Source organism: Monashia sp. HAY1-5C, assembly GCF_056755255.1.
Genome location: NZ_JBPGXG010000006.1, coordinates 1 through 57,671 on the forward strand (window position 1 = coordinate 1; position 57,671 = coordinate 57,671).

The following is a 57,671-nucleotide window of genomic DNA, read 5'->3' on the forward strand; positions in this document are numbered from 1 at the left end:
CCAGATGTAGTTCCTTCTCGTGGGCTCGGAGATGTGTATAAGAGACAGGAACCGGAGGGGGAGCGGCCGCCGACGGCGGCGTCGGCGGGGGCGAGCGGGGTCCGAACGGTCTGGCAGGAGAAGCACATGTCAGGCCTCCTTGGTCATGACGAGGTTGCCGAACGCGTCCACACGGACGGCGAACCCCGGGTGCACGGGCACGGTCGAGCCGAACTCCTCGACGACGGCGGGTCCGCGGAGCACGTCACCGGCCCGCAGGTCGGGGCGCCACCACACGTCGGTCAGCACATAGCCGGCGTCGGCGTCGAAGCACACCGGACGCGACCCGGTGCGTGCCCGGACCTCGAGGGCAGCCGGTTCGCTTGCAGCGGAGCCGATCTCGCGCAGCTCTGGACGGGTGATGGGCCCGATGCCGGTGACGCGGAGGTTGACCCACTCGACGCGCTGGCGGGGGTCCGCGCGGAAGTCGTAGCCGTAGAGGGCGCGGTGCCCGGCATGGAAGGCGTCGGCGACGGCGTCGGCCCACTCCGCGGTCACGTCGCCCTCGGGGGCGGGGACGCGCACCTCGAAGGCCTGCCCGAAGTAGCGCAGGTCGACGGTGCGGGCGTACCTGTGGTCGGCTCGGTCGAAGCCCTCTGCGTCGAGCGCCGACGCGGCCCGGGCGGTGAGCTCGTCGAACGTCCCGCGGACGGCGGCGAGGTCGAGGGCGTCGTGGCGGGCGACCGAGGTCTGGACGTAGTCGTTCCTCACGTCGACGGTGAGCAGCCCGAACGCCGACACGTTGCCGGGGTTCTGCGGCACGACGACGCCGGCGAGGTCGAGGATGTCGACGAGGCGGCAGGCGAGCAGCGAGCCGGACCCGCCGAACGTCGCGAGCATGAAGTCGCGCACGTCGAGGCCGCGCTTGACGCTGACCTGCCGCAGCGCGTTGGCCTGGTTCCACGCCGAGATCTCGAGGATGCCCGTGGCGCAGCGGTCGGCGTCGAGCCCGAGGCGCTCGGCGAGGGCCTCGAGGCCGGTCCGGGCGGCGTCGACGTCCAGGGGGATCTCCCCGCCGAGCAGGTGCGGCGGGATGCGTCCGAGGACGACGTGCGCGTCGGTGATCGTCGGCTCGGTGCCGCCCTTGGCGTAGCACAGCGGTCCGGGGTCGGCGCCGGCCGACTGCGGTCCGACCTTGAGCGAGCCCTCGGGACTGACCCACGCGATGGAGCCGCCGCCCGCGCCGACCGTGACGACGTCGATCATCGGGATCTTGCTCGGGTACGCGCCCACCGATCCCTCTGTCGTCAGGGCCGGTTCGCCGTCGAGGACGACCGACACGTCGGTCGAGGTACCGCCGCCGTCGCAGGTGAGCACCTTGCCGTACCCGGCACGGCTCGCGATGAGACCCGCGCCGAGCGCGCCGGCCGCCGGGCCGGACAGGACGGTCGTGATCGGCTGGTTGACGACCTCGTCGGCCGACAGCACGCCGCCGTTGGACTTCATGATGTAGAAGGGGATCCGCTCGCGGGCCGGTCCGTCGGGGCCGGCCGCGCCGGTGAACTCGTCGAGGCGGCGGTGGATGTTCGTGACGTAGCGCGACACCCGCGGCTTGACCGCGGCGTCGACGAGCGTCGTCATCGACCGCTCGTACTCGCGGTACTCGCGCAGGACCTCGCTCGAGATCGACACCACCGCGTCGGGGTGCTCGGCGGCGAGCACGTCGCGCATGCGGCGCTCGTGGTCGTCGTTGGCGTAGGCGTGCAGGAGGCAGACGCCGACGGTCGAGATGCCGCGGTCCCGGAAGAACCGTGCGGCACGGACGGCCGACTGCTCGTCGAACGGCCGGATCTCCTTGCCCTCGAAGCTCATCCGGCCACCCACGGTGCGCACGAGGTCGACCGGGACGATGCGCGGCGGCTTGACCCAGAAGTAGGAGTTGCCGTACCCGTCCGGAACCGCCTGGCGCGCGATCTCCAGGACGAACTCGTAGCCCTCGGTGGTGATGAACCCGAGCCGCTCGACCTTTCCCTCGAGCAGCTGGTTGGTGGCGACCGTCGTGCCGTGGCTGACCGCCGTGACGTCGGCCCCCGTCGCACCGAGCAGGCCGAGGACCTTGTGCACACCCGTGATGAACCCGTCGGCCGGGTCGCTCGGCGTCGAGGGTGTCTTCGTCGTGACGACCTCGCCGGAGTCCTCGTCGAGGGCGACGACGTCGGTGAAGGTCCCACCCGTGTCGATGCCGATGCGGATGCGTCGCCCGGGCGCCGTGGAGACCGTGGAGACCGTGGACTCGGGGGTGCCTGCTGCCATGGTCAGGATTCAACCGGGGGGGTGGGGGTGAGGGCCTCGGCACATGCTGCCAACAGGAGGGTGTGCCGGCGGCAACCCTCGACAGCGGTCCGTGGCGGACCCGGCAGGACCCGCGCCACCGGTCCACCGCAGGGAGGACCGCTGCCGTCAGCCGGCCTCGCCGCGGTGGATCGGGGCGTGCGGGAACGACGTCGCCGCCGGCCGCTCGAGGTCGTCGCGATGGTTGCGGATCAGGTCGAGGTTGCGGTCGCGCAGGTGGTCGAAGGACTGCCCGACGTTCGACCCCGGCGTCAGCGACGCGAGGGCCTCGGCCGGGTCGAGGCGGGCGGTCACCCAGCCCTCCTGGGTCGCGGCCTTGGCCACGATGTGGCCCACCGGCGTCACGACGTGGCTGTTGCCGAAGTAGAGGACGCCCGCCGGGTCCGTGCCGACGGCGTTGGCGCCGATGACGTAGACGTGGTTGTCGTAGGCACGGGCCCGCGACGTGAGGTCCCAGATGTCGGCTGAGCGCAGCAGGGCGGACGGGCGGCAGATCACCTCCGCCCCCTGCACCGCCTGGATCCGCGAGAGCTCGGGGTAGTCGCCGTCGAAGCAGATGATCATGCCGATGCGCCCGAGGTCGGTGTCGCAGACGGTGACGGTGTCGCCGGGCGTCACCCAGCCGCCGCCGCTGACGATCTCGGAGCAGAACGGGTGCGTCTTGCGGTAGACCCCGAGCACCTCGCCGGCCGGGTTGATGAGCACCGACGAGTTGTGGACGACGCCCCGCTCCCGGCCCCGCTCGTAGGTGCCGAGGCACACGTGCGCCCCGAGCTCGCGGGCCACGGCCTGGACGGGCTCGGTCAAGGGGCCGGGGATCTCGGCGACGAGGTCCCACAGCTCCTCCTTCGAGCAGCCCGGGGTGAACCCCGTGGTGGCGGTCTCGGGCAGCACGACGAGCTCGGCGCCGGTGGCCTCGACGCACCGTCGGGTCATCTCGACGCAGTGTTCGACGTTCGCGCGGATCGTGTCGGCGCGGAGCGGTGCCGGGACGGGGGCGACCTGCACGGCCGCCGCGGTGAACGCGCGCATGTCTCATCCTCTCCCGATGGCCCAGCCCACGACGACCCCGACGATGGCGATCGCGCCCCCTGCCAGAGCGCCGAGCGCGAACTCGCGGCTCGGTGCCCTCCGCGTGGGTGCGCCGGACGCCGCAGGCCGCCCCGCGTACACGGCCCCGGTGCCGCTCGTGCGAGCGGCGGCCGACGACTCCTGGCTGCCCATGACCCGGGAGGGAGACGGGGCCGCCGGCGCCCCAGCCGGGGCAGACGCCTCGGCGGCGGACGAGTGACCACCGGCCAGGTCGGCGTCGACCGCGCTGAAGAACTGGCCGGCCATCTTCTTGGCGACGCCGGCGAGCATCCGCTGCCCGACGCCGCCGATCGGGCCACCGACGGACGCGTCGGCGTCGTAGGTGAGGTCGGTGCCGCCCGTGCTCGAGGCAGCCAGACGCACGACGACGTCGGCGTCGACGGTGCCCGGGGCTCCGGCCCCCTTGGCGCGCAGCGTGAACGAGTCGGGCGCGGCCGGGTCGTCGAGGCAGACCTCGCCGTCGTACGTCCCGCGGATGGCGGCGACGCCGGCCGTGACGGTCATGGCGTAGCGGTCGGGACCGAGCTCGACGAGGCGGTCGCAGCCGGGCAGGCACCGGGCGAGGACCGCCGGGTCGTGGAAGGCGTCCCACACCTGCTGCGGTGGCGCGGCGAGGGTCGCGGCTCCGGAGATCTTCATGCGTTCGGCTCCTTGGCGGCGGGCGCGCCGGCGTCGGTGACGGTGCGGCTCGTACGGTGCAGGGAGGCGAGGTCGCCGGCGGCGTGCCGGCGGCGCAGCTCCCAGAGGTCGTTGGGGGACAGCGGCATCCGGCGGATCGGGAAGCCCTCGGCGTCCTCGACGGCCGAGGCGATGACGGCGGAGACCGGGATGCAGCCCGCCTCTCCGGCACCCTTGAGGCCGAGCGGGTTGAGCGGTGAGGGCGTCTCGAGGTGGTCGGTCTCGATGGTCGGGACCTCGGACGCGTACGGGACGAGGAAGTCCATGAAGGAGGCGTTGAGCAGCTGCCCCGACTCGTCGTAGACCATCCGCTCGTAGAGCGCGCCGCCGACACCCTGCGCGACGCCGCCGTGCACCTGGCCCTCGACGATCATCGGGTTGATCATCGTGCCGCAGTCGTGGACGACGCAGTACCGCAGGATGCGGATCTCGGCGGTGACCGGGTCGGTCTCGACGACGGCCGCGTGCATGCCGTTGGCGAACGTCGCCTGCGTCGGGGAGTAGAAGTCCTTGCCCTCGAGGCCGGGCTCGTCGTCCTCGGCGACCGGCGGCTTGTCGGGGTCGAAGGTGCCGGCGAACTGGGTCGCCGCCTTGGCCGCCTCGTCGAAGGCGTAGCGCAGCGGGTTCGACAGCACGGACACGGTGCCGAGCGACATCGACGTGCCCGGCGCGCCCTTGACCCGGACGGTGCCCTCGACGATCTCGAGGTCGTCGGGCGACACCTCGAGCGCGTCGGCCGCGATGCGCAGCGCCTTGGCGCGGACGTTGCGGGCGGCCAGGGCGATGGCGCTGCCGCTCATGACGGCTGCGCGCGAGGCGAACGTGCCGACCGCGTAGGCCATCCGGCGGGTGTCACCGGTGGTGACGTGGACGTCCTCGAGGCGCACGCCGAGCTCCTCGGCGACGATCTGCGCGAAGACGGTCTCGTGGCCCTGCCCCTGCGACGTCAGGCCGGTGGAGACGTTGACCCGCCCGCTGGTCTCGATCTGGATGTGGCCGCCCTCGTAGGGGCCGACACCGGTTCCCTCGACGTAGCAACCGATCCCCAGACCGACCGTGCGGCCCTCGGCCTGCGCCCGGGCGCGGTAGCCGGCGAAGTCGTCCCAGCCGACGAGAGCCTTGAGCGCGGCCAGGCTCGCCGGGAAGTCGCCGGAGTCGTACTTGAGCGGCCGGCCGTCCTGGAAGAGCAGGCCGTGGTCGTAGGGCATCTCCTCGGGGAGGATGAAGTTGCGCGAGCGCACCTCCGCGCGGTCGAGACCGAGCTCGTCGGCGATGGCATCCATCGTGCGCTCCATCGCGAAGCAGCCCTGCGGGCGCCCCGCCCCGCGGTACGGCGTGACCATCACGGTGTTGGTGTAGAGCGACCAGAACTCGACGCGGTAGGCGCCGGGCTTGTAGGGCCCGAGCAGCTGGGTGGAGGTGATGATCGGGACGATGATCCCGTACGGGGTGTAGGCGCCGTTGTCGTGCCAGATCTTGACGTCGAGGGCGAGCAGCGTTCCGGCGTCGTCGAACCCGACCTCGACGCGCTGCACCTGGCCGCGCTCGTGCGCCGCCCCGACGAAGTGCTCGCGGCGGTCCTCGGTCCACTTGACCGGCCGGTTCAGCAGCCGCGCGGCCCAGGGGACGAGGACCTCCTCGGGCCAGGGGTGGACGATCTTGACGCCGAACCCGCCGCCCACGTCGGGCGCGATGCACTCGACCTTGGCCAGGGGCAGGTCGAGCTTGGCGGCCACCGCGGCGCGCACACCGGTCGACGTCTGGGTCGAGGAGTACATCCGCAGCTCGCCCTTCTCGTCGTCCCAGCGCGCGTAGACGCCCTTGCCCTCCATCGGCGTGCACGCGCTGCGCTCGATCTCGAGGTCGAGGGTCAGCCGGTGGGGCGCCACCGCCATGGCCGCGTCGACGTCGCCCACGGTCTGCAGCATGTTCGCGGCCACGTTGCCGGGCACGTCGTCGTGCACGAGCAGGTCGCCGTCGCGGGCGTTCTCGATGCCGACGACGGCCGGACGCTGCTCGTAGCCGACCCGGATGCGTGCGCACGCGTCCTCGGCGACGTACCGGTCGGTGGCCACGACCATGACGACCGGCTCGCCGACGTGGTTGACCTCGTCGCGGGCGAGCGCATGACCGGTGCGCCCATGGGTCAGCGTCGGATGCGGGATGAGCAGCGGCAGCGGCTCGGCGACCCGGCCGGGCAGGTCCTCCCACGTGTAGATGCCGACGACGCCGTCGATGTCGACGGCGTCCGACGCGTCGACGTCGAGCACCCGCGCGTGGGCGTAGGGGCTGCGGACGAACGCCGCCGCGAGGGCGTCGTGGCCCAGGTCGTCGAGGTAGCGGCCGCCACCGGTGAGGAGGCGCGGGTCCTCCTTGCGGCGCACCGGGGCCCCGAACATCTGCGTCGTCATGTGTGTGCGACCCCCTCGGCGTCCGGCCGGGCCGCGTCCTCCGCGGTGCGCTCGGCCTTGATCTCGGCGGCCCGAAGCACGCTCCTGACGATGTTCTGGTAGCCGGTGCAGCGACACAGGTTGCCCGAGATCGCCTCTCGCGCCTGCTCGCTCGTCGGCGCGGGGTTCTCCTCGAGGTACGCGGTGATGGTCGTCAGGAAGCCGGGCGTGCAGAACCCGCACTGCAGGCCGTGGCACTCGGCGAAGGCCTGCTGCACCGGGTTCATCGGCTCCCCGGTGGGGGCGGGTCGGGCGTCGGGGGCCTCGCACAGGCCCTCGACCGTGGTCACCGCGTGGGCCTGCGCGGTGACGGCGAACATCAGGCACGAGCGCATCGGTTCGCCGTCGACGAGCACGGTGCAGGCGCCGCACACGCCGTGCTCGCAGCCGACGTGCGTGCCGGTCAGGCGAAGGTCGTGCCGAAGGAAGTCGGACAGGAGGCGTCGCGCCGGCACCGACGCCGTGCGTCGCACCCCGTTGACCACGACCGTGACGTCGTGCAGCCGCTCACCCGCGGACGCGCTGGTGGGATCGGTCATCGGCCGGTCTCCTCGCTCACGGCGGTGGTCAGGGTGCGGCGGGTCAGCTCGGCCGCGAGCATCCGCCGGTACTCGGCGGTGGCGTGGATGTCGCCGTCGGGGTCGACGTGCTGGCGGACAGCCTCGGCGGACGCCTCGAGGCCGGCCGCCCACGCGTCGGTACCGGGCTCGAGCCCACCGATGACCTCCGAGAGGTCGAGGACCGACGGGACCGGTGTCACCGAGACGAACGACGCGCGCGCCGACGCGACGGTGCCGTCCGTCAGCGTCACCGCGACACCGACGCCGGCCACGGCGTAGTCGCCGTGCCGTCGTGCCGACTCGGCGAACGCGGTGCGCGTCCCCTCGGGGAGCCGCCCGAACCGCGCTGCGACGGCGAGCTCGTCGTGCGCGAGGGAGGTCTCGAGCGGGCCGAGGAAGAAGGAGTCCCAGGCGATCTCGCGCGTCCCGCCCGGTCCGACCACCTCGATGACGCCGTCGGTCAGGGCCAGCACCGAGGGCATCTCGCCGGCCGGGTCGGCGTGCGCGAGAGAGCCGACCGTGGTCCCGCGGTTGCGGATGGCCGGGTGGGCGACGTTGACGACCGCCTGGCGCAGCAGCGGCAGCACGGCTGCTGCCGCGGTGGACCGCTCGAGGCCGCGGTGGCGCACCAGCGCACCGACGCGGACGGCCTCCGGCAGCACCTCGATGCCGTCCAGCCCCTCGACGCCGTTGACGTCGACGAGGTGTGCGGGGGAGGCGAGGCGCATGTTGAGCAGAGGCACGAGGCTCTGCCCGCCGGCGAGGACCTTGCCGTCGTGGCCGACCCGCGCGAGCACGGCGACGGCCTCGTCGACGGTGCGCGGTGCGTGGTGCACGAAGGGTGCGGGCTTCACCGAACCGATCCTGCCTCTCGACGACGGGTGGGGCCAGAGATTCGCGGTGCCTCGGTGCGCCGCCGGTTTTGGCACGTTCTGCCGAAGGACGTGCGTGGGGCGCATCCAGGGGGCCGCTCGTGCCGGGAAGGGGAGTGGCCCCCGACGACGTCGGGGGCCACGCGGGTCCTGCCGAGCGGCGGGACGCCTCAGCGTCGACGGTCGGGGCGGTCCGGCGCGTCCTGGTAGAGGTCGTCGACGCCGTCGGCGTCGCCGTAGTCACCCTCGCGCTCGCCGAGGGAGATCATCGTCCCGCCCGGTTCGTCCGCCCTGGCCCGCAGGTCGGCCGGCGCCATGGCACGCGCGACGTGGAAGGCGACCACGGCGACGATGGTGCCGAGCGCGATGCCGCCCAGCGTGAAGCTCTCCGTGAACTTCAGCGAGACGTTGCCGATGCCGATGACGATGCCGGCGGCCACCGGGACGAGGTTGATCGGGTTGCCGAAGTCGACGCCGTTCTCCTTCCAGATCTTCGCGCCGAGCAGGCCGATCATGCCGTAGAGCACCACGGTGATGCCGCCGAGGACGCCACCGGGGACCGAGGACACGAGTGCCCCGAACTTCGGTGAGAGGCCGAAGATGATGGCCACGGCGGCGGCGACGTAGTACGCCGCCGTCGAGTAGACGCGGGTCGCCGCCATGACGCCGATGTTCTCGGCGTACGTCGTGGTCGGCGAACCGCCGACCGAGCTCGCGATCGCCGTGCCGATGCCGTCGGCGGCGATGGCCCGGCCCATGTACGGGTCGAGGTCGGTCTTCGTCATCTCGGCGACCGCCTTGACGTGACCGGTGTTCTCGGCGATGAGGGCGATAACGGCCGGCAGGACGAGGAGGATCGCCGCGACCGAGAACGACGGCGCGTGGATGCCGACCATGGCCTTGCCGTCCGGGCCGGGCGTACCGGTCGTCGGCGGCAGGCCGAACCACTGCGAGCTGGCGATGGTGTCGAAGTTCGTGCGGAAGTGCGTCGAGACCTTCCCGGCGCCGTCAGGGGCCGTGATCTGACCGAAGATCCGGTCGAAGAGCCAGGAGATGACGTAGCCGAAGACGAGCGCGAGGAACACCGCGATGCGCGAGATGAAGCCCTTGAAGGCCACCGCGCAGACGATGGTGAAGGCCATGACGAGCAAGGCCACCCACTGGTCCTGCGGCCAGTAGACCGTGGCGACCACCGGAGCGAGGTTGAAGCCGATGAGCATGACGACCGCACCGGTGACCACCGGCGGGAGCACCCGGTGCAGCACCGACGAGCCGAGGAAGTGGATGAGCACCCCGACGATCGCCAGGACGACGCCGGCCACGAGGATGGCGCCGGTGACCTGCTGCGAGGTGCCGCCCTGGGCCCGGATGGCCGCCACGGCGCCGACGAAGCTGGCCGACGTGCCGAGGTAGCTCGGCACCTTGCCGTTGACGATGAGCAGGAAGCAGATCGTCGCGATGCCGCTCATCATGATCGCGAGCTGTGCGTTGAGGCCCATGATCAGCGGGAAGACGAACGTCGCGCCGAACATCGCCACGACGTGCTGCGCACCGAGGCCCACGGTCTTGCCCCACGAGAGCCGCTCGTCCGGGGCGACGACGTCATCGGGACCCATCGTCTTGCCGTCGCCGTGCAGTTTCCAGCCCAAAGCCATGCCGACTCCTCTTGACGCGTCCTGCCGCGCCCTGCGCGATGAGTGGGCCGCGACACCGAAGTCCGACCCCGCGGATGGGCGAAACCTACTCCGCCGCGGGGCGGTCCCGTTCGTCAAAAGGTGATACACGCCGGGGGCGCCCGTCTGGCAGTTCGTGACGTCCCGGCCCGGATGACGCCCCGGGCGGTGGCGTCGCTCGGTGGGGATGTGGGCGGGTCGTCAGATGCCGCGCATCGCGTGGATCTTCAGGGCGAGGGCGAGGGTGAGGCGCAGGTCGGGATCCGTGGTGAACGGTCCGAGCATTTTCTCGAGCTTGCCGATGCGGTACCGCAGGGTGTTGTAGTGGAAGAAGAGGATCCGCGCGGTCTCGGCGACGTTGAGGTTGGTGTCGAGCAGCACGCGGAGCGTCTCGCGCAGGCCGGCGTTCTCGGCCGAGTCGTCGGTGGCCAGCTCGCGCAGCGACTCGTGGACGAACCGCCGCAGGTCGGTGCCGTCGGGCACGAGCGCGAGCAGCCGGTAGATGCCGAGGCCGTCGACGTGCGCGAGGGCGCCGTCGCCGTGCATCTGCCGGCCGACGGTCACCGCCGACAGCGCCTCCTCGTAGGCCTGGGCCAGGCCGGCCGCCGACGTGATCGGCCGTGAGACGCCGGCGGAGAAGCTGCGGCGCCCGCCACCGCCGTCGCCCCGGACGACGCGCACGAGGTCGCCGACGAGGCGCATGACGCGGTCGGTGTCGGCCGAGGCCGGCACCGGCATCAGCGTCACCACCTCGCGGCTGAACCCCATGACCGGGGTGCACGGGTCGCGGACCGCGACCGCGTGGGTCCAGGCCCGGGCGAAGCGCTGCTGGAGGAAGCGCACCTCCTCCGGGTCGCGCGTCGTGCGGTCGTCGTCCTCGTCGGTCTCGGCGACGACGACGACGAGCGGCCGGTCGATGTCCCACCCGAGCGAGGCCGCGTGCGCGACCGCGTCGGCGGGGCTGCCCGCGCGCCCGGCGAGGGCGTCGCGGAGGAACTCGGCGCGGTACTTGCCCTCGACCGCCGAGACCGCCTGGTCCTTCGTGATGGCCAGGGCGGCGACCGTCGCCGCACGCTCGAGGAGCCGGACGTCGTCGGCGGTCAGGTGCCGGTGGCTGCAGAAGGCGACGAGCACGCCGTGGTCGAGGTGCCCGGCGACGATGCGCACGGCGGCGCGGTCGGCGCCGGGGCCCTCCGGCCGGGGACCCATCGGCTCGGCCTCGGTGAGCAGCCGCCCCGTGCGGTCGAAGCAGTCGAGCGACTCGGCGTGCTCGAGCTCGCGCTGCGATCCCGCCCTGGCGATGACGCGTCCGTCGGTCGTGGTCACCATGGCCGCGCCGTCGAGGAACCCGACGACCTGCTGGCAGAGGTCGGTGAGCGACCCTCCCGCGAGGACGATCTGGACGAGGGCGCGGTCGGCGTCCTCCAGCCGCCGCAGGGTTGCGGTCTGGTGGGCCAGGATCGCGCTCAGCACCTCGGTCGTGAACGTCGCGACCGCCTCGAGCGGCACGTCGATGACGGCCAGGCCGACGCGTCGGGCGGCTTCGTGGAGGGCGACGGACGCCGGGGCGTCGACGCCGGACAGCACGAGGGCGGCCGCGCCCGCCGCGGCGAGGACGTGCACGGCCTCGGTCACGCCTGGAGTCGAGCTGCGGGCGGAGGCGCCGGTGGAGGTGGGGGTCGGGGTGTGCGCCGAGGCGGACGCCGTCGTCCACTCGGCGAGAGCGGCGGCGTCGGCCAGCACCAGCTGGTGCGTCAGCGCGTCCCCCAGGGCGGCAGCCTGGAGTGCGGCGCGCAACGGCGTCGTGCTGTCGACCGACCCGTCGAGCAGGGGCCCGGAGGCGTGCACGGTCCCGTTGACGCCGGCCGCGAGGCCGGCGATGAGGCGCAGCGAGATGCCGGACACCTCGATGTCGCCGGGGACCCGCGACCCTGCGGGCGCTGGCAAGTCACCGTCGCGCAGGGCCGGATCGTTGGCAACTTTCACCATGAGCGCACCCTACCCAGCCTCGGTAGCGTCGCGGTCAGGTTCGCGACCGGTGACGGTGCGGCCCGGCGCCGGCAGGCCCTCGCGGTCGGCGGGCCGATGGCTGCGGACGCGTCGCCCGGTCGCCTCGGCGATGGGTCGGAGGTGGCGGTGACGGACGCGTCCGACGTGCTCGTGCCCGCCTCGGTGTCGCCGCTCGTGGCCGGCGCGGTGGCCCGGGCGGTGCGCTCGTGCCCGGTGCTCGCGGCCTTCCCCACCTGCCTCTACGTCGGGGTCGGCGCGCACGAGGAGGTCCTGGCCGTGCTGACCTCGGACGCCCTGTTCCTGCCCGTCGGGCTCAGGCTCGCCGACCCGTCGGGGCGCGTGCGGTGGGGGGTCGTGCCGGGTGACGCGGTGCTCGTGGGTGGCGGACGCGTGCTGCTGCCCGACGTCGAGATCGTGGCGTCCCGGCTCGCCCGGCCCGCGCGCGTGCGGCCGGGGATGCCACGTGCCGGGGCGGCCGCGTCGCTGCCGGAGCCGGGCGTCCTCGGCCAGCTCGTCCACGAGGTCGTGGCCGACGCGCTCGCCGGACGCCCGGTCGGTGCCGGGGTCCGCGGGCTCGTCGGCGCGGGCCGCGGGCTGACGCCGAGCGGGGACGATGCGCTGTGCGGCGCGCTGCTCGCCCTCGTGGCCGCCGGGTCGGCCACCGGCCCTCGTGACGGAGGCGTCGGCGCCGGGCGCGCCCTGTCGGCCCTGCGCACCGCCGTCGGGCAGGACCTGGGTCGCACGACGAGCCTGTCCGCCGCGCTCCTCGTCGCGGCGGGTGACGGCTATGCGGTGCCGGAGGTCGTGCGGCTCGTGTCGGCCCTGCAGGGTGGGGCGGGTCAGGCCACGTCGCCGGAGGCCGTTGCCGCCGTGGCGGACTGCCTCGCGCCGGTCCTCGCCATCGGGCACTCGTCGGGGCACGACCTCGTCTCCGGCCTCGCCGGAGCGCTGCTCGCCCTCGATGCAGCTGCCCCGCCTGTCCCGCAGGGCAGGTCCGATGCCGACCACCGGGAATCCAACACCGAGAAGGGACCCCGCAGTGCCTGACCACGTCGAGCTGAGGACCGGCGCCTACCACGACTCCGTCAGCCTCATGCAGGTGTCGCGCACGGTCGCGGCCACACCCGGTGTCGAGGCCGCCCAGGTGGCGATGGCCACCGACCTCAACCTCGAGGTCATCCGCGCCATGGGTTTCGAGGTGCCCGACGCGTCGCCCAACGACCTCGTCGTCGCCGTCCGCGGCAGCGACGAGGCCGTGGCGGCGGCCCGCGTCGCCGTCGACGAGGCCCTGGCCGGGCTCCGTCCGGTGCCCTCCGGTGGCGGCGGGTTCGGTGAGGCGCCCCCGAGCCGCACGCTCGGCGGTGCCATCACCGCCTCCGGCGCCGGCCTGGCCCTCGTCTCGGTCCCCGGGCCGAACGCGGCGGTCGAGGCCTTCGACGCGGTCCGCGCCGGTGTCTCGGTCATGGTGTTCTCCGACAACGTGCCGGTGGCCGACGAGGTGCGGCTCAAGGACGCCGCCGCCGAGGCGGGCGTGCTCGTCATGGGTCCGGACTGCGGCACCGCGGTCGTCGGTGGAGTCGCCCTCGGCTTCGCCAACGTCGTGCGGCCCGGTCCGGTGGGGCTCGTCGCGGCATCGGGCACCGGCGCGCAGCAGGTCATGTGCCTCCTCGACGCGGCCGGTGTCGGCGTCAGCCACTGCCTCGGTGTCGGCGGCCGTGACCTGTCGGCCGCGGTGGGCGGCCGCTCGACGCGCCAGGCGCTCGCCGCGCTGGCCGCGGACCCGACCACCGACCGCGTCGTCGTCGTCTCGAAACCGCCGGACCCCGAGGTGCTCGCCGACCTGGAGGCCTTCGCGGCGGGTCTGGGCAAGCCGGTGCACTGGGCGACGCTGGGGCAGGGGCGCGCCGACCTCACGGCGTCGGTCGAGGCCGTGGTCACGGCCGCCGGTGGTGCCTCGTCCGTGCCACCCGTGCCACCCGTGCTGCCGCGATGGCCGGTGTGGCAGGGGACCTCGTCGAGCGAGCAGGCCACCGGGCCCTCGCTGCGCGGCCTGTTCTGCGGGGGCACGCTGGCCGACGAGGCGATGCTCGTGGCCGCTGCGTCCCTGGGCGACATCCGGTCCAACATCCCCCTGCGCCCGGACCTCGCCCTCGGGCCCGACCTGCGCGACCCCGGCCACGTCGTCGTCGACTTCGGTGACGACACGCTGACGCGCGGCCGGGCCCACCCGATGATCGACCCGTCGCTGCGGCTGCAGCGCATCGCCACGGAGGCCGTGGACCCGACGTGCGGGGTCCTGCTGCTCGACCTCGTCCTGGGCCACGGCGCCCATGCCGACCCCGCCCCCGAACTCGCCGACGCGGTGCGGGCCGCACGCACCACCGCGGCGGAGGCCGGACGTACCCTGCCCGTCGTCGTGTCGGTGACCGGCACCGCGTCGGACCCGCAGGACCTCGAGGCGTCCGTCGCGGCGCTCGTCGAGGCGGGTGCCACCGTCCTGCTGTCCAACGCCGCCGCCGCCCGCGAGGCCGTCCGCCTCCTCGGCCGCGAGGCGCCCGCACCCTCCACGCCCACGGACCGCGCGAGGGTTCCCGCAGCAGCCGGGCCGGAGGGTGCCTCGGTCGACGGAGCCCCTCCGCTGAGCGGGCTCCTCGAGTCCGACGTCACCGTGGCGACCGCCGGCATCCCGCTGCTCGCCGAGTCGTTGCGGGCCCAGGCGGTCCGGGTGTCCGAGGTGGCGTGGCAACCGCCCATGCCCGGCACGGAGGGTCATCTGGCACTGGTCCTCGCCGACCCGCGTCGCGACGCCGCCAACGCCGAGGCGCTGCGCCGCATGGTCGCCGCGGGCGCCGACCTCGTCGACGTCCGAACGGCGTCGGACGCGCTCGGCCTCGAGCCGGGCACCTTCCTGCACGCCGGGCCGCCGATCGAGTTCGCCCGCGCGTCCGGGCCGCTCAGGGGTGCGCTCATCGGCGCGATGCTCTTCGAGGGGTTGGCCGACACCGCGGAGGAGGCGGAGGCCAGGCTCGAAAAGGGCGATGGCATCACGCTCGAGCCGTGCCACCACCGCGACGCCGTCGGGCCGATGGCCGGGGTCGTGAGCCCGTCGATGTGGCTCTACGAGCTGCGCGACGACGTCCACGGCAACACGTCGTGGTGCTCCCTCAACGAGGGCCTCGGCAAGGTGCTGCGCTACGGCGCCTACGGGCCCGAGGTCATCGACCGGCTGCACTGGATGAGCTCGGTGCTCGGACCGATCCTCCGGCAGGCCGTGCGCGCCCGGGTCGACGCCTCCGGGCCGGTCGACGTGAAGGCGGTCATCGCGCAGATGCTCCAGATGGGCGACGAGGGGCACAACCGCAACCGGGCCGGCTCCCTCATGCTCCTGCGCGAGCTGCTGCCGACGATGATCACGGCCGACGCGTCGTCGACCGACATCGCCGAGGTGGTGCGCTTCTCCGGTGCCAACGAGCACTTCTTCCTCAACCTCGGGATGCCGGCATGCAAGTTGAGCACCCTTGCCGCACATGGCATCCCGGGCTCGAGCGTCGTGACGACCATGGCACGCAACGGGACCGACTTCGGTATCCGCGTCTCCGGCACGGGCGACGCCTGGTTCACGGGCCCGGCCAACACGCCGGAGGGGCTGTTCCTCGGCGCCTACGGGCCGGCTGACGCCAACCCCGACATCGGCGACTCCGCGATCACCGAGACGGCCGGCATCGGCGGGTTCGCCATGGCGGCAGCGCCGGCCATCGTCAGGTTCGTCGGCGGCGACGTGCCGTTCGCGCTGCGGGCCACCCAGACGATGTACGAGATCACCGTCGGCGAGCACCAGGCCTTCCAGGTCCCGATCCTCGAGTTCCGCGGCACCCCGACCGGCATCGACGTCGCCGCCGTGGCGCGCACCGGGATCCTGCCGCAGATCAACACCGGCATGGCCGGACGCGTCGCGGGCACGGGCCAGGTCGGCGCGGGCCTCGTCACCCCGCCGGAGCAGTGCTTCACCCAGGCCCTCGCGGCCCTCGCGACGCTGGCGGGTGAGGCCACCACCTGACCCCTCGGACTTCGCCGCTCGGACGTCTTGTCGACACGTCCGGCCGGGAGCACTCTTGGAGGTGGCCGCCATCGGGCGCCGACGCTGACGACCGTCCATCTTTCCGACCACCGAACGGAGCAGTCATGCGTCGACCACGCATCGTGACCGCTGCCCTGGCATCCCTGGCCACCGCCCTCGCGGGTGCCGCAGTGGCGGTCGCCGCGCCGTCGGACGTCCTCGTGACGAACGGCAGCCCGGTGACACCCTTCTCGCAGAACAAGCAGAACGAACCGGCCGTCGCCATCGACGCGCACGCGCCCTCGGTGGTGGCCGCGGGCTCCAACGACGAGATCGACCTCGAGTCGTGTGCCGCGGGCGACCCCACCACGTGTCCCTTCACCGCCGGTGTCGGACTGTCCGGCATCTACTTCTCCTCGACCGGTGGCGCGTCCTGGACGCAGCCGACCTACACCGGGTTGACGGCCCGCGACTGCCTCGGCCCGGCACCGTGCCAGACGCACGTCGGCCCGATCGGGACGCTGCCCCGGTACTACGAGGCCGGCCTCTCCTCCGACGGCGACCCCGGGCTGGCGTTCGGACCGCGTCCTGACAGATCCGGCCGATTCTCGTGGGCCAACGGCTCGCGCCTCTACTACGCCAACCTGACGGCGAACATCGGCGCGACCAGGCAGGACCAGACGTTCAAGGGCTTCGAGGCGATCGCGGTCTCCCACACCGACGACATCGCCGGCGCGACGGCAGGGCACAACGCGGCGTGGTCCGCTCCGGTGCTCGTGTCGAAGCAGTCCTCGACGACGTTCTCGGACAAGGAGCAGATCTGGTCCGACAACGCGGCGAGCAGCCCCCACTTCGGCACGACGTACCTGTGCTGGGCCTCCTTCCGCAGCCAGGAGAAGGGGCGCGCGCTCCCGACGCCGCTCATCATCGGGCGGTCGACCGACGGCGGCGTGACGTGGACCTCGAGGCAGGTCGGCCCGGCCACCAACAACGGCATCAGCGGCCAGCCCGACGGTTGCACGGTCCGCACCGACAGCCACGGCGTCGTCTACGTCTTCGGCGTCGGCGTCCGGAAGGGCATCAGCTGGGAGATGATGTACCGCTCGACCGACGGCGGCGTGCACTTCACCGGCCCGAGGCTCATCGCCAGCGTCGTGAAGCCCGGCGTCTTCGACCCGGTCCAGGGTCGCCCGGTCATGGACGGCCTCGGCGGTGCTCGCGTCGACCTGGCGCCCGCGCCCAGCGTCGACATCGCCAACGGCGCCCCCACCGGGACGGGCGCGACGAACCAGATCGTCATGACCTGGGTCGACGGCAAGAACGGCCTGAACCACGAGCGTCTCATGGTCGCGACGTCCCGCACCGGTGGCACGTCGTGGACCGGTCCGACGGCCCTGGCCATCACCTCGGGCGACCGGCCGTTCTACTCGGCACCGGCGATCTCCCCGAACGGCACGGACGTCTACGTCGTGTACAACGCGTTCACGACGCCCTACCGCAACGACACGACGTCGCCACGCGGGCTCGTCGGGGCGGTGTGGCACACGGACGTCGCGGCGGGCGGTGCGCTGGCGGGCTGGGCGGAGCTGCACCGCGGTGTGGTCGGTGACCCGCGCGGCTCGTCGGCCAACGCCCTGACCGACGAGTTCCTCGGCGACTACGTCTACGCCGCGGCCTCGCGCACCGGCGTGGTGGCGGTGTGGAACGACACCCGCGACGCCGCCGACTGCCCGGCGATCGACGCCTATCGCGCGGCGCTCTACACCAACCCGGCCGCTCCGCGCCCGAACGTCATCCGGGACTGCCCGGCCACCTTCGGCAACAGCGACATCCGCTCGTCGATGCTGCTGGACCCGACGCCGTGAGCTGACCCGACACCGCCCCGCCGGCAGCCGCCGGTGCACCCGGAAAACCGGTGGGGCGGTGTCGGTCGTCCGGCCTAGGGTGGACGGGCCATGCGAGACTTCCCGCCCCACACCCGCGCCTACACCGAGCGCGGTGCCGCCGAGCCCGACACCCGCAGCCCGCGCCGCCTCCTGTGGTGGATGGTGCGGCAGAACGGCGTGCTCTTCCTCGCCGGCCTCACCGCCGCCCTCGTGTGGATGGTGCCCCAGACCGTCGGCCCGTGGATGGTCGGGCGCGCCATCGACACCGGCATCGTCGCCGGCGACGGCAGCACGACGCTGCGGTGGGTGCTCGCGCTGGCGGCCGTCACCGTCGTCGGTGCGAGCAGCGGCGTCGTCTACCACACGATCATCGTCCGCGAGTGGCTCATCGCCCTCTACGGCACGACGAAGCTCGTCACCCGCAAGGCGCTCCAGCTGGGCCACGTCCTGACCCGTCGTACGCCCACCGGCGAGGTCCTGTCGGTCTCCGGCAGCGACGGCGACCAGTTCGGGGCGCTCATGGAGATCTCGACCCGGGCGTTCTCGCAGCTGGCGGCCTACCTCGTCGTGGCCGGCATCGTCCTCACGACGTCGGTGCGCATGGGGGTCCTCGTCCTCGTGTCGGCGCCGCTGCTCGTCGTGCTGGGCTCGCCGTTGCTGCGGCCGATGCAGCGCTGGCAGGGTGTCGAGCGGTCCCGCAACTCCGAGCTGACCTCGATGGCCACCGACATCGTCGCCGGCCTGAGGATCCTGCGCGGCATCGGCGGCGAGGACACCTTCGGCGGCAACTACGCGGCCCAGTCGCAGCGGGTCCGGCGCTCCGGGGTCGCGGCCGGCCGCTGGCTGGCCGCCGTCGAGTCCGTCGGCGTGCTCCTGTCGGGCGGCTTCGTCGTGGCCCTCATGTGGGTCGGCACGCGCGAGGTCGCCCAGGGACGCCTCACCGTGGGCCAGCTCGTCAGCTTCCTCGGCTACGGCCTGTTCCTCATCCAGCCGATGCGCACGTTCGTCGAGTTCGCCCAGAAGTGGACGCGCTCGGTCGTCTCGGCACGCAAGGCCGTCGCTGTGCTCGCCCAGCGCCCGCCGTGGGTCCACCCCGACGACCCGCAGCCCCTGCCGCACCGCGCCGCCATCGTCGACGAGCGGTCCGGTGCCACGTTCGAGCCCGGCCGCCTGACCATGGTGGTGAGCGCCGTGCCCGACGACTCGGCCGCGCTGGCCGACCGCATCGGTCGGTACCTGCCCCGCGACGAGGGCGCGCTCGTCAGCGACGAGATCCCCGAGGACCTCAAGGGTCGCGCGGCCCGACGCGAGCGCTCCGCCCGCACGCGGGCACGGGAGGAGCAGGCGCGCCGCGACGAGGAACAGGCCCGGCGTCCGTGGGGCGTCACCGTCGGCGGCGTCGACCTCTCGCGGGTCGAGCTCGACGACGTCCGCGACACCATCCTCGTCAGTGACACGGCGCCGCAGGTCTTCGCCGGCACGCTCCGCCGCGCCGTCGACCCGCTCGGACGCCTCACGCGCGACGAGGCCGAGCGTGCCCTGCACACCGCGTCGGCCGAGGACGTCTTCGACGCGCTGCCCGGCGGCTGGCAGGGCGAGCTGGAGGAGCGTGGACGCGGTCTGTCCGGTGGCCAGCGCCAGCGCATCGTCCTCATGCGGGCGCTCGCCGCCGACCCCGAGGTCCTCGTCCTCGTCGAGCCGACGTCGGCCGTCGACGCCCACACCGAGGCGCGCATCGCCGAACGGCTCGGACCGCACCGCGCCGGCCGCACGACGATCGTCATGACCGCGTCGCCGCTGCTGCTGCACCACGCCGACGAGGTCGTCCTCCTCGAGGAGGGGCGCGCCACCGAGCGCGGCCGCCACGCCGACCTGCTCGCGCGTTCCGACGCCTACCGCGCGGTCGTCGCGCGCGGCGACGCTGACCCGTCCGTCCTCGCCCGCCACGGTGCGGAGGAGAGCCGATGAGCCACACCGACCAGCTCGACGAGCTCGACCGGCCCGACCGGGCCGACGGGGCCGACGGGGCCGACCGGGCCGACCGGGCCGACGGGGCCGACCAGCACGACCTGCTCGAGCGGAACGAGCACCGCGCCGGTTCGACCGTGCCCGCCGCCCTGCTACCGGCCGAGCTCGCCGCCGAGTCGGCACGCACGTGGGACGCCGCCCACGAGGCGCCGGCCGTGCCGGCCGAGCTGCGCCCGCCGGCGTCCGCGTCGGTGGGGGAGCGGCTGGCGGCGCTGCGGCGTCGCCACCTGCTGCGCGAGCGGCGGGCCCGGGAGTTCGTCGCCGACACGATGAACGCCCGGACCGGCCTGCCCATCGCGACCACCCGCGACGTCGTCCGGTTCATGCGTGGCCTGTTGTCCGACGAGAAGGTGCTGGTCGTCACCGTCGTCCTGGCCAACGCCCTCGCTGCCGGTGCCGGCCTGCTCGTGCCGCGGGTGCTCGGCCGGCTCGTCGACTCCACCGTGGCCGACGTGCAGGCCGGACGCGTCGACGCCGCGATGGCCGGAGCCAGCTCGGCCGCGCTCGTCGTCGCGACCCTCGTCGTCGTGCAGGGCCTGTTCACGTTCGCGGCGCAGCTGTCGGCGACGTACCTGGGGCAGGGCGTCCTCGCCACCGCCCGCGAGTACGTCGTGCGCGCCATCCTCCGGCTGCCCCTGTCACGCGTCGAGAGCGCGAGCACCGGCGACCTCGTGACCCGGGTGACCCGCGACGTCGGCACCATGAGCGAGAGCGTGCGCTGGGCGCTGCCCCAGTCCCTCTTCGCCGGTATCACCGTCGTGCTGACGCTCGTGGCGATGGTGACCAACTCGCTCTGGCTGTCGCTGCCCTCGCTCGTGCTCATGACCGTCGCGCTCGCGCAGGTGCGCCGGTACCTTCGCCGCGCCGCCCGGGGCTACCTCACTGAAGGCGGCACCTACTCGCGGATCAACACGACGCTCACCGAGACCGTCGAGGGTGCCCGCACCGTCGAGGCCCTGGGGCTCGCGCGGCACCGGATGCGCCGCGGCGACGACGACATCGAGGTGTCGGGGCAGGCCGAGCGCTACACGATGACGCTGCGCAACCTGCTCTTCGCCGTCATGGACGTCGCGTTCAGCCTCCCGCGGGTCCTCGTGCTCTTCCTCGGGGCGCTCGGCTTCGCGCAGGGGTGGGCGACGCTCGGGCAGATCACCACGGCGATCCTCTACGCCGAGGCGCTCTGGGCGCCGTTCGACATGCTCGTGCACACCGTCGACCGGGTGCAGGTCGGCGTCGCGTCGACGACCCGCCTGCTCGGCATCGCCACCGTGCCGCCCGACCGCACGCCGGGCACCGCGCGACCCGCGGGCCCCGACCTCGAGGGCCGCGACCTGCGCTATGCCTACCGCAGCGGTCACGACGTCCTGCACGGCATCGACCTGACGATGGCGACCGGGGAGCGGCTGGCCATCGTCGGTCCGAGCGGTTCGGGCAAGTCGACCCTCGGACGGTTGCTGGCGGGCATCCACGGGCCACGCACCGGCTCGGTGACCGTCGGCGGCGTCGAGCTGGTGGAGCTGCCTCTGGACGTCCTGCGCCGGGAGGTCGCCCTCGTCACCCAGGAGCACCACGTCTTCATCGGCTCGGTCCGCGACAACGTCGTGCTCGCCCGCGAGGGCGCGAGCGACGACGCGGTGCGCGAGGCGCTGCGGGCCGTCGATGCGCCGGACTGGGTCGAGCGGCTGCCCGAGGGGCTCGAGACGAAGCTCGGCTCGGGACACCAGGCGCTGACGCCGGGGCAGGCCCAGCAGGTCGCGCTCGCCCGGCTCATCCTCGCCGACCCGCACACCATCGTCCTCGACGAGGCCACCTCGCTCATCGACCCGCGGACGGCGCGCCACCTCGAGGGTTCGATGAACGCGCTGCTCACGGGGCGGACGGTCGTCGCCATCGCGCACCGGCTGCACACGGCACACGACGCCGACCGCATCGCCGTCGTCATCGACGGGCGGGTCGCCGAGCTCGGCAGCCACGACGAGCTCGTCGCGCTCGACGGCGAGTACGCCGCGCTCTGGCGCGCCTGGACCTCCTGAGGCGCCCGCGCTTCCGGCGGCACACGCGAGAGCCCGCCCCGGGAGGAGGGCGGGCTCTCGTCCACGTCGCGGCAACCCCTGACCGCCACGGCGTGGGTGCGCGGTCGACGACAGGGCGGGTGGGTGGTGTGTCGTGACCGGCTGTCCCACGATAGGCAGAAAACTTCCATCTCCTACGGGAATCGCGTGGGATTGCTTCGTTCCCGAGGTGCCGAGTCGCCTCGAGGCGTCGCGGGCCGGGAGACCCACGGGATGGGCCCGTGACGCGCCCGGCGGGACCCGGGTCTCGACGGGGAGACGCTGCCATGTTTGGCTGGCGCCATGACCCAGGGTATGAGGCACCGATGAGCGACCCGACGACGCAGCACGCCGACCGAGCCACGTACGTCATCGTCGGCGGTGGTCTGGCCGCCGCCAAGGCCGTCGAAGGCATCCGCGAGAGCGACCGGGAGGGCAGCATCGTCCTCGTCACCGAGGAGCCGCGGCTGCCCTACGAGCGTCCGCCACTGTCCAAGAGCGTCCTCAAGGGTGACGAGGAGCCGGCGTCGGCGTTCACCCACGACGAGGGTTGGTACGCGGAACAGGGCGTGGAGCTGCGGCTCGGCACGGCGGCCACCTCTCTCGACCCGGCCGCACGGACCGTGACGCTCGAGGACGGCTCCGTCGTCGGGTACGACAAGATCCTCCTCGCGACCGGGTCCTCGCCGCGGGCGCTCGACGTGCCGGGCGCCGACCTCGAGGGTGTCCTCTACCTGCGCGAGATGCCGGAGTCCGAGGCGCTCAAGGCGCGCCTGGGCAAGGACGCGCGGATCGTCATCGTCGGCGCCGGCTGGATCGGCCTCGAGGTCGCGGCCGCGGCGGCCGAGGCCGGTGCCTCCGTCACGATCGTCGAGCCGCAGCCGACGCCGCTCAACGCGGTCATGGGTGAGACGGTCGGTTCGTGGTTCGCGGGCCTGCACCGCAGCCACGGTGTCGAGTTCCGCTTCGGCGAGGGCGTCGACCGGATCGAGGGGGACGGGCGTGTCGAGGCCGTCGTCACCCGCTCGGGTGACCGCCTGCCGGCCGACGCCGTCGTCGTCGGGGTGGGGATCACGCCGAACACCGGCCTCGCCGAGAAGGCAGGCATCGAGGTCGACAACGGCATCGTCACCGACGCCGCGCTGCGCACGTCCGCCGACGGCGTCTGGGCCGCGGGCGACGTCGCGAGCTGGCGCAGCAACACGCTCGACCGCAACATCCGCGTCGAGCACTGGGCCAACGCGAACGACGGCGGCCTCGCGGCCGGCCGCTCCATGGCGACCGGTGAGCAGACGTACGACCCGGTGCCGTTCTTCTTCTCCGACCAGTACGACGTCGGACTCGAGTACGCCGGGTACGTGCCGCGGGACTCCGGCGCCGAGGTCGTCCTGCGCGGGAAGCCGGAGAGCAACGAGTTCATGGCGTTCTGGGTCGTACCGGAGGCCGACGGCGTGCGGGTTCTCGCCGGTATGCACGTCAACGTGTGGGACACCATCGACGCGGTGCAGCAGCTCGTGCGCAACGGCACGGTCGTCGACCGTGACCGGCTGGCCGATTCCGACGTCCCCCTCGAGGACCTCACCACCTGAGCGACGCTCGCCCGGCTGACGGGCTGCCCGGACGGCCGCGGGGACGCCCCCGCGGCCGTGGCAGGATGTCCCCCGTGACGGCACGCATCCTCGACGGCAAGGCGACCCTCAAGACCATCAAGGCCGAGCTGGCCCAGCGGGTCGCACGGCTGGCCGAGCAGGGGGTCGTCCCCGGGCTCGGCACGGTTCTCGTCGGCGAGGACCCGGCGAGCCAGTGGTACGTCAACGCCAAGCACCGGGACTGCGCCGAGATCGGCATCACGAGCATCCGCCGCGACCTGCCGGCCTCCGCCACGCAGGCCGAGGTCGAGGCCGTCATCGACGAGCTCAACGCCGACGCGGCCTGCACCGGCTTCCTCGTCCAGCAGCCGACCGGCCTCGACGAGATGGCGCTGCTGTCGCGCGTCGACCCGCGCAAGGACGTCGACGGCCTGCACCCGACCAACCTCGGGTGGCTGGTCCTCGGCAAGCCGGCCCCGCTGCCGTGCACGCCGATGGGCTGCATCGAGCTGCTGCGCCGCCACGACGTGCCGATCGCCGGCGCGAAGGTCGTCGTCGTCGGGCGCGGCCTCACCGTCGGTCGACCACTCGGGCTGATCCTGACCCGCAGGAGCGAGAACGCCACCGTGACCCTGTGTCACACCGGCACCAAGGACCTCGCCGGGGAGGTGCGCCAGGCCGACATCGTCATCGCCGCCGCCGGCGTGCCCGGCATCGTCACGGCCGACATGGTCAAGCCGGGTGCCGCGGTGCTCGACGTCGGCGTGAGCCGGGTCGAGGGCAGGGTGGCCGGTGACGTCGCCCCCGACGTCGCGGAGGTGGCCGCCTGGATCAGCCCCAACCCGGGTGGCGTCGGCCCGATGACTCGCGCGCTCCTGCTGACGAACATCGTCACTGCCGCCGAGACGTCGGCCGCAGCGGGAGCCTGAGCCGCCCCGATGCAGTGGCGGGGTAGCGGGTTCGTCGTCCTCAGCTGGTGGTACCTCGTGGCCGCCGTCGCCGCTGCCGGCGTGCTGATGATGGGCTTCTACGACGTCCGGTGGGGTGGGCGGATCATGGCCGCGGCGTTCGGCGTGGGTGCCGTCATCCGCCTCGTCGCCCGGCCGGCGCGCAAGGCGGGCGGCCTCAACGTCCGCTCGCGCGCCTTCGACGTCATCGTCCTGCTGACGCTCGGCATCGGTGTGCTCATCGCGTCGGCCACCGTCAACGTCTCGACCGAGGGACCGACCCACACCACGGTCGACCGCACCACCCGCTGAGCCGACGCCTCCCGCGTTCGCGCGGTCGAGGTGATTCCTCGCCGTCGGCCGCGACCGACCACCTCGACTGGATCGTGGCCCGCGTCCGTCGAGGTGATTCCTCGCCGTCGGCCGCGACCGATCACCTCGACCGGGTTGTGGCCCGCGTCCGTCGAGGTGATTCCTCGCGGTCGGTCGCGACGTATCACCTCGACGCCGTCGCCTCCGCGAACCGCACGTGCCGGAAACGGCGACGGGCGCCGGTCACCCGCGGTGATCGGCGCCCGTCGCTGGCTGAGGCGAGCCGGCCTAGATGAGGCCGAGGCCCTTGACGGCGTCGCGCTCCTCAGCGAGCTCGGCCACCGAGGCGTCGATCTTGCCGCGCGAGAAGTCGTCGATGTCGAGGCCCTGGACGATCGACCAGCGGCCGTCCTGCACCGTGACGGGGAAGGAGGAGACGAGGCCCTCCTCGACGCCGTAGGAGCCGTCCGAGCGGACCGCCATCGAGACCCAGTCACCGTCGGGCGTGCCCTGGACCCAGGTGCGCGCGTGGTCGATGGTCGCCGATGCCGCGGAGGCGGCCGAGGAGGCACCGCGCGCCTCGATGATGGCCGCGCCCCGCTTGGCGACGGTCGGGATGAAGGTGTTCTCGAGCCAGTCCTGGTCGCCCACGGCCTCGGCGGCGTTCTTGCCCGAGACCTCGGCGTGGAAGAGGTCGGGGTACTGGGTTGCCGAGTGGTTGCCCCAGATCGTCATCCTCGTGATCTCGGTGACCGGCACGCCGAGCTTGGCGGCGAGCTGGCTGATGGCGCGGTTGTGGTCCAGGCGCGTCAGGGCCGAGAAGCGCTCGGTGGGGATGTCGGGGGCGTTGCTCATGGCGATGAGCGCGTTGGTGTTGGCCGGGTTGCCGGTGACGGTGACGCGGATGTCGTCCGCCGCGACCTCGTTCAGGGCCTTGCCCTGCGGGGCGAAGATGCCGCCGTTGGCCTCGAGGAGGTCGCCGCGCTCCATGCCCGGGCCGCGGGGGCGGGCCCCGACGAGGAGGGCGTGGTTGACGCCGTCGAAGACCTTCGTGGCGTCGTCGCCGATCTCGACCTTGGCGAGCGTCGGGAAGGCGCAGTCGTCCAGCTCCATGACGACACCCTCGAGCGCCTTGAGCGCCGGCGTGATCTCGAGCAGTCGCAGCTCGACCGGGGTGTCGGGACCGAGGAGCGCACCGCTCGCGATGCGGAACAAGAGGCTGTAGCCGATCTGGCCGGCGGCGCCGGTGACGGCGACCTTGACAGGGGTTGTGCTCACGTGAGGGCCCTTCACATCGGTGTGGCGCTTGGACGCTCCGACGCTACCAGCGTGCGCGGCGCACCCCCGCGCCGCCTGCGTGCGGCCTTGGTCACCGAGCCGTGCAGGCGCGCCGCTCGATGGGTTCAGTCGGCCGGGTCGGCGGCCGGCAGCCGGGAGGCCGCGCGTTCCTGCTCCCACGCGCGGCGGGCCGACTCGCGGTACCAGTCCGGAACGGGTGCTGCGGTGCGGGCCCGCGCCCGGACGACAAACCCGTCGCACTCGTGGATCGACCGGTCCTGAAGCGCGGGGAGGACGCAGAAGGCGCGCTCGAGGGCGTGGGCGAGCGTGCCGTCCTTGGGTGTCGGCTCGCGAACGTAGGCCCGGGTGGGCTCGGCGAGGAGCGGGGCGATGGCGTCGAGCCGGGCCCAGAACATCGTTCCCGCGAAGAACCCGAGCTCCTCGGGTCGGTCCAGGTGACCGAGCGCCTCGTCGGAGACGTGGGGCGCCAGCAGCCGGCGGACCGTGGTGGCGTTGCCGCTCCAGTAGGTGGAGAGCGGGAAGTAGGTGCCGCTCGGGCCGACGACGCCGGTGTCGGGACACCGCAGGGTCCGCAGGATGTCCTCGACCGTCTGCTCCTCGGCCGGGAGCAGCTGCTCGAGCATCGTGTCGCGCCAGGTGTCGCCGGAGTCGGAGTGCAGTGAGCGCTTGGCGTGGATCTTGAGGACCCCGACGTAGCCGAGGCGTTGCAGGGCAGCGGCGACGAGGGTGAACGGCAGGACATCGCGTCCACGGTTGGGCACGACGAGGCAGCGGGCTCCGGGGTAGCGCGCCCGGATCGTCGCCGCCAGCGACCCGTGACCGCTCGGGAGCGTGACGAACAGGTCGACACGTCCGGAGCCCACCCTGTCGAGGTAGGTCACGAGCCCTGGCCACAGCTCGGGGTAGTAGAGGTGCAGCGCGATGGCCAGGTCGTGCCGGCGGCCTCGCCACAGCCTGGTCCGCGCGCGGCTCAGGGCGGCGTCGCGCACGTCGGGCAGGTCGGCGCGCAGTCGGGTCAGGCGCGATCGCATCCTGCGGGCGACACGGCGTGCTCGTCGTGGGGTGGGGACCATGCGGGCCAGTGTGTCAGTGTGCGAAGGCGAGGGTCGTCAGGGCGATGAGCCAGCTGACGAAGCTGCCGACGAGGAAGTACTCGGTGACGTCGTCGATGCCGGCCGGTCCGCCGCCGTAGCTGCCCCCGGGACCGGAGGTGCGCGCCGCGGCCTGGACCTCCGGGAAGCGGAGCAGGCCCTTGGCGGCGATGACGATGCCGGCGGCGCCCAGCTCTCCGGCGAGCCCCAGACCGAGGATGACGAGTCGCTCCATGGGCCCGAGGAGGCGACCGCCCTTGAGACGGTCGGCCGGGCCGATCGACGGGCCGGCCGACCCACCTGCCGTCGGAGCACCACCGGGTACCCCGACGGGCACGGAGGCGGCCGCGGACCCCTGGGCCGTGCGGGCGCCGGGGGGCAGGGCGCCGATGACGACGAGGACGAGGCGCACGATGACGTTGGCCGTGGCGACGTTGAAGGACACGAGGCCGGCGATGAGCAGGACGCGGGCGGGTGAGTGGGACGTGCCGCCCGGCAGGTCGGCCCAGTGCAGCCACGTCTCGAGGAGCCCGCCCGGTCGGCTGGCCGCTCCGGAGAAGAGGAGCAGCCCGACGACGACGGCGCCGAAGACGGTGAGCGCGGCGAGCGAACGGCGTCCGGTGAGCTGGGCGTGGTGCGACAGCTGCATCCAGGCGGCGCACGCCACGAGGGCGAGGGCGAGCGCGACGACGTCCGACCACGAGCGCAGGCCCGCGACGACCGCCACGACGACGACGACCAGCGGGCCGGCGACGTGCGCTACGAGCCGTGAGTGCCGCCATGACGAGGAGCGCACGAGGTCGGCGACGCCGAGCCCGACGAGGACGACCGACAGCCACGTCACGACAGCCGCCCCAGCACCGCCATGGCGTCGAGGGCCACGCCGACGCCGTCCCGCCGCACCCGCTGCGACACGGCGGACGGGCTGACGCCGAGCCGCGCGGCGACGTCGAGCTGGCTCTGGCCGTCCATGAGTCCTCCGAGGATGTCGCGGGTCGTCGTCGACATGGAGCCAACCACGAAGTCCAGACAGTCGAGGGCGGCGCGCAGCGCCGTCGCCGTGTCAGCGGTGTCCGACGCGTCCGACGCGTCCGACGCGTCGGCCTCCGACGCGTCGGCAGCGTCCGTCGTGCCGGCGGCCGCCGCGGTCGCGCCGGCACCGCGGGCTCGTCCTGGGGCCGGGCCGGGGGAGTAGGCGGTGCGCGCCGTGCGCGACTGCGGACGGCTCGCGCGCTCCTCGATCTCGACGATGGCGTCGCGGGCGGCCCAGTAGCCGGGGCCGTCGTGGACACCACGCACCGGGTCGAGCGTCGAGACGGCTCCCCGGCCGAGTCCGAAGCGGACGTCGGCGTCGGGGTGCAACCGGGCGCGCACGCGAAAGCTGGCCGTGAGGGCGTCCCCGAGCGTGGCGAAGACGCCCTGGAACTCGTCGCCCAGCGTGATGACGAGCGGGTCGAGCGGCGTGACCGCTCGGTTCGCGGACGCGATTGCCTCCTCGATGGAGTCGTGGAGCCGCTGCCGGTCGGGGTGCAGCCGGGAGTCGACGATGTCGCCGATGAGGACGACAGGTGAAGATTCAGCCTTCATCGAGCCCACATGAAGATCATAACTTCTTTTATGACCGATGAAGCTATTGGCTGCATTGTTGCGGAGGCCCGGTTTTTCGAGGTCGGTACACCATGACGGTCTCCGCCAGGTGGGCGCCCGCGGAGGACGCACGCACACGAGGAAACTCGCCCGCTGGCTCGTAATCCCGTTCCAGGGCCAGCCCGGCTGCTGCCAATACCCGCACCGAGACCGCCCTGGGAGCCGAGGGTGACACGAGTAGAAGAGCGTTCCGAACGCTGCACCGGTCGTTCTCGATGGCGAGCCGCGCGGCCGGCTCGCTCCCGCGGTACCCGCCGATGATCCATCCTTCGCCTACAGCTCGGGCGCCCAGGATGAAGATCGAACCTGGAGAGTCACCGGTGAGATCCAGCACGCGAGTCTGCTCGTCGATGTGGAGCCGTTGGGCAAGGGCTCCGAGCGCCGTCACGGCTTGGTGATCTTCGCCCGTCAGGCGGATCGTGCCCCCTCCGACTCGAGTCTCGATCGTGGCGGTAGAAAGAGGCGCGTAACGGTACGGAGCGGCGGCCGCGGTAACCAGTGTGGCAATGAGCAGCGTGGTTGCGGCGATCGTGGGCGCCACCCATACCAAGCGCAGGCGTCCTGTGCCGAAGAATCGGACGAGCAGGACGCCGAGCGCGAGGAGCCAGAAGCAGGCGGCGCGACCCTGAGCGGCCCACAGATTCACGTTGGTGCCGAAAGCGTAGGCAGGGGGCATGCACAGCAGCGCCCCGACCGTCGTGACCTGGAGGCGGTCAATGCGGCCCAGCAAGGGCACCAAGCCTGTTCGGGTGCGGTCTCGCGAGAAGAGTGACCACGTCACAACGGCGACCGCCCCGATGCCCGTGGCTGTGGCGAGCAGCAGGTTGGACGCGGCATCGGTCGCCGCGAGCGGCGTGCTGGCGGGCCGCTGCTCCCAGCGCCACACCAGGGAGTACGCGATCACCCCGAGGCCGGCCATCAGAGTCAGGAAGGCGAATCCTTCTCCGAGGTGGCGTCTCCAGCTCTTGGGGGACAGGCGGGTGGCTCGGGTGGCGACATATACGGCTCCGAGAGCGACGGCCACAGCGAGAAGCAGGAGGACCAGCGTCAGCGGCTGTCCAAGGAACGGGTCGCGCCTCACGAGGCTGTCATGGCCGCCCAGAGCCTGGGAGGTGGCGAATCCGGCAGACAGCACTCGAGCGAGTTCGGACGGCGACAAGCCGTACATGATCAACGTGATGCCAGCGGAAGCGCAGGTGGCGAGAGGAGCGATCCACAGCGACCGTCGCGATGGTCCCGGGAACGCGAGAATGCAGCCGACGACTATGGCCGAGAGGGCGGCGGCCGTTGTCGGTTTGCCCATGAAGGTCAGCCAGCCGCCGACACCCAGGAGGGCCGCTCCCAGCGATCGGGGCGTCCCATCGCGTGTCCCCACGACCACAAGCCCAGTCATGGCGACGGCGAGGCCTTGTAGAGCAAGAGCGTTGTACCCGGGTGTCATGGGCATCTGCGCCACCGTGGCCAAGGTTGTGGCACCCAGTCCTGCGCTCGCTCCGGCCCGCAGGAGGCGGGGCAGCCTACGGTTGCCGGTCAGAGCCGGTGTGCCGAGAACCACCCAGGCGAGTGACGCCACTGCAAGAAAGGAGAGCCCCATGCCGATCCACCGAAGCAGGACGACGTCCCCGCCTACGAGAACGTAGAGGGGGTGATAGACGTAGCCGAACAGCAGCATGGTGGAGCGATCATCAGCGGGATGGCTGATGGTGTTGAGATAGAAGCCTTCGTCCGTGAGGTCCAGACCACGCGTGGCCAACCACGCCGCCCGGCCGGCGGCGACAATTGCCGCAGTTGTCAGCCCGAGCGAAAGTGCGACGGGACAGGAGTAACGCGCAGGGCGAGAGCCGAGACTCAGCCCGCTCAACGGACCAACACCGCGCGGCCCTGGGGATCGCGAACCGCGTTCTCCACGTCGCCGGTCGCCCCCTCGATGTCGAGGTGGGCCCGGTACTCACCGGTGAGCCATTCGCACTTCGCACCTGCGATGAGGGCACCAACCGCCGGCGCGAGCCAGAGGGCCCCCAGCTGGGTGAGGCAGAACCTACCCAGGTCTTCGACGGCGAGTCGCGAGCGCAGTTTGCGGGTGTGCATCGTGCTCCTCCAGCGGACCTCGACGTCGGAATCCCCGCGCGCGGACGGGGTCATCGCAGGGTAGTGCCGGCCAGTCCGCGGCAGGGAGAAGGCCAGGTGCCGGTCGGGCCGCTGCATTGCTTCGTCCAGATGTCCGAATCGTGCAGAAGAAGGTAAATTCGCCGTTTGTACTGTTCGCGCAGGTAGCATGGGCTCGCGTCGAATGACCGCTTTCGGCTGACCCGCTCCAGGTCAGTCGGGTGGCGTCGCCCCGAAAGGAGCGGCCCGACGCCTTTCGGGGACTGCAGGGAACCAGGGGTACCAGGGTGATGAGACGGTGACGGCGAAGACTCGCAGGGCCCGCTGGGTTCGACTGGCCTGGGCGGGTGTCGACGCCGTCCTCTGGGTCGTCATGATCTTCGTCGCCCTGTGGATCCGCCTCGACTTCAGCCTCAACAACCCCTTCGTCCAGGGCGCGGCCTGGTTCGCGCTCGCGGCCATGGTCGGACAGCTGGTCCTCGGCTACGTCGTCGGGCCGTACTCGATCAGCCACCTGCTCGGCTCGTTCGAGGAGGTCGTCGAGCTGACCACGACGACCGCCGTCGTCGGCGCGCTGCTGTTCCTCGTCGGCCTCCTCGTGGAGCCGCCGGTGGTCCCGCGTGGCGTGCCGCTGACCGCCGCGGCGCTGGCGCTCGCGGCCATGTTCGCGCTGCGGTTCGTCGTGCGGACGGTTCGCTCGCACCGCGCCACGCAGTCGGTCGCGGAGCGCAAGGCGATCGTCTTCGGCGCCGGCGAGGCCGGTCGCCGGCTCGTGCGCAGCATGAAGTACGACGACGCGAGCGGCTTCGTCCCCGTTGCCCTGCTCGACGACGACAAGGGCAAGCACCGCCTGCGCCTCGAGGGTGTCCGAGTGCGGGGGACACGATCCGACCTCACCGAGGTCGCCGAGCGCTTCGACGCCGACACGCTCGTCGTCGCCCTGCCGAACGCCGAGGCCGCCACCCTGCGCGACCTCGCCGCCCGCGCCGCCGACGCCGGGCTCGAGGTCGTGAGCCTCCCGCCGCTCAAGGACATCATCGGTGGGCGTCCCACCTCGCACGACCTGCGCGACCTCGACGTCGCCGACCTGCTCGGCAGGCGCCCCGTCGAGCTCGACACCACCGCGATCGCCGAGCAGATCTCCGGTCGACGCATCCTCGTCACCGGTGCCGGTGGGTCTATCGGCTCCGAGCTGTGCCGGCAGATCGCCCGGTTCGGCCCGGCGCGCCTCTTCATGCTCGACCGCGACGAGTCCGGTCTGCAGGCAACCCAGATGAGCCTCTCCGGGCACGGCCTGCTCGACTCCGACGACCTCGTCCTGGCCGACATCCGCGACACCGCCGCCCTCGCGGAGGCCTTCGACCGGACCCGGCCCGAGGTCGTGTTCCACGCCGCCGCCCTCAAGCACCTGCCGCTGCTCGAGGCCCACCCGCTCGAGGCCTGGAAGAGCAACGTCGTCGGTACCCTCAACGTCCTCACAGCGGCCGAGCGCGTCGGGGTCTCGACGTTCGTCAACATCTCCACCGACAAGGCCGCCAACCCCACGTGCGTTCTCGGCTACAGCAAGCGTCTTGCCGAGCGCCTCACCGCCGACTTCGCCCGGCGAGCCGACGGCCGCTACGTGTCGGTGCGGTTCGGCAACGTGCTCGGCTCCCGCGGATCGGTCGTCCACGCGTTCACGGCCCAGATCGAGATGGGCGGCCCGGTGACGGTGACCCACCCAGAGGTGCGCCGCTACTTCATGCTCATCCCCGAGGCCTGCCAGCTCGTCCTCGAGGCCGCCTCGATCGGCACCGACGGCGAGGTCATGGTCCTCGAGATGGGCGAGCAGGTGAAGATCCTCGAGGTGGCCCAGACGCTCATCCGGATGAGCGGGCGCCGCGACGTCGAGGTCGTCTTCACCGGCCTGCGACCGGGCGAGAAGCTTGGCGAGGAGCTCTTCGCCCTGAACGAGCACCGGCACGCGACGGGCCACCCGCTCGTCGACAGCGTGAGTGTTCCCCCGATCGGACGCTCGCTGGTGCTGGCGCAGCCCATGGATGGGTTGGAGATCCTGGACGTTATGCAGCGCGAGGCGTTCTTCGTCGAGCCCTCGGTGCCGTCCCGAGGCTGATCGGCAAGGCTTTCTTCTTCGAGTCCACGGTGCCTGCCCGAGACCGACTGCGGTGAACGCGGCTCGAAGCCTGCGGGATCAGCTCGCGACGACCGCGCGGGCCGTCTGCGCGAGAACGACAATGTCCTTCGCCATGGATCGCGTGCGCACGTACTCGGCATAGGCCGCAGTCTTGCGCGGTAGCAGTTCTTCGACGTAGTAGGTCTCGGGGTCGGGCGCCAGAGCGAGCTCGTCGGCCTCGTTGCGGAATTGGATGCTGGCCGGGTCCGTGATACCGGGCCGAACCGAGAGGATGAGCTCACGCAGCTCCGGCGCCCACTGTTCCACGTAGACCGGGACCTCAGGCCGTGGCCCTACGAGGCTCATGTCGCCTCGGAGGACATCGAGGAGCTGCGGCAGCTCGTCGAGCTTGCTCTTGCGCAAGAACCTGCCCACGCGCGTGACTCGGGCATCGCCTGCCGCACTCACCAACCGACCGTCGTGCTTCGTCCACATGGTCCGGAACTTGTGGATTCGAAAGGTGCGACCGTTGAGGCCAACTCGCTCCTGGCGAAAGAAGACAGGACCCGGGGAGTCCAGGCGGACGGCCACACTGACCACCGCGAGCACAGGGGAGAGCGACGCCAGTAGGAGCGTCGCCATGGTCAGGTCGAAAACGCGCTTTGCTGCACGGGACACTCGCGCAATGAGCCGGCTCATCCGAAAACCCTTCGGACCGCGGAGATGACGCGGTCCACCTGGGCACTCGTCATCGAGGAGAAGAGCGGCAGGCTGAGGGCGCGGGTGAAGGAGCGCGTGGCCACCGGAAAGTCGACGTCCCTCAGGTCATAGGACTCCCGCCAATAGGGATGGCGGTGTAGCGGGATGAAGTGAACACTCGTACCGACTCCAAGTCCGGCCAGTTGCTCGATGGCACCATCGCGATCGATGGGCGCAGCATCGTCCGAGCGGACCACGTAGAGGTGCCACGAGTGCACATCATCCCCTGTGGCGCGGGCAGGCAAGTGCAGCGGAAGGTCGGCGAAAGCGATGTCGTACTGCGCAGCGATGCTGGCGCGCCGATCACGCATACTGTGGGCCCGCATCAGCTGCACCCGACCCATCGCGGCTGCGGGGTCAGGCAGGTTGTACTTGTAGCCCGGAGCCACGACTTCGTAAAGCCACGATGGTTTGGTGCTTCGGTACCGGTCGAAGACGTTTCGGTTGATGCCATGCAGGCGCATGGTTCGCACGCGCTCGGCGACGGCAGGTTTTCGGGTCACGACCATTCCTCCTTCACCCGTCGTGATGGTTTTGGTCGCGTAGAAGCTGAAGACCACGGCGTCGGACTCGCCCGCGCCGACCATGGTCCCGCCACCCACGCAAGGCAGTGCGTGTGCGGCATCCTCGACGATCAGGAGTTCGTGCTCGTCGGCAAATCGGCGAAGCGCATCCGGGTCGACCGCCAGTCCCGCGAAGTGAACGGGGATGATGGCGCGAGTCCGAGCGGTGACGGCTCGTTTGGCCGCATCCAGATCGATGTTCAACGTCGATTCATCGACGTCGACGATAACGGGATGGGCGCCGAGGTATCGCACGACCTCAGCGGTCGCCGTGAACGTCCAGGTAGGGACGATCACCTCATCGCCGGGGCGGATGCCGAGGGCCTCAAGCGCCAGGTGCAGGCCGGCAGTCGCCGAGTTGACCGCAACGGCCTCCACGTCGCCGCCTATGAACGCGGCGAACTCGGCCTCAAACGCGGCCGAGCGGGGGCCGCTGGTGAGCCAGCCGGAGCGCATCGACTCGGCGACAGCGGCGATCTCCGCTTCCCCAACGTCGGGGAGGGCAAAGGGTAGGAAATCAGGCTCTGTCGCGCTCAAGGCGCCCTCTTCCACTTCAATACGGCATATGGGTCATATGTAGGATATGCCCTGTAAGGGACGGTCGTGGCCCCGCGACCTGCCAGCGTCAGAGGACGGAGTGGAGCATGCGGTTCGGGCTCCTCACCCAGTGGTACGACCCGGAACCGGGACCCGCGGCGCTTCCCGGCGTCCTGGCGCGCGGTCTCGCGGAACGTGGGCACCAAGTGCGGGTCCTGACGGGCTTCCCGAACTACCCGACGGGCCGCCTCGCGGACGGCTACTCGCTTCAGAGACATCTCGTGGAGGAGTGCGATGGCGTCGACGTGCATCGTGTCGCCCTGTACCCCAGCCATGACAGCTCGGCGCTACGTCGAGTCGCCAACTACAGCTCATTCGGGGCTTCGTCGATGGTGAACGGTTATCCGGCGTTGCGAGACTTGGATGCATTGTGGGTCAACTACTCGCCGGTCACCGTGGGAGGCGCTCAGCTGCTCGCGCGGTATGCCTTCGGGGTCCCGTCGGTGGTCCACGTTCTGGATCTGTGGCCCGACACCCTTCTGGCGGGTGGTTTTTCCGGTGATGGGGCCGGAGGCCGACTCACCCGCAGGCTCCTCGACGGCTGGTGTGGCGCGCTCTACCGCGCGGCGTCGTCGGTCGCCTACATCGCGCCGAGCGTCGGCGACATCCTCAGCCGTCGCGGTGTCGATGCGAGCCGACTGCACTACGTCCCCATGTGGGCCGACGAGGCAACCTTCCGCCCGACGACTGACTCCCTGCGCTCCGCCCTCGGTATTCCCGAATCGGCGCTGGTCGTCCTGTATGCGGGTTCGCTGGGGGAGGCCCAGGGCGTTGAGACCCTGATAGACGCGTGCGCGCAGGTCGAGGATCCTCGCCTGCTCTGCCTGATCGCGGGGTCGGGCATTTCAGAAGGCGCACTGCGGGCGAGGGCTGACGGGCAGGACAACGTCAGGTTCATCGGTCGCGTTGAGTCCAATGAGATGACGCGGCTCATGGCCACGGCAGACCTGGCCTACATCGGCCTGCGAGAGCACTCGGTTTCCTCGGCCACCATGCCTAGCAAGACTCAAGCGACTCTGGCTGCCGGAGTGCCGATCTTGGCCTCGGCCGGCGCCGATGTAGAGAACGTCGTCCGGGAGGCGCGGGCTGGGTTCTCGGTGCCGCTGGGGGACGCCAACGCGTTGGCGGCCGTCCTGCGGAAGGTTCTTACGAACGGCGACGTGGACTTGCCGCTGATGAAGCAGGCGGCACGCACCTATTACGAACGGCGGTTCTCCGCGGCGCAGGGAGTGTCGGCCATCGAGGCGCTCCTGCTGGATGCGGCGGGGGCCGGCGCGTCAGATCGGAGAGCTTCGTGACCCAGGGCCTGGCCAGTGCAACCATCGTGATCCGCGACCTGAACGCCGAGGACGTCGGGTCGGCGGCCGGCGTGCACACGATGGCGTTCCCTGACTTCTTCCTCACCCAGCTCGGTGAGCCGTTTCTGAAGCAGTTCTACAAGGGCTTCCTGAACGACTCCACCGCGATCACCGCCGTCGCGGTCGACGATGGAGGACGGTTGGTTGGCGCAGCGGTCGGCACCACCCGGCCGGAGGGGTTCTTCAAGCGACTTCTCCAGCGTCAGCTCTTCGGCTTCGCCGTCGCGAGCGCGAGAGCGGTTCTGGCTGACCCGAGACGAACCCCACGGCTCATCCGAGCCGTGAAATATCGCGGTGGTGAGGGCTCGGACAGCTCGTCAGCACTCCTCAGCTCGATCTTCGTCGCGCCTGAGGCGGCGGGTCTGGGCGTCGGGTCCAAGCTGCTCACAGAATGGTGCTCACGTGCGGCTTCCCTAGGGTCCGAACAGGCTCGTCTGGTCACGGACGGCCAGGGCAACGACAAGGTCAATGCCTTCTACAGGCGATGTGGCTGGTCCTTGACCCAGCAGTTCACCACTCGGGAGGGGCGGCAGATGAACGCCTACGGCAAGACCCTCGTCTGAGGGTGCTCCGGTGCGTGGTGGAGTCACTGCGGCTGTCGAGCCGTGTGTGCCAGCGCGGGAGCCGAGGACGGCGCCTGGGGCACGGCGCGCTTGCACGATCCGCAAATGCGCAAAATGTCGAGATGATGGAAGTTGGTCGGCTCTCGTGACGACGGTCCACGAGTAGTTGCGAGGGAGAGCACCGTCAGGGACGAAGGATAGGAAGAGCGGCAGATGCGCACGGACAGGGATAAGGCCGGGAGCCGAGAGGGCATGGTGTCATGACAGCCTCCATCGACGGGGCCACCGTCCTGATCACGGGCGGCACGGGCTCCTTCGGCTCCATCATGGTCAAGCATCTGCTGAGACGAGGCGTGGGGCAGATCCGCGTCTTGTCGCGGGACGAGGCGAAGCAGGACGAGATGCGACGCCGGGTCGACGACTCACGCCTCAAGCTGTTCGTGGGCGACGTGCGTGACCTCGACAGCGTTCAGTCCGCGACGGTTGGGGTCGACTTCGTCTTCCATGCTGCGGCGCTCAAACAGGTTCCCTCGTGCGAGTTCTTCCCAGAGCAGGCGGTGAAGACGAACGTGGTGGGCAGCCGCAACGTGATCGAGGCGGCGGAAGCCGCTGGCGTGCGCAGCGTCGTGTGCCTGAGCACCGACAAGGCCGTCTACCCGGTCAATGCCATGGGAATGTCCAAGGCGCTCATGGAGAAGACCGCGCAGGCCTTCGCGCGGAATCACCCCGGGTCCCGGACCACCGTGTCCGTGACTCGCTACGGCAACGTCATGTACAGCCGGGGTTCGGTCATTCCGCTCTTCGTCCAGCAACTCCAGGCCGGGCGCCCGCTCACTGTCACCGAGCCTTCGATGACGCGGTTTCTCATGTCCCTCCAGGAGTCGGTTGACCTCGTCGAGCATGCCTTCCTCCACGCCGAGCCCGGGGATCTTTTTGTCCGCAAGGCGCCGGCGTCCACGGTCGATACGCTTGCACGTGCGGTGGCAGAGCTCCTGGGTGACTCTGCGCCGACCATCACGCGCCTAGGCATGCGACACGGCGAGAAGATGCACGAGACCCTCCTCAGCCGCGAGGAGATCGCGAACGCGCAGGACCAGGGTGAGTACTTTCGCGTGCCCCTGGATGCTCGGTCCCTGCAGTACGAGCTCTACTTCGAGGAGGGCGAGGACCTGCCGGCGCGCGTCGACGACTACACCAGCGAGAACACAGAGAGGCTCGACATCGAGGACACCAAGCAGCTGCTGCTGCGGCTCCCCGAGTTCGATCGGCTCCTGGCGGGCGTTTCCGCGTGAAGGTCGTCATCACCGGGGCGGACGGCTTCCTCGGGTGGCACCTGCAAGTGCGATCTCGTGCGCTGGGTGGGCACGAGGTGGTGCCGATCAGCCGGACCTCATGGGACACCCTGGTCGAGGTGGTGCAGGAGGCAGACGCAGTTATCCACCTCGCCGGTGTGAACCGTGGCGAGCCGGACGCTGTCGAGAACGACAACATCCGGCTGGCCGAGGACCTCGCGGCTGCGCTCGAAGCGGATCCACGCCCGCGGAGGGTCGTGTACGCCAACTCTGTCCAGAGCGGGAACGGCACGCCCTACGGTGCCGGTAAGGCAGCGGCCGCAGTGGTGCTCCGCGCTGCAAGCGAGCGCACCGGAGGAAGCCTGGTCGACGTCATGCTGCCCAACCTTTTCGGCGAGCACGGGCGGCCGCAGTACAACTCCTTCGTCGCCACGTTCGTCGACCTTGCTGTCTCGGGTGGCCAACCGGAGATCGTCGACCGCCATGTCCCGCTCATGCACGTCCAGGACGCGGCACACGTACTGCTTGCAGGGCTGACCGGCGCGGCCGGTGTGGTCACGCCGCGGACCACCCAGATCTCGGTCGGACGCGTGTGGGATCTGCTCCAGAGGTTCGTGTGCACCTACGTCGGCGGGGACATCCCAAGGCTTGACAGCCGGTTCGACGTCGACCTCTTCAACACCCTTCGTGCGCGCCTCTTCCCCAGCGTCTACCCGATCGCGCTCACCGAGCACTCCGATGACCGAGGGCGGTTGGTCGAGGCCGTGCGGTCCCACGGCGGCGAGGGCCAGACGTTCGTGTCGACGACGCGACCGGGGGTGACGCGAGGGGAGCATTTCCACCTTCGCAAGATCGAACGGTTCGTCGTCCTCTCCGGGCAGGCGCGGATCAGCCTCCGACGGGTCCTCACTGACGAGGTCCGGGACTTCGAGGTGTCGGGGGAGCGCCCCGTAGTCATCGACATGCCGACGATGTGGGCCCACAACATCACCAACACCGGGGACACCGAGCTCATCACGCTGTTCTGGACGAACGAGCTGTTCGACTCCTCGGACCCTGATACGTACGCGGAGCCGGTGCGTATCAAGGAGGTTGACCCATGCTGAAGGTCATGACCATCGTCGGGACGCGTCCGGAGCTCATCCGGCTCTCCGAGGTGATCAAGCGGCTCGACGAGTCGGTGGACCACGTCCTCGTTCACACCGGGCAGAACTACGACTACTCGCTGAACGAGGTCTTCTTCCGCGACCTGGGGCTCCGGGAGCCGGACCACATGCTCGGCGTCGACACCAGCTCGCTCGGGCGAGTCCTGGGTGAGACGCTGATCAAAGCCGAGGCAGTCCTGCAGCACGAGCGTCCCGATGCTGTGCTGGTGTTGGGCGACACGAACAGCTGCATCGCAGCCGTGATGGCCAAGCGCATGCGAATCCCCGTTTACCACATGGAGGCCGGCAACCGATGCTTCGACGAGAACGTGCCGGAGGAGACCAACCGTCGTCTTGTCGACCACGTCGCCGATTTCAACCTCGTCTACACCGAGCATGCGCGACGCAACCTTCTCTCCGAAGGCCTGCACCCGCGCCGCATCCTCCTGACCGGGTCTCCGATGCGCGAGGTCCTCGACGCGAACGCCGAGGGCATCCGCTCCTCCGACGTCCTCACTCGCCTCGAGCTGCAACCGGACGGCTACTTCCTCGTCAGTGCACACCGCGAGGAGAACGTCGACTCGCCGCAGAGGCTCTCCGCTCTCCTCGAGTGCCTGCGAGCGGTGCACACGGAATGGGGCCTGCCGGTTCTGGTGTCGACCCACCCACGAACGAGGAAGCGCCTGCAGGCACTACCGGGAGCCCTCCGCCACGATGGCATCGTCTTCCACGAGCCGTTCGGGTTCCACGACTACAACGCCCTGCAGCTGCACGCGGCGTGCGTCTTGTCCGACTCGGGGACCATTGCCGAGGAGTCGACCCTCCTCGGCTTCCCGGCAATAACCCTGCGTGACTCGATCGAGCGGCCGGAGGCCCTCGACACCGGTGGCATCCTGATGACCGGTCTCTGCGCCCAGAATGTGGTCGAGGCCGTGAGCCTCGTACGCTCCACTCCTGAGCAGAAGGGCCATGCACGGCTGCCGGACGACTACGCCGTGCACAACACGTCGGAGCGGACCGTCAGGTTCATCGTGTCCACGGCCCGAAGGCATCACGCCTGGGCGGGAATCCGGCCGTGACAGTGCCGGATTCAAAGGTGCCCCGTGAGTGACGTCATGCCGCGCGAGCCCGCGTTCGGCACCGTAAGAGGATGCGTCGGGGGTTCCGCTGAGCGGAGGCAGGCATGCTCCTGAGCCTCCCCGTGATCCTCGTCATAGCGTTCGCCATCTACTACCTGACGGTTCTCAGGCCGCGTGGTTTCCTCAATGCCAACGCCATCTTCGTGTACATCCAGATGATCATGGCGCTGGGCAGCTTCAGCCTCTTGGAGCCAGCGCGAGAGGCGGACGCGGCCTACTCGTACGTTCTTTTCGTGTCGATGATGGTCTATTTCGTCGTCAGCGGAGTGGTCCTAACGGCGCGCACGCACGATCAAGGGCTCCCTGGCGCGTCCGTCCCGATCAGGCCCACGGTGGCCATGTTCGCGCTGACAGCGTTCTCGTGCCTCGTCGTCATCCTCTACTACTACGCCGTCGGCTACAGCGCCCTGTTCAGAGGTTTGGCGAACTCCCTCTCCGGTGGAGATGCCGACATCGCCGGTGAGCGGCTCAACTCGTACTCGGGTACGAACTACCTGTTCCCCGGCTATGTGAACCAGTTCAAGAACGTCCTGCTTCCGAGCCTCACCGTGGTAGCTCTCGCCTACTGGCACCGGGTCCGTGAGCACCATGTGGTGGTCTCGGCGCTTCTCGTCGGCGTGGCCCTCTTCGGTCTGCTCGGTACCGGGCAACGGGGTGCCTTCATCCAGTTCATGGCCACGCTGGTTCTGTTCCTCTACTTCAGCAGCAACCATCAGCTGCCGAAGGCTGCAAAGAAGATCGCGGTCTTCGCCTTCTCGGTGGTCGTCGTCTCCACGATCGCGTTGGGTCGCAGCAACGCGACCCTGCAGCAGAACGCCTCGCTCGGAGACCGTGCCTACGTTGCCGCATCCGAGTTCGTCACGCGCGTCTTCCAGGTCCAGCAGTACTCCGGTGTCGCCGGCTTCCGGTACATCTACGAGCAGCCGACGCAATGGGGTCGTGAGTGGCTCCAAGGGCTCATGGGCATCCTCCCCAGCTCCACGGGCACGGACCTGCCTAATCGCATCTACGCCGTGTTGTACGGCACGGACAGGGGAACGGCGCCACCGAGCATTTGGGGGTCGATCTACTACAACCTGGGCTGGATCGGCGTTCTCGTGGTTCCTGGCCTCCTGGCCGTCGCGATCGGATCAGTGACCAAGCGTTCGCTGAGCGCGCAGCGGCGAAACAGCCTGGAGACGATCGGCGTCGCGGGGGCCAGCGTCTCCTTGGGGTTCTGGGCCGCCGGCGGCCCCGAGGCCGTCCTGAACACAGGTCTGGTGGCGTACCTGGTGATGTGGTTTTGGGGCTCGCGCCTCGGAGCGTCCGGTCGCGGCGAGATCCCTTCTGTGCAGGAAGGGGCCGAATCCGACGACTACCAGAAGAGATTGGTCGCCATCGGCATGAGGGACGCCGTCCCACGTCGTGCCGCGCCCCTAACTGAACTCCTGAATGATCGTCGTGTGGAATGAGGCTAATCCGATGAAGAGGGATCCGAGCTCGGCCCTGGTCGTGTCCGTGGCGCCGTACACGTTTGCGACCAGATCGAGGAAGGCGGCGCGGTCCTACGGAGCCGACCACAAAACGCGGTTCGTGGCTTTTGCCGCGGCTGGGCGTGCAGGCCGCTGGGACCGGGCCGGCTCGAGCGTGGTGGACGGGATCGAGATCGAGCAGGTCGCAGTTCGGGCCATCGCCACCAAGCCTGGAAAGCGCTCGATGCTGAGCAACCTCTTGGGCAGCTACCTGCCTGCGGTGGGTCGGATGGCTCGCGACGTGTGGGCCGACAGATCTGACGTGGTGCACGTGGCCGACCCCACTTTGGCGTTTCTGGGAATCGTCCATAAGATACGAAACCGCTCCTTCTTCGTCCTCGACATTCCCGAGCGGCCAGGGCGGGTGCACGCACCGGGGTCGTTGGCCAGCGTCTTCAGCCGGTTGCAGCCGTTGTACCTCCGGGTGGCCGCCACATTCGCGGATCTGGCCACGGTGGTGGTTCCCGGGGACCTTCAGCAGGTTCGCGATTACGGGTTCCCCGACGTCCTGCTCGTGCGTAACGTGCCGCTCGCCAGCTGGCGGGCGCCGTACATTGACCCTCCCCGCAGGCGTGCGAACACCTTGCATGCCGTCGTGGCTGGAAGCATCTTCGAGGGGCGCGGTTACGAGATGCTCATCGACGCGGTGGCGAGAGCTCGTCAGCTGGGCACGGAGGTGCGGCTCACGGTCTGCGGCCCCTCCAGGGAGGAGTACGTCGAGGGTCTGAAGCAGCGTGCTCGGGAGCGCGGGATCAGCCAGCAGATCGACTGGATCCCCCCGGTCCCGTCTGAGTCGGTCTCGCAGCTCTACCTGAATGCTGAGGTGGGGCTCGTGCTCTACGAGTCCCACGACCCGGGGAACGACGGCTTGTCGAACAAGATCATGGAGGCGGTTACGAGTGGCCGCCCTGTGCTGGCTGGCGCGCTTCCCGAGAACCGGCGGTTCGTGGAGAAGTACCGGTGCGGGTGGATCGTGCCCATGGACCCGGATTCCTTGACGGATGCGTTGGTCGAGGTGGCGCGCATCCCGGACCTGACCCAGATCGCCCGTCATTGTCGTTCGCTGGGAGACGCAGAGCTGCGGTGGGACTCCGAGTTCGCTGCGGTGTTGCGCGCAGCCCATGGCGTATCGACGCCGTCTGAGGTAGTAGGACGGACACCTCGGTCGTGAGGTGGCGCCCTCGACTGAGCAGTGGCCAGCGCGGCATTCTCGCGATCGCCGGCGGCTCGGCTACCGGGCAGCTGCTCGGGCTTGCGGCGATGCCCTTGCTGTCGCGTTGGTACTCACCGCACGACTTCGGTCTTCTTGCTGTCGTCACTGCGCTCGCAAGCACGATGGCAGTTATCTCGTGCGGACGTCTGGAGCTGGTGGTACCGCTGCCCGCTTCGGACCGTGAGGCGGCCCTCGTGCTGCGTCTGGCTCTGGCGCTGTGCATCATTCTTCTCTTCACGGGCTTGGCCGTGGTTGGCGTGTTTCGCTCCAGCGTCTCCGTTCTCCTCAACCAGGACGGGTCCGGGGGCTGGCTCTGGGCGGTTCCGGTGGTCGGGTCATTGATGGCTGCCACCCTCGCGCTCAACCAGTGGGCCGTCCGCCAGCAGCGCTTCACAGTGGTGGGCCGTCGATCTGTGCTGCAGAACTCGACGATGCTCGGCACGCAGCTGGTAGGCGGGTTCGCGGGGGTGGGCCCGGTAGGACTCCTCGTAGGACTGGGAGCCGGTTACGCCGCAGGTGGGCTCGGCCTGTTGAAGGGTTCGGGGCTGTGTCATCTCTGGCAGGGCGCCCCGGCGCGTATCAATGGGCTGGCCAGTTCCCGAGCTCTCCTGCGTCGCCATTGGAAGTTTCCGGTCCTGCTCGGACCGGCCGGGCTGCTCAACGTCCTGGGGTTGCAGCTACCGGTCCTCTTGGTTTCCGCCTGGTACGGGGGCGAGGCAGCCGGCTGGCTCGGTATGACACAACGTGTCACGGCCCTGCCTGTCGCTCTCCTTGGGACAGCCGTGGCTCAGGTCTTCCTCGCCTACGTAACGCGCGCCGTCCGCGAGGACCTCTCGCGTGCGATGGACCTCTTCCGACGGGCGTCAGCTCGCCTCGCGCTCCTCGGCGCCGGGCTGTGCACCGTGCTCCTTGTCGGGGGCCCGTGGCTTTTCGAGAGGGTTCTCGGTCCACAATGGGTGGCGAGCGGCGAGTTCGCGCGTGCGTTGGCGTTGGGCGTCGCGGCGCAGCTCGTGGCCTCGCCGCTGTCCCAAACGCTCATCGCGCTCGAGCGGATCGCATGGCAGCTGTGGCTCGACCTTCTCAGGGTGTTGGGCGTCGTCGCAACGCTTGGCCTCTCCGTCAGGCTGGACGCCGAGCCCCTGACTGCGATGTGGGCCCTGGGTCTGTGCAACCTGGTCGTGTACGGGCTCACGTGGGCACTGTCGCGAGCAGCGCTCGCCGGGGCCCTACGCCGTGCGCCGGTTGCGGTGGCGCCATGAGAACCGAGACGGATGTCTCAGCCGTACGTGACGGGACGGCGCGCCGCCCAGCAGGTGGGGCCGACCTAGGGTCACGTCAGTCTGCCCCGGCACGCATACGTACGTCACCTGAAGACCGAGAGGAACGTTGATGAGAATCCTGAGCATCGTGGGCGCCCGCCCGCAGTTCGTCAAGCTGGCACCCGTCGCTGTGGCCATGGCGGCGGCTGAGTTCGAGCACGTCATCGTCCACACCGGCCAGCACTACGACGTCAACATGTCGGACGTCTTTTTCGAGCAGCTGCGGATCCCGACGCCGGACGTGCATCTCGGCGTCGGGTCTGGCAGTCACGGGGTCCAGACGGGCGCGATTCTGGGCGCTCTGGATGCCGTGCTCACGGAGCGGGACCCCGACTGGGTACTCGTGTACGGCGACACGAACTCGACCATCGCCGGAGCTCTGAGTGCAGTGAAGCTCCGGCTGCCACTCGCACACCTGGAGGCGGGGCTCCGTTCCTTCAACCGGGCCATGCCGGAGGAGCACAATCGAGTGCTCACCGACCACGCCGCGGACCTGTGCCTCGCCCCGACCCAGACAGCGTTCGATCATCTTGAGGCGGAGGGCCTCGCCAGCAGGTCGGTCGTGACGGGGGATGTCATGACCGACGTCTGTCTCGCCACGGCGGCGTCGGTAGGGGAGGGTCTGCCTTCGGACTGGCAGGGGCACGGCGGACAGCCGTACGTGCTGGCGACCATCCATCGAGCTGAGAACACCGATGATCCGGCCCGCCTCGGTGACATCCTGAAGTCGCTGTCCGAGCTGCCCGTTCCCGTGGTGCTGGCCGCTCACCCTCGCCTTCTGGCTCGGTGCGACGACTTCGGTCTCACCGCGCAGGTCGGAGCCGTCCAGGTGATAGAGCCCCTCGACTACCCCGGCATGGTGTCGGCACTGAAGGGTGCCCAGGCGGTGGTCACCGACTCCGGCGGGTTGCAGAAGGAGGCGTTCATCCTCGGCACCCCGTGCACCACCGTGCGAACGGAGACGGAGTGGATCGAGACCCTGGAGTCGGGATGGAACGTCCTCTGCCCTGACCCGTTCGAGCTCGATCAGGTCGTGCTGCGCGAGACACCGCCACCGTCGACCGATCAGCCCTACGGTGACGGTAGGTCGGCGCGCCGCGTCGTCGAGATACTTCAAGAGCGGCTCCCGAGCTGATGCCAGTTCTGCGTCGGTGAGTTGGGGCGGAGAGATCGCCTGACGCGGCGACGCCGGTCCCGACCTCGGACGTCCGGGTCAGCCGACCAGCGCGTAGGAGCCCGATCGCGCCGACGCGATACACGCGGCGGCTACAGCGACCGTGTCGACGCCCTCTGTCATGGTCACGATGTCGGTCGAACGTCCCAGGATTGCATCTCGCAACTTCTCGTGCTCGACGCGTAGTGGCTCAGGCTTTGCTATGGCGTACCTGATCATGTCTCCTTCGGACACGCCCCGGAATTGCGCGATGTCATCGCGTGTCACAGGGATGGACCCGTTTGCGAAGAAGGTGAGGTCGGCCGTCAGCGTGTCGGCCACGAAGGCGCCGCGCTCGCCAGTGATGGTCGTGACCCGCTCCTTGAGCGGGGACAGCCAGTTGACGAGGTGATTCGTGACTGTGCCGTCCTCGAGGAGGCACGTAGCGGCGACAAGGTCCTCGTGCTCTCGTCCACTGCGGAATGCCGTTTGCGCGCTCACCCGACCATAGCGTTGCTGTGTCACCCAGGCGGTGAGGTCGATGTCATGGGTGGCGAGATCCATGACGACTCCCACATCGGCGATCCGGGCCGGGAAGGGGCCCTGACGCCGTGTGGTGACCTGGTACACGCGCCCCAGCTCCCCGGCCTCTATGCGCTCCCTGGCGCTCTGCAGCGCCGGGTTGTAACGCTCGATGTGGCCGACTGCTCCGATCAGGCCGGCTCTGTTGAACGCGTCGGCAAGACGCTGCGCGGACTCGACGTCCGGCGCAATCGGCTTCTCGATCAAGGTGTGGACGCCGGCCTCGGCGAGCGCCAGCCCGATCTTCTCGTGGTGGGCGGTCGGGACGGCGACGACGCAGTAGTCGACGCCCGCGCGGATGACGTCCCGCACGCCGTCGAGCACGTCTAGCCCCGATGCGACGCCATGCGGGTCGCCACCGGGGTCGGCCACCGCAGCGAGCGCGACCCCCTCCAGGGATGACAACACTCGAGCGTGGTGTCGGCCCATCATCCCGAGTCCGATGAGTCCCGCTCGCAGGGTCCGCATCAGACGCCTGCCCGGACGAGTGAGTTCATGGCGGTCACGACGCGATCGAGATCCTGCGCGGTCAGGGACGGATGCACGGGCAGCGAGAGACACTCGGCCGCAGCCAGCTCTGTCTCCGGGAGGTCTACATCGACGTCGAAGGGGGCGAGCCGGTGGTTGGGAACGGGGTAGAACATCCCGGAGCCGACCTGATGCTCCTCCCTCAGCGCCGCTGCGAAGCCGTCCCGGTCCTCGGGCACCCTCACGGTGTACTGATGGAAGACATGGACAGCCCCGCTGGCCACAGATGGAGTGACCACACCCTCGAGATGGGCGGAGTAGTACGCCGCGTTGCGGCGCCGCTGCTCGTTCCAGGCGTCCACCTTTGTGAGCTGCACCCGGCCGATGGCCGCGTGGATGTCGGTCATGCGGTTGTTCAGCCCCACGACCTCGTTGTGGTAGGCCTTCTCCATCCCTTGGTTGCGGTACAGCCGAAGTAACCGCTCGACGTCGGGGTTGCCCACCGAGACCATGCCGCCCTCCCCGGACGTCATGTTCTTCGTCGGGTAGAGCGAGAACATGGCGAAGGCGCCGAAGGCGCCCACGGGGGTGCCGTCGAGAGAGGCGCCGTGCGCCTGAGCGGCGTCTTCGAAAACCTGGATGCCGTGTCGCTCGGCGATCTGGAGCAGGCGAGGCATCTTCGCCGGGTGACCGTAGAGGTGGACCGGCATGATGCCCGCGGTTCGCTCGGTGATCGCCGCCTCCACCGCGGCCGGGGACAGGCAAAAGTCCTCGGGGTCGATGTCCGCGAAGACCGGAGTGGCGCCTGTTAGAGCGACAGAATTGGCCGTGGCGGCGAACGTGAAGGACGGCACGATGACCTCGTCGCCGGGGCCGACGCCGCAAGCCAGCAGGCCAAGGTGCTGGCCTGACGTACCGGAGTTCACGGCCACGCACGGTCGCCCGAGGGAAAAGTGCTCGGCGAACTCCTGCTCGAAGGCTGCCACCTCGGGTCCCTGCGCGAGCATGCCGGACCGCATGACGCGGTCGACGGCCTCTCGCTCTTCGTCGCCGATGATCGGCTTGGCCGGGGGGATGAAGGGGGGCTGCATGTCGCTCCTGCGCGAGTCGGGATCGTTTAGTCTTTTGTATGCGATCGGTTGCACTTCAGGTGAGCGGCACCCAGGAGGCGCGTGTTGTCCCGGTCGAAATCCAGAGCGTGGTGCCCACCCGGCCATTGCGCTGGGTGTAGCGCACCCCCACTTCGCCCGGCGGTACCACGCCGACAGGAGAGTTCACATATGCGCAGTCTCCGAAGGCGGCGTCGATCTCGGACCAGACAATGACGGGGCCTCGCCCGCTTGCGAAAGTGTTGGAGGTGTCCATGTGGAAGCGCTTGAGGTGCTGCGATCCGTATGCGCGGGCCGTGAAAGCATATGAAGCCCCAGAGAAGTTGTTCGCAACCACGGATGCATAGGCGGCTCCCCCGATGAACGCGCCATAATATCCAACGCCCTCCTGCTGGATCTCGTTGCCGTGAACGCGCAGCTGGGCGGCCTGCATTCCGGAGTACAGCAACAACGCATGGTTCACGTGGTTCACGATCTTGTTCTGAGCGATGCTGACCCGGCCGAAGCAGTTGTCGAGACGAATGGCGCCCGATGTTGCAATTGGAGCGCTGGTTCGTCCGACGATGACATTTCCGGAGAGATTCAGATCTGTCGCTCGGCTGGCCGTAATTGCGGTGCCGCAGCCTTCAAGGATGTTGTTGGTGACGTGTACCTGGCTCGCAGGCGACGTCGTCGATCCGAAGACACAAATCCCGTTCGCGGGTCGACTCGCCGTGCCGCCTGGATTGACGATGATGTTGTTGGTGATAACGGCTCGGGGGTGCAGTACGGAACCGGCCAGGTATGAGGGGGCATAGGTGATGGCGCCCTCAGCAGGGGCGCTGGCATCGTTCACCGTACCGTCGACGATCACGTTGTCCGAGCAGACGAAGTTGTCAACGCTCTTTGCAGATATGGCGGCGCAGCCACATGCCTCGAAATAGTTGCCGATGATGCGTGCTCCGGATGCCGCGGGGTAGGTATGAATTGGAGAGATTGTGTTTCCTGCGCAGTTCTGGCCGTAGCCCCAGAACCAGTTGCCCATCGCTTCGATTGTGGCTCCGGTTCCCGTGCTCGATGAAAGACCGGGTGCAAAGAAGATGCCACCTGGATATCCTCCGGAAACAGCCGGACTGGTGGTCCCTGTAGCGCGGTTGAAGTTGAATGCTACAGTCCCCTTCGCGCCCGATTGGCCACTGACGATCGCGAGGATCGCCGAGTAGTGGCCCGGCGAACCGTCGTGTTCTGCCTGATCCTCGAAGGAGCAGTCGGTAATCGAGATGGATCCGCCGAAGTTGTTGGCATAGACGGCCGCCTTGACGGAGTTGACAACGCGTGTCCCCTCCAAGATGACGGTCTTTCCCTTCTCGACAGGGCCGGCCACCAAAGACGTTCGTCCCGCTTGTTGGGACTTATTGCCGTCGAGAACGCCACCGCGAATCCTCAAGAATGAAGTGGCGAACGCGAGCATATAGTCATCTGGGCCCGCGGTCATGTGCTTCAAGACACTGCCGATCCCCAGGAGAAGGTCAGCGGGTTTGGAGATCGTCACCTTGTTTAGGAGGTAGACGCCGGAAGGAAAGTAGACGAGGTCTCCGTCTGCCGCGTTCACGGCTCTTTGGACAGCGGCGGTGTCATCGGTGGTCCCGTCTCCGAGGGCCCCGAAGTCTCGGACGTTGATGCCGGAGGCTGTGGATGCGGCCGCTTGTGCGATGGTCGGCTGCGCCGTCTCCGCCAAGGCGGCGCCGGCGCCGACGAGCCCTGCGTGGAGCAGCCACCGCCTCCTCGCGTATTGGGCCATCCCCAAGCACCTCCTCCTAGACCGTTATGTCGCATTCATCGTATTTGTCGGAATCTCTAGCTGGTGGGAATCAGCGCATCAGCTGCGTCTTCCTAGCCCGCCTCCTTCCCAGCTGTCGGCGTCAGGGGGCCCGACCGATGGTCAGCACGCCGGCGTCCGGGAAGGTGTCTACGTCGAGGAGGTCTCGGCCATCGACGATGACTCTCACCGAAGGCAGGTCTGCAGCGGTGAGCCGCCGATACTCTGCGTGGTCCGTCTGGAGAATGGCGACGTCAACGGCGTCGCCCAGCGTGTGTGGCGCGAAGCCCAGGGCGGTCAGTTCGTCGTCGGAGTACATGGGATCGTGCACCGTTACGTCGGCGCCCTCTGCCATGAGCGCGTCGACCGTGGCGAAGACCCCGGAGAACGCGGTCTCCTTCACGCCCCCGCGATAGCTCGCGCCGAGCACCACCACCGAGGCCCCGGACAGGTCTCCAAAGGCTCCGCGAGCGAGACCGACGGCATAGGCCGGCATAGCCGCGTTCGCCTCACGGGCCGCGCGCACGACCGTCGCCCCGTCGTCGTTCCACAGGTACAGCCGCGGGTAGACGGGGATGCAGTGTCCGCCCACGGCGATGCCCGGCCGGTGGATGTGACTGTACGGCTGCGAGTTCGCGGCTTCGATCACTTGGTAGACGTCGATGCCGGCGCGCTGTGCGAACACGGCGAACTGGTTGGCGAGCCCGATATTGACGTCGCGGTACGTCGTCTCGGCGAGTTTGGCCATCTCCGCCGCCTCGGCGGACCCGAGGTCCCACACGCCGTTGCCGCGCTCGAGGTCGGGTCGCTCGTCGAACTCCAACACCGACTCGTAGAAGGCGGTCGCGGCCTTGGCGCCCTCAGGACTCAGCGCACCGACGAGCTTGGGGTACTTGCGCAGGTCGGCGAACACGCGACCCGTGAGGACGCGCTCGGGCGAGAAGACAACGTGGAAGTCGGTACCCTCGATGAGGCCTGAGTCCTTCTCGAGCATCGGCTTCCAGCGCGTGCGGGTGGTTCCGACAGGCAGCGTGGTCTCGTAGGCGACGAGGGTGCCGGGGCGAAGACCCCGCGCGATATCGCGCGTGGCGGAGTCCATCCAGGCGAAGTCCGGGACGCCGTCACCGTCCACGAACAGCGGCACGACAACCACGACGGCGTCGCTCTGGCTGACCGCCCACGCCGTGTCGGTCGTTGCGATGAGTCGTCCTGCGCGCACGACCTCGGCGAGCGTGTCCGCGAGCCGCGCCTCGCCGGGGAACGGCTCCACCCCGGCGTTGACGGTGGCGACGGTGGCGGGGCTGACGTCCGCGCCTAGGACGTCATGGCCCATCGTGGCGAACTGGACGGCCAGCGGTAGGCCGATCTTGCCGAGTCCGACGGTCGTGATCTTCACGTGATGTCCTTCTGCTGTTCGTGCTCAGGAATGGGTGGGGGACAGGACCCCGTCGGTCTCGCGGTATGTCTCCCCGGTCCTCGGGCAACGCCAAACGTCCGCATCCTGCTCGAGAGGCACACCGGCGCGGCCCACCCACCGGATCCGGCGGGCGGGGACGCCGGCAACGAGCGCGAAGTCGGGGACGTCCCTCGTCACCACGGCCCCCGCCGCGACCATGGCCCATCGACCGATGGTGACCGGAGCGACGCAGACGGCGCGGGCGCCGATGGAGGCGCCTTCACCGACGGTCACACCGACTGGCGTCCAGTCATCTGCTGACTTCAGGCGACCGTCCGGCTCGATGGCACGCGGGAAGTGGTCGTTGGTGAAGACGACGGCCGGTCCGATGAAGACACCATTCGCGACGACGGCCGGCTCGTACACGAGCGCGTGGTTCTGCACCTTGCAGTTGTCGCCGAGTCGGACGCCCGACCCGATGTACGCCCCTCGTCCGACCACGCAGTTCTGCCCCAGCACTGCGTGCTCGCGAACCTGTGCGTGGTGCCAGACCTTCGAGCCGTCACCCACCACTGCGTCGGCATCGACGTCTGCGCTGTCGTGCACGAACATCCGAAACCCCATCTACCTCGTCGACGGCACCAAGAGTCTACGTGCACATCGCCATGAAGCGGACATTACGCCCGGAAGGCCCGCAGGCCCTCCCGCCAATCGCCGATCGGCGCGATACCCGCGGCGCCGAGCGACGCGTGGGACAGGACGCTCCAGGCGGGTCGAGGGGCAGGCCGGGGGAAGGCGGCGGTGGTCGTCGGCAGCACCCGCTCGGGGTCCAGACCACCCAGCTCGAAGACGGCGCGAGCCAGCCCGAACCACGTCGTCTGCCCGCTCGACGTGCCGTGATGGACGCCGTAGGGAGCCCCGGCGCCGACGATGCGGAGGATGAGATTGCAGAAGTCGACGGTCCACGTCGGCTGGCCCACCTGGTCATCGACCACACTGACCGTGTCCCGCTCCGACGCCAGCCGCAGCATCGTCGAGACGAAGTTCGGACCACCCTCGCCGTAGAGCCAAGCCGTGCGAACAACCCACGACTGCGGGCACACCGCTCGTACGGCCCACTCGCCGGCGGCCTTGGTCCGCCCGTACGCGGAGCGGGGCGCCACGGGGTGGTCGACCGTGTACGGCTCGGTGGCGCTGCCGTCGAACACGTAGTCGGTGGAGACGTGCACGAGGCGGGCACCGCCGCGGGCGCAGGCCCGCGCGACGTTCGCCGCGCCGACAGCGTTGACGGCGAAGGCGCGCGGCTCGTCCGTCTCGGCGGCGTCGACCGCCGTGTACGCCGCGGTGTTGACGACGAGGTCGTGGCCCTCGACGGCGGCCAGGCACTGGGCGGGGTCCGTGACGTCGAGGTCCGCCCGGCCGAGGGCCGTGACGACCCAGCCCGCGGACCGCAGCGCCGGGACGAGGTCGTGGGCGAGCATGCCCCCGGCGCCGGTCACGAGCGCGCGCCCCGAACCGGACGCCTCTGCCGCGTGGGGCGGGGTGCTCACCGGCCGAGCCTGGCGTAGGTGCGCTCGGCCTCGACCTTGGCGGCCCGCCACCAGTCGGGGTTGCCGCGGTACCACTCGACGGTCTGTTCGAGGCCCGCGCGGATGTCGGCGTACCGCGGCCGCCAGTCCGTCTCGAGGCGCAGCTTCGTCGCGTCGATGGCGTAGCGCAGGTCGTGACCGGGCCGGTCGTCGACGCGCTCGAACCAGTCGGCCGGCCGGCCCATGATCTCCAGGAGCATCCGGACGATGTCGAGGTTGTCGCGCTCGCCGTCGGCACCGATGAGGTAGGTCTCGCCGAGCCGGCCCTGCTCGAGGATGGCGATGACCGCGTCGTTGTGGTCGTCGACGTGGATCCAGTCGCGCACGTTGAGGCCCGACCCGTACACCTTGGGTCGGACGCCTTCGAGGATGTTGGTCACCTGGCGCGGGATGAACTTCTCGACGTGCTGGCGGGGTCCGTAGTTGTTCGAGCAGTTCGAGACCGTCGCCTTGATGCCGAAGGAGCGGATCCAGGCACGCACGAGCAGGTCGGCGCCGGCCTTGGTGGCCGAGTAGGGGGACGACGGGTTGACCGGGGTCCTCTCGGTGAACCGCTCGTGGTCGTCGAGCTTGAGGTCGCCGTACACCTCGTCGGTCGAGATGTGGTGCAGCCGCCTGTCGTGCCGCCGGATCGCCTCGAGCAGCGTGAAGGTGCCGACGACGTTCGACTCGACGAAGGGCCACGGCGAGTCGAGCGAGTTGTCGTTGTGCGACTCGGCCGCGAAGTGGACGACGACGTCGTGGTCGGCCACGAGCCGGTCCACGAGCGGCGCGTCGGCCACCGAGCCCTCGACGAGCTCCACCGACCCGTCGCCGCCGAGGTCGGCCAGCACCGGGGCGAGGGAGCGTCGGTTGGCCGCGTAGGTCATGGCGTCGAGCACGGACACGGTCCAGTCGGGACGCGTCTCGCGCGCCCGAAGGACGAAGTTCGAGCCGATGAAGCCGGCACCACCGGTGACGAGGACGCGCATGGGGCGAGGGTAACGAAGGGGCCGAAACCTTGCGGCCACCTGCCGTTTCCCACCCCTCGATATGCTGCCCGGCGTGAAGATCTCGGTCATCGGATGCGGATACCTCGGCGCGGTCCACGCCGCGTGCATGGCCGACTTCGGCCACGACGTCGTCGGGGTCGACGTCGAGCCCGAGAAGATCGAGAGGCTCGCCGCGGGCATCCCGTCCTTCCACGAGCCGGGCCTGGCGCCGCTGCTGCGCCGGGGCGTCGACGCCGGCACGCTCGTCTTCACCACCGACAAGTCGCTCCTGGCGGACGCGCGCGTCCACTTCATCGCGGTCGGTACGCCGCAGCGCGGGGGCAGCTACGCCGCGGACATGAGCTACGTGTGGTCCGCCGTAGAGGACATCATCGCCAACGCCCAGCCGCACCCGGAGGGCCCGATCGTCGTCGTCGGCAAGTCGACGGTCCCCGTCGGCACCGCCCAGGCCATGGCCGACCGCTTCGCCGCCGCGGGCCTCGACGCCGTCGTCGTGTGGAACCCCGAGTTCCTCCGCGAGGGCTTCGCCGTCAAGGACACCCAGCACCCCGACCGCGTCGTCTACGGCCTGCCCGACGACGTGGAGCGGGGTGAGCTCGGCCGCACCGTCCTCGACGAGGTGTACGCACCGATCATCGCCGCCGAGACGCCGCGGCTGCTGCTCAACTACCCGACGGCAGAGCTCGTCAAGGTCGCCGCCAACTCCTTCCTCGCGACGAAGATCTCGTTCATCAACTCGATGGCCGAGCTGTGCGACGTCGCCGGAGCCGACGTGTCCAAGCTCGCCGAGGCCATCGGCCACGACGACCGCATCGGCGCGAAGTTCCTCCAGGCCGGCATCGGCTTCGGTGGCGGGTGCCTGCCCAAGGACATCCGCGCCTTCATGGCCCGCGCCGGCGAGCTCGGCGTCGACCAGTCGCTGACGTTCCTGCGCGAGGTCGACTCGATCAACATGCGCCGCCGCGACCATGCCGTCGAGCTCGCCTCGGAGATGGCCGGCGGCCGCCTCGTCGGCGTCAAGGTCGCCGTGCTCGGCCTGACCTTCAAGCCCGACAGCGACGACGTGCGCGACTCGCCGGCCCTTGACATCGCCGGACGCCTCTGGGGCCGCGGCGCGAACGTCGTGGCCACCGACCCCGCAGCGTCGGGCATCGTGCGCCGGATGCGTCCGGACCTGCACATCGTCGACACCGCCGAGGAGGCGCTCGGCGGCGCCGAGCTCGTCATCCTGCTCACCGCATGGCAGGACTACGTCGAGCTCGACCCGGCCCGCGCCAAGACGCTCGTGGCCGTGCCGCGCGTCATCGACGGGCGCAACGTCCTCGACCCGCAGGCGTGGTCCGACGCCGGCTGGGACTACCGCGGCATGGGCCGGCGCGCCAGTACCGCCTGGTGAGGCCGGCCGCAGGAAGAAACGCCCCACAGGGCCCCAGACCGCTCGCCGCCGCGGATGTGCGCCAAGGGAGCTACGGCACCGCAACCACGGCGGACACGCCCGTCGGCTTGAACGTCGGCTTCCCCGTCATCCGATTGTTGCTCCAATCCTTGACGGTGGTCCTCGGATACTGGAACCGAGCTGAGGAGCCCGTGTCGCCGGACAGGTCGGCGTTTCGCAGCGCAAACGTCCGCTGGTCCCTCGCGACCGTGGAGGCGAGGAAAAGGCCGTACTGCATGAACCTGTTGGTGGCGGTGACGACGAGCCCGTCGAGGGTGATGTTCGAGCCCTGTGCGATGTACACGCCGTAGATGTTTCTCGCGACGTTATTGTTCCCGGCGTTGTGGATGCGGACGCCCGCGAGGCTGACCCGGTCCTGGCTGGAGCCGGTCGAGGACGTCAAGCGCAGGCCGATGCGCCCGCAGGTGTCGACGACGAGCGCCGTGCCCTCGATGTCGTGACTGTCCAGGATGGTCAGGCCGTCGAGGGAGCAGTTGTAGACCGCGATGTTGCTGATGGTGCCGCCTCGCACCGATCCGAGATAAATCCCGCGTCCGCAGTTCGTGGCCGTGATGTTTGAGATCGTGACTGCCCGGAACTTCTTCGCCGATCTGAGGTCAGCGGCCGTGTTGTTGAGGCTGACGGCGACATCCCCGCACGAGTCGGCCGTGACCCCGGAGATTGACGTCGCAAGCGAGTCCGCAGCGCTGGACACGGACAGTTGGATCTTCAGCCCGTTCAAGGGGATCGATCGCAGATCGAGGCCGGTGATGTTCACTCCCGTGCCGTTCTGCAGGTACACCCCATGTTGTCCGCGGATCTGGTGGATACGCGAGCCAGCGAGGGTGACGTGCGTGTCGGTGAGCGAGCCGATGATGCCTTGGGAGGTTTCGGAGATGTCTACGTCGCTGATTCCAACGAAGGAGTTACCGCCGTTGAGAAGTATTCCAAAGCCAGGGGAGCCAACGCCGGAGCGGATGAGGCCCGAGCCGACGCCGACGATGGTGACGCCGACGATCCGCACGCCGGTGGTGTGGGTGAGCCGAATTGCCGCGCCAGAGAAGTTGGTGAACCGGGTCTGGGAGATCGTGACGTCGTTGGCGGCCACGGAGACGCCCATGGCGAGCGGGGAGCTGCCGGCGACGTAGTCGGTACCTTTGCCGATGACCTGCCCACCGAACAGGGTGGCTCCGGCGCCGAGGGTGAGGGTGACGACGTTCGAGGTCGTCTGGGTGATGGTGGCCTGGGAGGCGTCGAGATACACCCCGGCTGGGACAGTCAAGCCGCCTGAGACAGAGAACGAGCCAATCAAGCGCTTCACGCCGCGGGGCGCGGACGCAGACAGGAACGCGTTCAGGGCGCTCGTGCTGTCCCCAGACGCTGGCGCTGCGAGTGTCGGGCCCACGCGCGCATCGACCACCGCCGGAGCGTCGCCAGACTGCAGGTAACGCTCATCGAGCGCCAACTGGGTCGCGGTGCCGGAGGTGCTGACGGCCGACGCCACAGCGGTGTCGACTGATTCGAGGGTCGTCGCCTCGGCGGCTCGGAACTGGCTCCCCGGTGCCCCCGCAGCCAGGATCGTGATCGCGGCCGCCGAGGCAGCAAAAAGTCGGCGCATAGACATGGTGGGTCCCCTCCCCGTGACCGTCGAGAACCTCGCCCCCCAGCGACTCGACGTGCGACAAAGGTAGATCGCATTGGGACTTTTCGTCCGTGGAAATAACAAACTTGAGTTTCGTTGGGCGCCAATTAAACTCGACATGTCTGGAATGCCCGATTCATTCCATGCAATGGGTGAGAACGGTATCTGAAACGCCGGCGCTAACCCGAAACCATGCAACACCGACGGCGGCCAAGATGGAACGCAGAGCCCGCCCGCACCGGCAGTGCGGCCGTCCCTAGGAGCGGGGCCTCCGAGCGCCGGACGCCGCGAGCCTCACACTTTCGGCTAGTTGACCTTTGCGTGACATCGACGTGAATGCCGGTTCTGTCCGGGTTGTCACAGGAACGCCGCATACGATCGAGCGGTAGACCTGTTGGACACGAGACCTTGGGGGTACAGATGCTCGGGGCCACCCCTCAGACCCGCGGCATCCTCTTCGTCTGCACCGGCAACATCTGTCGATCGCCGTACGCCGAGCGTCGGCTCCGACAGCTGCTGCCCGATGCGGGCGTGCGGATCGAGAGCGCAGGAACCGGTGCCGTGGTCGGCTCCGGCATCGAGGACGAGACACGGGAGCAGCTGCGTCGGCTCGGGGCCGACGTCACCGACTTCCGCGCCCGTCAGGTCACGCCACAGCTGCTCGAGGGCGCCGACCTCGTCCTGACGATGACACGGGTCCAACGCGGCGAGGTGGCTCGCCTGCGCCCCGCGTCGATGCGACGGTGCTTCGCCCTCGGCGACTTCGCGGACCTGTGCCGGGGATCCAACTCCTGGCGGCCCATCGTGCCGGCACAGCCGTGGTTGGACCAGGTCGTCACAGAGGCCGCGGCCGCCCGCGGGACCGTCGCCCCGCGCGACCCGGGCGAGGTCGACGTCGTCGACCCCTACGGCCGCTCCGTCCGCACCCACGAGGAGGCGTTCGCCCGCATCGAGGAGCACCTCGACGCGGTGCTCATCACGCTGGCCGCAGTCGTCGGATCGTCGCGGACCGTCGGCTGACGCGGGGGCCAGCCGAACCGCCTCGGCGAGCGCGGCCCGGCGACCCGCCCGGTCGCCCCCCGGTCGCCCCACCGGACGGATGACCCGTGAGCCGACGGAGCCTCAGCGGTAGATCGAGTCGGCCGGACGGGCCGGCGCGTCCGTCGGGTACTGCTGCGGGGCCCCGGCCTGCGGCTCGGGCCCCTGGACGGCGTGGGCGGGCGGCGACCCCACGGCGGCCTGGCGGGCCGGCGCGG

Annotated in this window: 45 protein-coding genes (1 of these 45 running past the window's edge); 20 read left to right on the forward strand and 25 right to left on the reverse strand. The window is 70.1% G+C overall.

Going from position 1 to position 57,671, the window contains the following annotated elements; translation table 11 throughout:
- Positions 1–129: 129 nt before the first annotated feature.
- The 8 genes from ACR9ZK_RS01740 to ACR9ZK_RS01775 all read right to left on the reverse strand — a co-directional run bounded on the left by ACR9ZK_RS01740 (position 130) and on the right by ACR9ZK_RS01775 (position 11,645).
- On the reverse strand, positions 130–2,292 hold the full coding sequence (locus ACR9ZK_RS01740) for a hydantoinase/oxoprolinase family protein (RefSeq protein WP_481339426.1): 2,163 nt from the start codon (positions 2,290–2,292) through the stop codon (positions 130–132).
- Positions 2,293–2,439: 147 nt separating this feature from the next.
- Positions 2,440–3,363, reverse strand: a complete 924-nt coding sequence (locus ACR9ZK_RS01745) for a carbon-nitrogen hydrolase family protein (RefSeq protein ID WP_481339430.1) — start codon at positions 3,361–3,363, stop codon at positions 2,440–2,442.
- A gap of 3 nt (positions 3,364–3,366) precedes the next feature.
- The gene (locus ACR9ZK_RS01750) at positions 3,367–4,062 is read right to left on the reverse strand and encodes an SRPBCC family protein (protein ID WP_481339433.1); all 696 of its coding nucleotides are present in this window, start codon (positions 4,060–4,062) and stop codon (positions 3,367–3,369) included.
- Positions 4,059–6,512, reverse strand: coding sequence for an aerobic carbon-monoxide dehydrogenase large subunit (gene cutA / locus ACR9ZK_RS01755; RefSeq protein WP_481339436.1), 2,454 nt, complete (start codon positions 6,510–6,512; stop codon positions 4,059–4,061). Before cutA ends, ACR9ZK_RS01750 begins: the two co-directional genes overlap by 4 nt.
- Complete coding sequence (locus tag ACR9ZK_RS01760; protein WP_481339439.1) at positions 6,509–7,090, reverse strand: (2Fe-2S)-binding protein; 582 nt, start codon at positions 7,088–7,090, stop codon at positions 6,509–6,511. Before ACR9ZK_RS01760 ends, cutA begins: the two co-directional genes overlap by 4 nt.
- The gene (locus ACR9ZK_RS01765) at positions 7,087–7,965 is read right to left on the reverse strand and encodes an FAD binding domain-containing protein (protein ID WP_481339441.1); all 879 of its coding nucleotides are present in this window, start codon (positions 7,963–7,965) and stop codon (positions 7,087–7,089) included. Before ACR9ZK_RS01765 ends, ACR9ZK_RS01760 begins: the two co-directional genes overlap by 4 nt.
- A gap of 188 nt (positions 7,966–8,153) precedes the next feature.
- A complete protein-coding gene (locus ACR9ZK_RS01770) occupies positions 8,154–9,638 on the reverse strand; it encodes a uracil-xanthine permease family protein (RefSeq protein WP_481339443.1) in 1,485 nt (494 codons plus the stop codon).
- A gap of 219 nt (positions 9,639–9,857) precedes the next feature.
- Positions 9,858–11,645, reverse strand: coding sequence for a helix-turn-helix domain-containing protein (locus tag ACR9ZK_RS01775; RefSeq protein ID WP_481339445.1), 1,788 nt, complete (start codon positions 11,643–11,645; stop codon positions 9,858–9,860).
- Between the two features lie 147 nt (positions 11,646–11,792).
- Here ACR9ZK_RS01775 and ACR9ZK_RS01780 point away from each other — a divergent pair, with 147 nt between their 5' ends.
- The 8 genes from ACR9ZK_RS01780 to ACR9ZK_RS01815 all read left to right on the forward strand — a co-directional run bounded on the left by ACR9ZK_RS01780 (position 11,793) and on the right by ACR9ZK_RS01815 (position 24,536).
- Entirely contained in the window at positions 11,793–12,713 is a 921-nt protein-coding gene (locus ACR9ZK_RS01780) for an oxamate carbamoyltransferase subunit AllH family protein (protein ID WP_481339447.1), read from the forward strand.
- Positions 12,706–15,723, forward strand: a complete 3,018-nt coding sequence (locus ACR9ZK_RS01785) for a bifunctional FdrA/YlbE family protein (protein WP_481339450.1) — start codon at positions 12,706–12,708, stop codon at positions 15,721–15,723. The genes ACR9ZK_RS01780 and ACR9ZK_RS01785 overlap by 8 nt, the downstream gene beginning before the upstream one ends.
- 125 nt (positions 15,724–15,848) lie before the next feature.
- The gene (locus ACR9ZK_RS01790; RefSeq protein ID WP_481339453.1) at positions 15,849–17,588 is read left to right on the forward strand and encodes a sialidase family protein; all 1,740 of its coding nucleotides are present in this window, start codon (positions 15,849–15,851) and stop codon (positions 17,586–17,588) included.
- A 90-nt stretch (positions 17,589–17,678) separates the two neighbouring features.
- Positions 17,679–19,577 (forward strand): ABC transporter ATP-binding protein, encoded by a 1,899-nt coding sequence (locus ACR9ZK_RS01795; RefSeq protein WP_481339455.1) that lies wholly within the window; start codon positions 17,679–17,681, stop codon positions 19,575–19,577.
- Positions 19,574–21,670 carry an ABC transporter ATP-binding protein gene (locus ACR9ZK_RS01800; RefSeq protein ID WP_481339458.1) on the forward strand — a complete coding sequence of 699 codons (2,097 nt, stop codon included), beginning with the start codon at positions 19,574–19,576 and terminating at the stop codon, positions 21,668–21,670. The genes ACR9ZK_RS01795 and ACR9ZK_RS01800 overlap by 4 nt, the downstream gene beginning before the upstream one ends.
- A gap of 344 nt (positions 21,671–22,014) precedes the next feature.
- The gene (locus ACR9ZK_RS01805; RefSeq protein ID WP_481339460.1) at positions 22,015–23,277 is read left to right on the forward strand and encodes an NAD(P)/FAD-dependent oxidoreductase; all 1,263 of its coding nucleotides are present in this window, start codon (positions 22,015–22,017) and stop codon (positions 23,275–23,277) included.
- Positions 23,278–23,351: 74 nt separating this feature from the next.
- Positions 23,352–24,206, forward strand: a complete 855-nt coding sequence (locus tag ACR9ZK_RS01810) for a bifunctional methylenetetrahydrofolate dehydrogenase/methenyltetrahydrofolate cyclohydrolase (RefSeq protein ID WP_481339463.1) — start codon at positions 23,352–23,354, stop codon at positions 24,204–24,206.
- A 9-nt stretch (positions 24,207–24,215) separates the two neighbouring features.
- Positions 24,216–24,536, forward strand: a complete 321-nt coding sequence (locus ACR9ZK_RS01815; protein ID WP_481339465.1) for a DUF3017 domain-containing protein — start codon at positions 24,216–24,218, stop codon at positions 24,534–24,536.
- A 288-nt stretch (positions 24,537–24,824) separates the two neighbouring features.
- Here ACR9ZK_RS01815 and ACR9ZK_RS01820 read toward each other — a convergent pair whose 3' ends face one another.
- The 6 genes from ACR9ZK_RS01820 to ACR9ZK_RS01845 form a co-directional block, all read right to left on the reverse strand.
- On the reverse strand, positions 24,825–25,814 hold the full coding sequence (locus ACR9ZK_RS01820; protein ID WP_481339467.1) for a malate dehydrogenase: 990 nt from the start codon (positions 25,812–25,814) through the stop codon (positions 24,825–24,827).
- Positions 25,815–25,939: 125 nt separating this feature from the next.
- Positions 25,940–26,866, reverse strand: a complete 927-nt coding sequence (locus ACR9ZK_RS01825; protein WP_481339469.1) for a rhamnan synthesis F family protein — start codon at positions 26,864–26,866, stop codon at positions 25,940–25,942.
- Between the two features lie 55 nt (positions 26,867–26,921).
- Entirely contained in the window at positions 26,922–27,770 is an 849-nt protein-coding gene (locus ACR9ZK_RS01830) for a hypothetical protein (RefSeq protein ID WP_481339472.1), read from the reverse strand.
- Positions 27,767–28,513: a SatD family protein gene (locus tag ACR9ZK_RS01835; RefSeq protein WP_481339474.1), complete on the reverse strand. Its 747-nt coding sequence runs from the start codon at positions 28,511–28,513 to the stop codon at positions 27,767–27,769. The genes ACR9ZK_RS01830 and ACR9ZK_RS01835 overlap by 4 nt, the downstream gene beginning before the upstream one ends.
- A gap of 43 nt (positions 28,514–28,556) precedes the next feature.
- Positions 28,557–30,326, reverse strand: coding sequence for a hypothetical protein (locus tag ACR9ZK_RS01840; protein WP_481339476.1), 1,770 nt, complete (start codon positions 30,324–30,326; stop codon positions 28,557–28,559).
- A gap of 104 nt (positions 30,327–30,430) precedes the next feature.
- The gene (locus ACR9ZK_RS01845; RefSeq protein ID WP_481339479.1) at positions 30,431–30,715 is read right to left on the reverse strand and encodes a hypothetical protein; all 285 of its coding nucleotides are present in this window, start codon (positions 30,713–30,715) and stop codon (positions 30,431–30,433) included.
- 262 nt (positions 30,716–30,977) lie between these two features.
- Here ACR9ZK_RS01845 and ACR9ZK_RS01850 point away from each other — a divergent pair, with 262 nt between their 5' ends.
- Positions 30,978–32,792 (forward strand): polysaccharide biosynthesis protein, encoded by a 1,815-nt coding sequence (locus ACR9ZK_RS01850; protein WP_481339481.1) that lies wholly within the window; start codon positions 30,978–30,980, stop codon positions 32,790–32,792.
- Positions 32,793–32,870: 78 nt separating this feature from the next.
- On the opposite strand, the gene ACR9ZK_RS01855 is transcribed toward ACR9ZK_RS01850, so the two are convergent.
- Together ACR9ZK_RS01855 and ACR9ZK_RS01860 are read right to left on the reverse strand one after the other, a co-directional pair.
- Positions 32,871–33,491, reverse strand: a complete 621-nt coding sequence (locus tag ACR9ZK_RS01855) for a sugar transferase (RefSeq protein ID WP_481339485.1) — start codon at positions 33,489–33,491, stop codon at positions 32,871–32,873.
- Positions 33,488–34,651, reverse strand: a complete 1,164-nt coding sequence (locus ACR9ZK_RS01860; protein WP_481339488.1) for a DegT/DnrJ/EryC1/StrS family aminotransferase — start codon at positions 34,649–34,651, stop codon at positions 33,488–33,490. The genes ACR9ZK_RS01855 and ACR9ZK_RS01860 overlap by 4 nt, the downstream gene beginning before the upstream one ends.
- Positions 34,652–34,758: 107 nt before the next feature.
- Between ACR9ZK_RS01860 and ACR9ZK_RS01865 the strand changes: the two genes are divergently transcribed.
- From ACR9ZK_RS01865 to wecB (ACR9ZK_RS01905), 9 genes are all read left to right on the forward strand, one after another.
- Positions 34,759–36,009, forward strand: coding sequence for a glycosyltransferase family 4 protein (locus ACR9ZK_RS01865; RefSeq protein ID WP_481339490.1), 1,251 nt, complete (start codon positions 34,759–34,761; stop codon positions 36,007–36,009).
- Positions 36,006–36,632, forward strand: coding sequence for a GNAT family N-acetyltransferase (locus ACR9ZK_RS01870; protein WP_481339492.1), 627 nt, complete (start codon positions 36,006–36,008; stop codon positions 36,630–36,632). Before ACR9ZK_RS01865 ends, ACR9ZK_RS01870 begins: the two co-directional genes overlap by 4 nt.
- Before the next feature lie 260 nt (positions 36,633–36,892).
- On the forward strand, positions 36,893–37,924 hold the full coding sequence (locus tag ACR9ZK_RS01875) for a polysaccharide biosynthesis protein (protein ID WP_481339495.1): 1,032 nt from the start codon (positions 36,893–36,895) through the stop codon (positions 37,922–37,924).
- Entirely contained in the window at positions 37,921–39,030 is a 1,110-nt protein-coding gene (locus ACR9ZK_RS01880) for a polysaccharide biosynthesis C-terminal domain-containing protein (RefSeq protein ID WP_481339497.1), read from the forward strand. The genes ACR9ZK_RS01875 and ACR9ZK_RS01880 overlap by 4 nt, the downstream gene beginning before the upstream one ends.
- Positions 39,024–40,148 carry a non-hydrolyzing UDP-N-acetylglucosamine 2-epimerase gene (gene wecB / locus ACR9ZK_RS01885; protein WP_481339499.1) on the forward strand — a complete coding sequence of 375 codons (1,125 nt, stop codon included), beginning with the start codon at positions 39,024–39,026 and terminating at the stop codon, positions 40,146–40,148. Before ACR9ZK_RS01880 ends, wecB (ACR9ZK_RS01885) begins: the two co-directional genes overlap by 7 nt.
- Positions 40,149–40,252: 104 nt before the next feature.
- On the forward strand, positions 40,253–41,659 hold the full coding sequence (locus tag ACR9ZK_RS01890; protein WP_481339501.1) for an O-antigen polymerase: 1,407 nt from the start codon (positions 40,253–40,255) through the stop codon (positions 41,657–41,659).
- 10 nt (positions 41,660–41,669) lie between these two features.
- The gene (locus ACR9ZK_RS01895; RefSeq protein ID WP_481339504.1) at positions 41,670–42,890 is read left to right on the forward strand and encodes a glycosyltransferase; all 1,221 of its coding nucleotides are present in this window, start codon (positions 41,670–41,672) and stop codon (positions 42,888–42,890) included.
- Positions 42,887–44,191: a lipopolysaccharide biosynthesis protein gene (locus ACR9ZK_RS01900; RefSeq protein WP_481339506.1), complete on the forward strand. Its 1,305-nt coding sequence runs from the start codon at positions 42,887–42,889 to the stop codon at positions 44,189–44,191. Before ACR9ZK_RS01895 ends, ACR9ZK_RS01900 begins: the two co-directional genes overlap by 4 nt.
- 130 nt (positions 44,192–44,321) lie before the next feature.
- Entirely contained in the window at positions 44,322–45,386 is a 1,065-nt protein-coding gene (gene wecB, locus ACR9ZK_RS01905) for a non-hydrolyzing UDP-N-acetylglucosamine 2-epimerase (protein ID WP_481339508.1), read from the forward strand.
- Between the two features lie 78 nt (positions 45,387–45,464).
- Here wecB (ACR9ZK_RS01905) and ACR9ZK_RS01910 read toward each other — a convergent pair whose 3' ends face one another.
- From ACR9ZK_RS01910 to rfbB, 7 genes are all read right to left on the reverse strand, one after another.
- The gene (locus ACR9ZK_RS01910; RefSeq protein ID WP_481339510.1) at positions 45,465–46,454 is read right to left on the reverse strand and encodes a Gfo/Idh/MocA family protein; all 990 of its coding nucleotides are present in this window, start codon (positions 46,452–46,454) and stop codon (positions 45,465–45,467) included.
- Positions 46,454–47,545, reverse strand: a complete 1,092-nt coding sequence (locus ACR9ZK_RS01915; protein ID WP_481339512.1) for a DegT/DnrJ/EryC1/StrS family aminotransferase — start codon at positions 47,543–47,545, stop codon at positions 46,454–46,456. The genes ACR9ZK_RS01910 and ACR9ZK_RS01915 overlap by 1 nt, the downstream gene beginning before the upstream one ends.
- A gap of 55 nt (positions 47,546–47,600) precedes the next feature.
- A complete protein-coding gene (locus ACR9ZK_RS01920; protein ID WP_481339514.1) occupies positions 47,601–49,343 on the reverse strand; it encodes a glycosyl hydrolase family 28-related protein in 1,743 nt (580 codons plus the stop codon).
- Between the two features lie 121 nt (positions 49,344–49,464).
- On the reverse strand, positions 49,465–50,757 hold the full coding sequence (locus ACR9ZK_RS01925; protein WP_481339516.1) for a nucleotide sugar dehydrogenase: 1,293 nt from the start codon (positions 50,755–50,757) through the stop codon (positions 49,465–49,467).
- 24 nt (positions 50,758–50,781) lie between these two features.
- Positions 50,782–51,369, reverse strand: a complete 588-nt coding sequence (locus ACR9ZK_RS01930; RefSeq protein WP_481339518.1) for an acyltransferase — start codon at positions 51,367–51,369, stop codon at positions 50,782–50,784.
- 65 nt (positions 51,370–51,434) lie between these two features.
- The gene (gene rfbD / locus ACR9ZK_RS01935) at positions 51,435–52,307 is read right to left on the reverse strand and encodes a dTDP-4-dehydrorhamnose reductase (protein WP_481339521.1); all 873 of its coding nucleotides are present in this window, start codon (positions 52,305–52,307) and stop codon (positions 51,435–51,437) included.
- On the reverse strand, positions 52,304–53,317 hold the full coding sequence (gene rfbB, locus ACR9ZK_RS01940) for a dTDP-glucose 4,6-dehydratase (RefSeq protein ID WP_481339524.1): 1,014 nt from the start codon (positions 53,315–53,317) through the stop codon (positions 52,304–52,306). Before rfbB ends, rfbD begins: the two co-directional genes overlap by 4 nt.
- Before the next feature lie 73 nt (positions 53,318–53,390).
- Between rfbB and ACR9ZK_RS01945 the strand changes: the two genes are divergently transcribed.
- Positions 53,391–54,734 carry a UDP-glucose dehydrogenase family protein gene (locus tag ACR9ZK_RS01945; RefSeq protein WP_481339526.1) on the forward strand — a complete coding sequence of 448 codons (1,344 nt, stop codon included), beginning with the start codon at positions 53,391–53,393 and terminating at the stop codon, positions 54,732–54,734.
- Positions 54,735–54,804: 70 nt separating this feature from the next.
- On the opposite strand, the gene ACR9ZK_RS01950 is transcribed toward ACR9ZK_RS01945, so the two are convergent.
- Positions 54,805–56,397: a right-handed parallel beta-helix repeat-containing protein gene (locus tag ACR9ZK_RS01950; protein WP_481339528.1), complete on the reverse strand. Its 1,593-nt coding sequence runs from the start codon at positions 56,395–56,397 to the stop codon at positions 54,805–54,807.
- 438 nt (positions 56,398–56,835) lie between these two features.
- On the opposite strand from ACR9ZK_RS01950, the gene ACR9ZK_RS01955 reads away from it, so the two are divergent.
- Entirely contained in the window at positions 56,836–57,435 is a 600-nt protein-coding gene (locus ACR9ZK_RS01955; protein WP_481339530.1) for an arsenate reductase/protein-tyrosine-phosphatase family protein, read from the forward strand.
- Positions 57,436–57,537: 102 nt separating this feature from the next.
- On the opposite strand, the gene ACR9ZK_RS01960 is transcribed toward ACR9ZK_RS01955, so the two are convergent.
- Positions 57,538–57,671: part of a tyrosine-protein kinase family protein coding region (locus tag ACR9ZK_RS01960; RefSeq protein ID WP_481339532.1), annotated on the reverse strand (this coding region is incomplete at its 5' end). Its footprint extends 449 nt past the window's final position; the window shows 134 of its 583 annotated nt.

Excerpts from the sequence above, each read along its gene's own strand:
- ACR9ZK_RS01745 (WP_481339430.1), bottom strand. The coding sequence starts at position 3,363 with ATGCGCGCGTTCACCGCGGCGGCCGTGCAGGTCGCCCCCGTCCCGGCA.
- ACR9ZK_RS01950 (WP_481339528.1), bottom strand. The coding sequence starts at position 56,397 with ATGTCTATGCGCCGACTTTTTGCTGCCTCGGCGGCCGCGATCACGATC.
- wecB (WP_481339499.1), top strand. The coding sequence starts at position 39,024 with ATGCTGAAGGTCATGACCATCGTCGGGACGCGTCCGGAGCTCATCCGG.
- ACR9ZK_RS01800 (WP_481339458.1), top strand. The coding sequence starts at position 19,574 with ATGAGCCACACCGACCAGCTCGACGAGCTCGACCGGCCCGACCGGGCC.
- ACR9ZK_RS01875 (WP_481339495.1), top strand. The coding sequence starts at position 36,893 with ATGACAGCCTCCATCGACGGGGCCACCGTCCTGATCACGGGCGGCACG.
- rfbB (WP_481339524.1), bottom strand. The coding sequence starts at position 53,317 with ATGCGCGTCCTCGTCACCGGTGGTGCCGGCTTCATCGGCTCGAACTTC.
- ACR9ZK_RS01740 (WP_481339426.1), bottom strand. The coding sequence starts at position 2,292 with ATGGCAGCAGGCACCCCCGAGTCCACGGTCTCCACGGTCTCCACGGCG.
- ACR9ZK_RS01845 (WP_481339479.1), bottom strand. The coding sequence starts at position 30,715 with ATGACCCCGTCCGCGCGCGGGGATTCCGACGTCGAGGTCCGCTGGAGG.
- ACR9ZK_RS01920 (WP_481339514.1), bottom strand. The coding sequence starts at position 49,343 with ATGGCCCAATACGCGAGGAGGCGGTGGCTGCTCCACGCAGGGCTCGTC.
- ACR9ZK_RS01795 (WP_481339455.1), top strand. The coding sequence starts at position 17,679 with ATGCGAGACTTCCCGCCCCACACCCGCGCCTACACCGAGCGCGGTGCC.
- ACR9ZK_RS01750 (WP_481339433.1), bottom strand. The coding sequence starts at position 4,062 with ATGAAGATCTCCGGAGCCGCGACCCTCGCCGCGCCACCGCAGCAGGTG.
- ACR9ZK_RS01775 (WP_481339445.1), bottom strand. The coding sequence starts at position 11,645 with ATGGTGAAAGTTGCCAACGATCCGGCCCTGCGCGACGGTGACTTGCCA.
- ACR9ZK_RS01955 (WP_481339530.1), top strand. The coding sequence starts at position 56,836 with ATGCTCGGGGCCACCCCTCAGACCCGCGGCATCCTCTTCGTCTGCACC.
- ACR9ZK_RS01805 (WP_481339460.1), top strand. The coding sequence starts at position 22,015 with ATGAGCGACCCGACGACGCAGCACGCCGACCGAGCCACGTACGTCATC.
- ACR9ZK_RS01825 (WP_481339469.1), bottom strand. The coding sequence starts at position 26,866 with ATGCGATCGCGCCTGACCCGACTGCGCGCCGACCTGCCCGACGTGCGC.
- ACR9ZK_RS01835 (WP_481339474.1), bottom strand. The coding sequence starts at position 28,513 with ATGAAGGCTGAATCTTCACCTGTCGTCCTCATCGGCGACATCGTCGAC.
- ACR9ZK_RS01855 (WP_481339485.1), bottom strand. The coding sequence starts at position 33,491 with ATGAGCCGGCTCATTGCGCGAGTGTCCCGTGCAGCAAAGCGCGTTTTC.
- ACR9ZK_RS01915 (WP_481339512.1), bottom strand. The coding sequence starts at position 47,545 with ATGCAGCCCCCCTTCATCCCCCCGGCCAAGCCGATCATCGGCGACGAA.
- ACR9ZK_RS01890 (WP_481339501.1), top strand. The coding sequence starts at position 40,253 with ATGCTCCTGAGCCTCCCCGTGATCCTCGTCATAGCGTTCGCCATCTAC.
- ACR9ZK_RS01770 (WP_481339443.1), bottom strand. The coding sequence starts at position 9,638 with ATGGCTTTGGGCTGGAAACTGCACGGCGACGGCAAGACGATGGGTCCC.
- ACR9ZK_RS01865 (WP_481339490.1), top strand. The coding sequence starts at position 34,759 with ATGCGGTTCGGGCTCCTCACCCAGTGGTACGACCCGGAACCGGGACCC.
- ACR9ZK_RS01895 (WP_481339504.1), top strand. The coding sequence starts at position 41,670 with ATGAAGAGGGATCCGAGCTCGGCCCTGGTCGTGTCCGTGGCGCCGTAC.
- ACR9ZK_RS01930 (WP_481339518.1), bottom strand. The coding sequence starts at position 51,369 with ATGTTCGTGCACGACAGCGCAGACGTCGATGCCGACGCAGTGGTGGGT.
- ACR9ZK_RS01760 (WP_481339439.1), bottom strand. The coding sequence starts at position 7,090 with ATGACCGATCCCACCAGCGCGTCCGCGGGTGAGCGGCTGCACGACGTC.
- ACR9ZK_RS01790 (WP_481339453.1), top strand. The coding sequence starts at position 15,849 with ATGCGTCGACCACGCATCGTGACCGCTGCCCTGGCATCCCTGGCCACC.
- ACR9ZK_RS01815 (WP_481339465.1), top strand. The coding sequence starts at position 24,216 with ATGCAGTGGCGGGGTAGCGGGTTCGTCGTCCTCAGCTGGTGGTACCTC.
- wecB (WP_481339508.1), top strand. The coding sequence starts at position 44,322 with ATGAGAATCCTGAGCATCGTGGGCGCCCGCCCGCAGTTCGTCAAGCTG.
- ACR9ZK_RS01910 (WP_481339510.1), bottom strand. The coding sequence starts at position 46,454 with ATGCGGACCCTGCGAGCGGGACTCATCGGACTCGGGATGATGGGCCGA.
- cutA (WP_481339436.1), bottom strand. The coding sequence starts at position 6,512 with ATGACGACGCAGATGTTCGGGGCCCCGGTGCGCCGCAAGGAGGACCCG.